46 protein-coding genes and 1 pseudogene are annotated in these 46,949 nt (G+C 39.4%); 23 read left to right on the top strand and 24 right to left on the bottom strand.

Annotated elements, in window-relative coordinates:
- Positions 1-192: 192 nt before the first annotated feature.
- The 4 genes from A6M13_RS09165 to A6M13_RS09150 form a co-directional block, all read right to left on the bottom strand.
- Positions 193-6,462 carry an Ig-like domain-containing domain gene (locus A6M13_RS09165; protein WP_066545202.1) on the bottom strand — a complete coding sequence of 2,090 codons (6,270 nt, stop codon included), beginning with the start codon at positions 6,460-6,462 and terminating at the stop codon, positions 193-195.
- A gap of 242 nt (positions 6,463-6,704) precedes the next feature.
- Positions 6,705-8,021, bottom strand: coding sequence for an aldehyde dehydrogenase family protein (locus tag A6M13_RS09160; RefSeq protein WP_066545201.1), 1,317 nt, complete (start codon positions 8,019-8,021; stop codon positions 6,705-6,707).
- 176 nt (positions 8,022-8,197) lie between these two features.
- The gene (locus A6M13_RS09155; protein ID WP_066545199.1) at positions 8,198-9,130 is read right to left on the bottom strand and encodes an MBL fold metallo-hydrolase; all 933 of its coding nucleotides are present in this window, start codon (positions 9,128-9,130) and stop codon (positions 8,198-8,200) included.
- 67 nt (positions 9,131-9,197) lie between these two features.
- Positions 9,198-9,563, bottom strand: a complete 366-nt coding sequence (locus tag A6M13_RS09150) for a hypothetical protein (RefSeq protein WP_066545197.1) — start codon at positions 9,561-9,563, stop codon at positions 9,198-9,200.
- Positions 9,564-9,672: 109 nt separating this feature from the next.
- On the opposite strand from A6M13_RS09150, the gene A6M13_RS09145 reads away from it, so the two are divergent.
- Positions 9,673-10,380, top strand: coding sequence for a hypothetical protein (locus A6M13_RS09145; RefSeq protein ID WP_066545195.1), 708 nt, complete (start codon positions 9,673-9,675; stop codon positions 10,378-10,380).
- 112 nt (positions 10,381-10,492) lie between these two features.
- Here the strand turns inward: A6M13_RS09145 and A6M13_RS09140 are convergent, their stop codons facing one another.
- The 3 genes from A6M13_RS09140 to A6M13_RS09130 are packed head-to-tail and all read right to left on the bottom strand — an operon-like array spanning position 10,493 to position 13,271.
- The gene (locus A6M13_RS09140) at positions 10,493-11,272 is read right to left on the bottom strand and encodes an ABC transporter ATP-binding protein (RefSeq protein ID WP_066545193.1); all 780 of its coding nucleotides are present in this window, start codon (positions 11,270-11,272) and stop codon (positions 10,493-10,495) included.
- Complete coding sequence (locus A6M13_RS09135; RefSeq protein WP_066545191.1) at positions 11,259-12,293, bottom strand: FecCD family ABC transporter permease; 1,035 nt, start codon at positions 12,291-12,293, stop codon at positions 11,259-11,261. Before A6M13_RS09135 ends, A6M13_RS09140 begins: the two co-directional genes overlap by 14 nt.
- A 12-nt stretch (positions 12,294-12,305) precedes the next feature.
- Positions 12,306-13,271, bottom strand: a complete 966-nt coding sequence (locus tag A6M13_RS09130) for an ABC transporter substrate-binding protein (protein WP_066545189.1) — start codon at positions 13,269-13,271, stop codon at positions 12,306-12,308.
- Between the two features lie 221 nt (positions 13,272-13,492).
- Between A6M13_RS09130 and A6M13_RS09125 the strand changes: the two genes are divergently transcribed.
- Entirely contained in the window at positions 13,493-13,819 is a 327-nt protein-coding gene (locus A6M13_RS09125) for a heme oxygenase (RefSeq protein WP_066545187.1), read from the top strand.
- A 128-nt stretch (positions 13,820-13,947) separates the two neighbouring features.
- On the opposite strand, the gene A6M13_RS09120 is transcribed toward A6M13_RS09125, so the two are convergent.
- Positions 13,948-14,550, bottom strand: a complete 603-nt coding sequence (locus A6M13_RS09120; RefSeq protein WP_066545182.1) for a pentapeptide repeat-containing protein — start codon at positions 14,548-14,550, stop codon at positions 13,948-13,950.
- A gap of 249 nt (positions 14,551-14,799) precedes the next feature.
- On the opposite strand from A6M13_RS09120, the gene A6M13_RS09115 reads away from it, so the two are divergent.
- The 5 genes from A6M13_RS09115 to A6M13_RS09095 all read left to right on the top strand — a co-directional run bounded on the left by A6M13_RS09115 (position 14,800) and on the right by A6M13_RS09095 (position 19,173).
- Entirely contained in the window at positions 14,800-15,969 is a 1,170-nt protein-coding gene (locus tag A6M13_RS09115) for an ABC transporter ATP-binding protein (RefSeq protein ID WP_066545181.1), read from the top strand.
- A complete protein-coding gene (locus tag A6M13_RS09110) occupies positions 15,966-16,601 on the top strand; it encodes an ABC transporter permease (protein WP_066545180.1) in 636 nt (211 codons plus the stop codon). Before A6M13_RS09115 ends, A6M13_RS09110 begins: the two co-directional genes overlap by 4 nt.
- Positions 16,602-16,612: 11 nt before the next feature.
- Complete coding sequence (locus A6M13_RS09105; RefSeq protein ID WP_141680935.1) at positions 16,613-17,533, top strand: osmoprotectant ABC transporter substrate-binding protein; 921 nt, start codon at positions 16,613-16,615, stop codon at positions 17,531-17,533.
- Positions 17,533-18,219 carry an ABC transporter permease gene (locus tag A6M13_RS09100; RefSeq protein WP_066545177.1) on the top strand — a complete coding sequence of 229 codons (687 nt, stop codon included), beginning with the start codon at positions 17,533-17,535 and terminating at the stop codon, positions 18,217-18,219. The genes A6M13_RS09105 and A6M13_RS09100 overlap by 1 nt, the downstream gene beginning before the upstream one ends.
- Before the next feature lie 186 nt (positions 18,220-18,405).
- Positions 18,406-19,173: an alpha/beta fold hydrolase gene (locus A6M13_RS09095; RefSeq protein WP_066545175.1), complete on the top strand. Its 768-nt coding sequence runs from the start codon at positions 18,406-18,408 to the stop codon at positions 19,171-19,173.
- Positions 19,174-19,208: 35 nt separating this feature from the next.
- Here the strand turns inward: A6M13_RS09095 and A6M13_RS09090 are convergent, their stop codons facing one another.
- The 4 genes from A6M13_RS09090 to A6M13_RS09075 all read right to left on the bottom strand — a co-directional run bounded on the left by A6M13_RS09090 (position 19,209) and on the right by A6M13_RS09075 (position 23,217).
- On the bottom strand, positions 19,209-21,611 hold the full coding sequence (locus A6M13_RS09090) for a heavy metal translocating P-type ATPase (RefSeq protein WP_066545173.1): 2,403 nt from the start codon (positions 21,609-21,611) through the stop codon (positions 19,209-19,211).
- Between the two features lie 83 nt (positions 21,612-21,694).
- Positions 21,695-21,898 (bottom strand): copper chaperone CopZ, encoded by a 204-nt coding sequence (gene copZ, locus A6M13_RS09085; RefSeq protein WP_066545172.1) that lies wholly within the window; start codon positions 21,896-21,898, stop codon positions 21,695-21,697.
- A gap of 13 nt (positions 21,899-21,911) precedes the next feature.
- Positions 21,912-22,232: a metal-sensitive transcriptional regulator gene (locus tag A6M13_RS09080; protein WP_066545171.1), complete on the bottom strand. Its 321-nt coding sequence runs from the start codon at positions 22,230-22,232 to the stop codon at positions 21,912-21,914.
- Positions 22,233-22,296: 64 nt separating this feature from the next.
- Positions 22,297-23,217, bottom strand: coding sequence for a cation diffusion facilitator family transporter (locus A6M13_RS09075; protein ID WP_066545169.1), 921 nt, complete (start codon positions 23,215-23,217; stop codon positions 22,297-22,299).
- Between A6M13_RS09075 and A6M13_RS09070 the strand changes: the two genes are divergently transcribed.
- Complete coding sequence (locus tag A6M13_RS09070; protein ID WP_083998293.1) at positions 23,216-23,779, top strand: D-arabinono-1,4-lactone oxidase; 564 nt, start codon at positions 23,216-23,218, stop codon at positions 23,777-23,779. The two genes, A6M13_RS09075 and A6M13_RS09070, sit on opposite strands and share 2 nt — an antisense overlap.
- A 52-nt stretch (positions 23,780-23,831) precedes the next feature.
- On the opposite strand, the gene A6M13_RS09065 is transcribed toward A6M13_RS09070, so the two are convergent.
- The gene (locus A6M13_RS09065) at positions 23,832-24,662 is read right to left on the bottom strand and encodes a M15 family metallopeptidase (RefSeq protein WP_066545166.1); all 831 of its coding nucleotides are present in this window, start codon (positions 24,660-24,662) and stop codon (positions 23,832-23,834) included.
- Between the two features lie 169 nt (positions 24,663-24,831).
- Between A6M13_RS09065 and A6M13_RS09060 the strand changes: the two genes are divergently transcribed.
- Both A6M13_RS09060 and A6M13_RS16530 read left to right on the top strand, forming a co-directional pair.
- Positions 24,832-25,590: a formate/nitrite transporter family protein gene (locus A6M13_RS09060; RefSeq protein ID WP_066545165.1), complete on the top strand. Its 759-nt coding sequence runs from the start codon at positions 24,832-24,834 to the stop codon at positions 25,588-25,590.
- A gap of 158 nt (positions 25,591-25,748) precedes the next feature.
- A pseudogene (locus A6M13_RS16530) lies at positions 25,749-25,823 on the top strand (helix-turn-helix domain-containing protein); the annotation flags it as partial.
- Between the two features lie 51 nt (positions 25,824-25,874).
- On the opposite strand, the gene A6M13_RS09055 reads toward A6M13_RS16530, so the two are convergent.
- On the bottom strand, positions 25,875-27,131 hold the full coding sequence (locus A6M13_RS09055; RefSeq protein ID WP_066545164.1) for a helix-turn-helix domain-containing protein: 1,257 nt from the start codon (positions 27,129-27,131) through the stop codon (positions 25,875-25,877).
- A gap of 166 nt (positions 27,132-27,297) precedes the next feature.
- On the opposite strand from A6M13_RS09055, the gene A6M13_RS09050 reads away from it, so the two are divergent.
- The 8 genes from A6M13_RS09050 (at position 27,298) to A6M13_RS09015 (ending at position 35,876) form a co-directional block, all read left to right on the top strand.
- Positions 27,298-28,554, top strand: a complete 1,257-nt coding sequence (locus A6M13_RS09050) for an MFS transporter (RefSeq protein WP_169817433.1) — start codon at positions 27,298-27,300, stop codon at positions 28,552-28,554.
- A 57-nt stretch (positions 28,555-28,611) separates the two neighbouring features.
- Positions 28,612-29,532, top strand: a complete 921-nt coding sequence (locus tag A6M13_RS09045) for a ketopantoate reductase family protein (RefSeq protein WP_066545161.1) — start codon at positions 28,612-28,614, stop codon at positions 29,530-29,532.
- Positions 29,533-30,218: 686 nt separating this feature from the next.
- Positions 30,219-31,019: an AraC family transcriptional regulator gene (locus A6M13_RS09040; protein ID WP_066545160.1), complete on the top strand. Its 801-nt coding sequence runs from the start codon at positions 30,219-30,221 to the stop codon at positions 31,017-31,019.
- A 120-nt stretch (positions 31,020-31,139) separates the two neighbouring features.
- Positions 31,140-32,129 (top strand): ABC transporter substrate-binding protein, encoded by a 990-nt coding sequence (locus A6M13_RS09035; RefSeq protein WP_066545156.1) that lies wholly within the window; start codon positions 31,140-31,142, stop codon positions 32,127-32,129.
- Positions 32,130-32,280: 151 nt separating this feature from the next.
- Positions 32,281-33,291, top strand: coding sequence for a FecCD family ABC transporter permease (locus tag A6M13_RS09030; protein ID WP_066545155.1), 1,011 nt, complete (start codon positions 32,281-32,283; stop codon positions 33,289-33,291).
- 55 nt (positions 33,292-33,346) lie between these two features.
- Complete coding sequence (locus A6M13_RS09025; RefSeq protein ID WP_083998296.1) at positions 33,347-34,309, top strand: FecCD family ABC transporter permease; 963 nt, start codon at positions 33,347-33,349, stop codon at positions 34,307-34,309.
- 7 nt (positions 34,310-34,316) lie between these two features.
- Positions 34,317-35,132, top strand: coding sequence for an ABC transporter ATP-binding protein (locus A6M13_RS09020; protein WP_083998292.1), 816 nt, complete (start codon positions 34,317-34,319; stop codon positions 35,130-35,132).
- 12 nt (positions 35,133-35,144) lie between these two features.
- Entirely contained in the window at positions 35,145-35,876 is a 732-nt protein-coding gene (locus A6M13_RS09015) for an alpha/beta hydrolase (protein WP_066545154.1), read from the top strand.
- Between the two features lie 275 nt (positions 35,877-36,151).
- Here A6M13_RS09015 and A6M13_RS09010 read toward each other — a convergent pair whose 3' ends face one another.
- From A6M13_RS09010 to A6M13_RS08965, 10 genes are all read right to left on the bottom strand, one after another.
- Positions 36,152-37,237, bottom strand: a complete 1,086-nt coding sequence (locus tag A6M13_RS09010) for an NADH-dependent flavin oxidoreductase (protein WP_066545153.1) — start codon at positions 37,235-37,237, stop codon at positions 36,152-36,154.
- 75 nt (positions 37,238-37,312) lie between these two features.
- Entirely contained in the window at positions 37,313-37,768 is a 456-nt protein-coding gene (locus A6M13_RS16525; RefSeq protein WP_066545152.1) for a class I adenylate-forming enzyme family protein, read from the bottom strand.
- Complete coding sequence (locus A6M13_RS16520) at positions 37,731-37,949, bottom strand: AMP-binding protein (RefSeq protein WP_066545150.1); 219 nt, start codon at positions 37,947-37,949, stop codon at positions 37,731-37,733. The genes A6M13_RS16525 and A6M13_RS16520 overlap by 38 nt, the downstream gene beginning before the upstream one ends.
- 159 nt (positions 37,950-38,108) lie before the next feature.
- On the bottom strand, positions 38,109-38,939 hold the full coding sequence (locus tag A6M13_RS08995; RefSeq protein WP_066545148.1) for a flagellin N-terminal helical domain-containing protein: 831 nt from the start codon (positions 38,937-38,939) through the stop codon (positions 38,109-38,111).
- A gap of 57 nt (positions 38,940-38,996) precedes the next feature.
- Positions 38,997-39,380: a DMT family transporter gene (locus A6M13_RS08990; protein WP_066545145.1), complete on the bottom strand. Its 384-nt coding sequence runs from the start codon at positions 39,378-39,380 to the stop codon at positions 38,997-38,999.
- 6 nt (positions 39,381-39,386) lie between these two features.
- Entirely contained in the window at positions 39,387-39,707 is a 321-nt protein-coding gene (locus A6M13_RS08985; protein WP_066545143.1) for a DMT family transporter, read from the bottom strand.
- Positions 39,704-40,240 carry a hypothetical protein gene (locus A6M13_RS08980; protein WP_066545141.1) on the bottom strand — a complete coding sequence of 179 codons (537 nt, stop codon included), beginning with the start codon at positions 40,238-40,240 and terminating at the stop codon, positions 39,704-39,706. Before A6M13_RS08980 ends, A6M13_RS08985 begins: the two co-directional genes overlap by 4 nt.
- A 157-nt stretch (positions 40,241-40,397) precedes the next feature.
- Complete coding sequence (locus A6M13_RS08975) at positions 40,398-41,252, bottom strand: ABC transporter ATP-binding protein (protein WP_066545140.1); 855 nt, start codon at positions 41,250-41,252, stop codon at positions 40,398-40,400.
- Complete coding sequence (locus A6M13_RS08970) at positions 41,249-42,250, bottom strand: FecCD family ABC transporter permease (protein WP_066545139.1); 1,002 nt, start codon at positions 42,248-42,250, stop codon at positions 41,249-41,251. The genes A6M13_RS08975 and A6M13_RS08970 overlap by 4 nt, the downstream gene beginning before the upstream one ends.
- 11 nt (positions 42,251-42,261) lie before the next feature.
- On the bottom strand, positions 42,262-43,401 hold the full coding sequence (locus tag A6M13_RS08965) for an ABC transporter substrate-binding protein (protein WP_066545137.1): 1,140 nt from the start codon (positions 43,399-43,401) through the stop codon (positions 42,262-42,264).
- A 227-nt stretch (positions 43,402-43,628) separates the two neighbouring features.
- On the opposite strand from A6M13_RS08965, the gene A6M13_RS08960 reads away from it, so the two are divergent.
- The 5 genes from A6M13_RS08960 to A6M13_RS08940 all read left to right on the top strand — a co-directional run bounded on the left by A6M13_RS08960 (position 43,629) and on the right by A6M13_RS08940 (position 46,822).
- Positions 43,629-44,255: a hypothetical protein gene (locus A6M13_RS08960; protein WP_066545136.1), complete on the top strand. Its 627-nt coding sequence runs from the start codon at positions 43,629-43,631 to the stop codon at positions 44,253-44,255.
- On the top strand, positions 44,255-44,869 hold the full coding sequence (locus tag A6M13_RS08955) for a hypothetical protein (protein ID WP_066545135.1): 615 nt from the start codon (positions 44,255-44,257) through the stop codon (positions 44,867-44,869). The genes A6M13_RS08960 and A6M13_RS08955 overlap by 1 nt, the downstream gene beginning before the upstream one ends.
- Before the next feature lie 77 nt (positions 44,870-44,946).
- Positions 44,947-45,132, top strand: coding sequence for a hypothetical protein (locus tag A6M13_RS08950; protein WP_066545134.1), 186 nt, complete (start codon positions 44,947-44,949; stop codon positions 45,130-45,132).
- A gap of 228 nt (positions 45,133-45,360) precedes the next feature.
- Positions 45,361-46,515 (top strand): chromate efflux transporter, encoded by a 1,155-nt coding sequence (chrA, locus tag A6M13_RS08945; RefSeq protein WP_211270305.1) that lies wholly within the window; start codon positions 45,361-45,363, stop codon positions 46,513-46,515.
- A 34-nt stretch (positions 46,516-46,549) separates the two neighbouring features.
- Positions 46,550-46,822, top strand: coding sequence for a hypothetical protein (locus tag A6M13_RS08940; RefSeq protein WP_066545129.1), 273 nt, complete (start codon positions 46,550-46,552; stop codon positions 46,820-46,822).
- The last annotated feature ends 127 nt before the right edge of the window (positions 46,823-46,949 follow it).

Raw genomic sequence — 46,949 nt, 5'->3', positions numbered from 1 at the left:
AAGGTGCCTGCCTGAATATATGCGTTATTTGATTACGGGCTTACCGAGTTTCTTTTAGAAACAAGCCATACCTGCGAAACACTTCGGCTATGTTGGCGTAGCACCAAAAACAGAAAAATATCCTTTAGCAGTTGTAGTTGCTAAAGGATATTTCTTTTTATTTCTTTCTCAATCTATTTTTTGTAGCCTATTTTACGCTAAGCTAAATGGCACAAATGCGACTGGCTGATTAAGTACATCGTTTGCTAACTCAATTAATAATAAATATTGTTCATTGCCTTCTTCATTTCCAGCAATTTTCTGTGTTAGTTCCTCAATAAACACTTGCAAAGATTCGCGATTTACATCGGGTAAAACATCGTAACCATAGCCATCACTTACAATAAATTCGGCTACTGCTGCATAACTTTCAAGTGCCTCTAAATCAATCGGTGATCCTGATACAACAACATCTTCTACTTGCTCATCTTGAACATTGAACGTCTCAACAGAAGCTTCAAGTGTATCATTTGTTAAATGTTGAATTGCTTGTGTAAGCTGTTCCGTTGCGAAAAATACTTTTAGTTGCTCAAGCTGTTTCACAACCGCTTCAATTTGCTCGATTGTTGCCGTTGATTTGATAGGGCCAAAGCTTGACCATTTCACGCTACTGTATGTTAGCACTGTTTGCTGAAGTGCATCGATATGGGCATACAGCAAGTTTTCAACGTAGGCTTTTGCTTCTTCATCTTCCGTTGCATTCACATGTGTGTACATTTGTTGTAATTGCTCTAGTGTCACGTCGTCAATAAATGGGCTTGTCTGACCATCATATTCAGGTTTTAGTAGCACTAATACACCTTGTAATGAATAACTTCTCACAAGCTTCTGACGTAATTGATGAATCGATTCTAACGGATATGACGGATTATTCTCATCATAAACAAAGTCTTTAAATAATGTCTCAATATCTTCTAACGTCACGCCTTCTTCAAGTACATAATACTCTGCATACATATTTGTAGAAATCGATGGCGCTAATTTCGCTGCATCACGTAAATAATAATAATACTCATAGTACTGCTTTGTACGTTGTAGACTTTGTGCATGATAATCCTCTAAATACGGTGCAAGCGCATCATACGTATCTTGAATCATCGTTAACGTTACATCTTCTTGTAGACGCTCCGCTTCTTGTTGATATGTTTCATTATCAAATGAGTTAAATGCTTTTGATGCAACGCTTTGAGTTAATAAGTTTGTTAACCATTCTTCAACTTCTTCATTTGGTGCATTGTCCATCGTTTCATTAAAGATTGTCATAAAGTCGACTAGCGATACATCTTCGACAAATAACGGTTCATTATAATACTGATAGTCTTCTGCTAATAGCGGTAAAAGTTTTTGGAGCGATACACTTAAAAGGCTGTATTTTTGCACTCTAGTAATCTGTTCTGCATAGTACGTCGTAGATGCATCCCCTTGCCATGTGCTAAACAATTCTTCAATCTGTTCTACCGTTACTTCTTTTGTGAAAACGGTTGGGGCATACATGTCATTCGTAATGCCTGTTAATGTCGATAATTCACGTAAATAATAATAATAATACGTGTAACGCTCTAACTCCGACTTTAGATTTTCCAGTTTATTTTCGTCGACAAACGGTGCAATTTCATTATAAATAGTTTGAATCTGCTCTAATGTCACGTCGTCACGTAAACGTTCGTTATGTGTTGAATACGATTCATTTTCTAACGAACGGAATGATTTAGTAATAATCGTATTAGTTAATAAGTCATTTAACCATTCTTTTGTCGTTTCATTTGTTGTACTAGTAAGGGCCACGCTATAAGCTTCCATAAACTCTGATAACGTTATCCCTTCACGTAACACTGGCGCATAATAATTCGTATAATCTTCTGAGAGTAATGATAGGATGTCTTGAAGCGATACACTTAACATACTATAGCGTTTCATATCATTGATACGCTCACCGTGATAAGTTGTCGTTGTATCTTCTTCCCATGTGCTAAATAATTCCTCAATGCTCGCAGCAGTGGTTTCTTTTGTAAATAGCATTGGTCCATACATCTCATTTTCAATACCTGTTAATGCACCTAACGCTTGGACATAATAATAATACTGGTAGTTTTCATACATTTCTTGTACGAATGGAATCTCTAGCTTGTCCAATTGAACATAAGCTTCCTGTAAATCCGCTAATGTAACATCTTCTTTTAAGTACGTTAAGGCATTATGAGATTCTTCATTTCTAAATTGCTCAAATACGCCTCGTACGAGTGGATACACAAGATTATCGATAAAACTATGCACTTGATAATTTTCTTCTGATACAGTAGCTTTCAGCAACTCATATGTGGCATTAAATTGTGTTAATGTCGCACCGTCAGCTAAACGCTCTAGTCCTTCAAGCTGTTGATAATTTTCTTTAAACAACGAAAGAAGCGGCTGAACAAGTAGGCTGTTATTTAACATCTGTTTCAATTCTTGAATGCGATAATCATAATGGTGCATGTGTTCTTCATCTACTGTCCATGTGCTGAAAACTTCATCAACTTGTGCCTGTGTAACATTTTCTTTGAGTGCCTGCATATTATACGCATTATAAAACGGCTCTACTAACAAAGTAGATGCTTCCTTCGCATAATAGTAGTACATATATTCACGATACGTACTTTCAAGTGTTGTATCATTTAGCAATGCTTTTGATGTTTCATATGCCTCTTGAATCTCTTCGAGCGTTACATCTTCACGTAAACGTGTACCATCAGAATGACCATTTGGATTTTTTAGTGTAATAAATGCTACTTGTGCCACTTGTTGAATTTCATTTTCCAGCCATTGTTGTGCTTGCGGATTTTGTACAGTTTCTTTTAATGTTGTTAAAACGTTAATCATATCTGTGACATCGCCTGACGCTAGACGGTCAACTCCGCTATAATTCCAGTAATATTTTTTAAGGAGCGCAAGTGCATCAGCCACTTCTAGTGACGCCAATGTTTGTTCTTTTAAACGATTAATCGACTCAAAATACCAAATTTCGCCATCTTGTGCTGGTTGCCATGAGGCAAAAATTGCTTCAATTTGATCGACTGTTGTATCTTCCGTAAGATGTAATAAATGTCCTGTACTAAAAATATCCGGATATACAAAATGTACTTTCACTTTCTCTACATAATAATCGTATAATACATCATAGTATTCTCGCTTAATAATTTCCGCATAATTGGCATCCGTCACATAGCTTTGCATCGTTTCATACGCTTCATCAATTTGTTCTACCGTTACGGTATCTCGAATTACGCCGTTACGATAAAAGCTATTAAAGCCGCTGCTCAATACATTTTCTAAAACGGTACGTAGCTCATAATGTTGATTTTGCTCATTTAAGTTTGTATAGGCCGCTAAAAATGCCTCAATGGTCACATCCGCTTTTAACACATAATAACCATCTACATACGTGACATAATCAAAAATCTCCACTAATTCTAACGACAATAACGCATTTTCCTTTAATGACGTTACGCTATATTCATAATTCCCTTCAAACGTCTCAAATGCGGTGAAAATCGTTTCAATTTGCGCTTCTGTTACATCTCTTTTCAACGGTATTAAACGATATGTTTCAATATTTGGCGTTGTTGCTAATAAACGTAATTCTTTTAACACATAATAATATTTCATCTGGCTATATGCGTCATAAACTTGCTGTTTTTGTTGATCTGTTGTCGCTAATAATAAAGCTGCATTGTATGCCGTTGTAATTTCATCCGGTGTGACCGTTGTTTTTAAACGTTGTGATTGATACGTGACATTCGTATTTTCTAATCGTTTAAATGGTTGAATAACTAGCTCTCGCTTCATCGACTCTAAGCGAGATAACCACCATTCCTTTTCAGAATAAGTATCCGGTATTTCCGCTTGAATTACTTCTTGTAAGTTCGTAATCGTTTCTTGTGTGACACCTTCTTTAATGAGCTGGTTGTCATCGTATAAATCATTTATTAATCTACGGTAACTGTAATAATATTCACTTACAACGGAAGAATGTTCACTTAAGACCTCTTGTTTATCTTTTGACGTTAACACTGTGTCCGCTTCAATACGTGCTTTAATCTCATCAATTTGTGCGATCGTAACATCGTCTCGTAAACGCTCACCTTGAGCATAGCTATACTCGTCCTCTTTAAACAGTGCATCCATCTCATCCAAATATCCATTAAATGTAGTAATAACAGTGCTGTTCGCTGCATTGATCTCCTGTACTTTTTGCTGAACGTCTGTAACAGATGCAAATTGCTTTTCTCGGAATGCATGTACATATTGTTCTACTACACTTGATGCTTGCGCTAATAACGATTCTCGCATTTTATACACTGTTCCATCTGCTTCGGTATAGTCTACTAATTTATAATTAGAATCCCCTAATAAATATCTAAATGCATAACCCTCTGTATAATTAACTTGATTTATCTGAACATTATGCGCAAAATCATACAATCCCTTTAAATATGCTTTTGTATCTGTCTTGAAATTGTGTAAAAACCCATAATAATTACCGAGCGTTTGAATGTGATACGCCACATCGCCATTAAATTGCGTCAAATCTACTGAAATAGATGGCACACCGTATTCATTATAAACAAACGTTGTCGCCGTTAAATCTACAACCTCGCTTTTATCGCCGTCTGTTATATATAAACGATTTACATAGTCTATTGGTGTACTTTCTTGTGTATAGCCGCTAAATGACAATGTTAACGTATTGGCTGTTTGTGAATCCGTCACGGGCTCAAAATGAAACTGGTCATGCACAGCATAACGGTCTGTAATAATACCCGCTTCATCCGTTACAAATACATAATAATCACGGTCAAAGTAAAAAGGGACTTTCTCACCTTCCGTCCAGTCAAATACATTCTCTAAGACATCACCAACGGCAGGAATGTCGTCATTTGTACTGTAGCGGTTATTATAATGCTGATACGAAATATTCGCGTCTTCTGATACGCCGACAATCGATAGCTCTGCTACATGTTGAGTGTCTGTACGTACAAACTTCGCCGCAATAAATTCTTCAAGATTTTCTTGTTCAATCTTATCGCCAATTTGATCTTTTACATCATCAAAGTTTTCAATGACATCTTTTGCTTCCACAGTATTTGGAATTGTTACTTTTTCAATTTTAACGGCTTCTCCAACTGTCATTGTCGCTTTGTGATTTTTCACTGCGATTTCTTGAATTGTGCCTGTTGTATCAAGCTCTACTTTTTTCTCTGATGTAATATTTACTTTATCGAAATTTCCAGAGCCGGTTACTTTTAAATTATTATTTGTTTGAATATCAACTTGTGCAATTGATGCGTTTAATTCAATATTCGTAACGCCATCTTGGATCGTTAAGCGTGGTAAAACCGCTTCTGGATCTACAAAAATGTTCGTATCTGCTTTTACAGAAATCAGCGTAAATCTACTCGTACCTGAAATTTCCGATTTCACATCAACACGTGCAATTAACATCTCCACAACTACTGAATTTGTAAAGCGAATGACTAAAGATGTCGCATGTTGTTCTTCAACAACCGCTTGCATCGAACGCTCTTCTAGCACTTGTACCTTACCAGTAATTGTTGAATTCTCTACATTGACACGTTGTTTTACATTATTTGCAACAAATAAATTCGCCATTGTAACCGCATAAAGGGTAATATTTTCTGCTGCTACAGTTACCGTTGTATTTGTAAGGATATGTGAATCCGTTGTACCTTGTAACTTTGCGCCTTCTTGTGTAATCGTTAGCGCTTTAATTTCAACAATTTTACGCTCACTGACATTCACTTCAACAATAGCTTGTTCAAATGCTTGCTTATTTTCAGCAATAAACGCTGCAATTGACGCATCTGTTTCATACGCTACCCCATTCAGCGTAATTGTTGTGTCGGTAATGGCTGTAATAGTGCCGCTAACTGTACCATCTAAAATCTCTGGCTCTTCTTCACCTGGGTTTGTTGACACATCTGGTACATTGATCGTTTTAAAATTAAATTGAATCGCTTGTTGCAATGATACGGCATTTGTTGCTAAATTTTTAATCGTATCACCGACTAATAAACGATATTCATGATTTTCTTCATATGTTGTTCCTGCGGCAAGCGCTACTTCAATACTCGTTTTACTAGATGTCACCTTTGCTACGACTTCTACAAACTTTTGAGCTGTAACATCATATAAAATAATATTTTCATTTGCTTTAACGGTCTCTTCATCTACTGGTAACGAGAAATTAATCGTACGTACTGCGGCATCTTTTGATAAATCAAATGTTTGTAATGTACTTTGCTGCGCTAAAAACTGATAACCTGTTTCTGGTACAAGTGAATCGGCACTCACTTCACCATTCGCAACAAAAATACTAGTTGCTAACGCTGCACTTGCTACATAAAAAGCTGTGTTTTTTCTCAATATATACCCTCCAATTGATATGCTTCATATTTTTTAAAATAGGTAATAAATATTACTAACACTGTAATTATAAACCACCTTTTTCCCTAATCACATCATATTTTCATCACTCTTCCAATTTGAAAGAAATTTGACAAAAAAAGAAACATATATGTGAACAACACAGCTATTTTTATTAATCTAAAAATTGGCGATAACATAAAAAAAGCAGGGCGCGCTTAGATGAGCGCAACCTGCTTTTACTATGCCTTAAATACAGCACGACTATGCGAAAATGTTTTAAACCCGTGAATACCATGGAAGTTTCCAAGCCCTGAGTTATTCACGCCACCAAATGGTAATGAAATATGCGTGTTATGCAGTGCGATACCATTAATCGTCACGCCTCCTGACGATGTACGTTTTAAAACGTCCTGCTGGAATTGTTCATCCTTACTAAACATGTATAAAGCGAGTGGTTTAGGTCTTTCTTGAATTTGTTTTACGACATCTGCCACGTCACTATAGGCACGTACAAATGTCAATGGACCAAAAATTTCTTCTTCGGCAATATGCATATTATCTGTAATGTGACCTAATAGTGTTGGCTCAATTAAGCGATGGTCATCATCAAATGTACCGCCACTTAGTACAATTGCGCCCTTTTGTATCGCATCTTCATATAAACCTTTTAAACGACGATAATGCGTTTCGTTAACAATTTGTGTACGCTCCTCTTTGCGTAACACACCATTATCATATAACATGCCTTGCGTTACTTGTTTATACGCTTCGACAAATGGCACAATATCATCTTCATGTACATAAATATAATCCGGACAAATACAGAACTGCCCACTCATTAATACTTTACCGAATACTAGTTGCTGTACAGCTGCGACCGGGTCATACCCTTTATCAACAATGGCTGGTGATTTACCACCTAATTCCAATGTCACCGCTGCTAAATGCTGAGCCGCTTCTTTCATGACAATTTTACCGATACGGGGGCTACCTGTGAAGAAGAAATGATCAAAAGGTAATTGCAGAAGTTGTTGTGATACCTCTGCCTCGCCTTGCACAAGAGCTACTTGCTGTTCTTCAAATACATCATCAATTAATTCTTGCAATACAGCATTGTAAGAAGGATTAAATTCACTTGGCTTTAAGACGACACAATTCCCAGCTGCAAGCGCTTCCACAAGTGGGTGAATCAGCACCGACATGGGTGAATTCCATGTGCCTAGTACGCAGACGCGCCCGCGTGCTTCGTATAAAATATAAGCCTCGCCGTTAGCAGGTTGCTCGACAAATTCTGGTTGCATCCATTCAGCTAAATTCGCCACTGCATGGTCAATCGCTTCAATAACTGCATATACTTGATGCTCCGCAATTGTTGCAGGTGTTATGTAATCACGCTGTGAGGCTTCAATAAACTGTGGTAAACGTGTTAACATCCCTTCTTTTAAACGTGTTAATAGCGCGATACGCTCCTCTGCTGTTGTAAGGCGCATGTCCCATTGATATGCCGTTTGTGCATCGAAAATTTGCTGTAATTTTTCTGTCGTTACTTGTACCATCCTTCTTCACTCCTTCTTTTATCATTATATTCAGTATACTTGAATGGCGATTCATTTTACAACAAAATTTATACACAAAAGAGAAAATAAGTTACTTAAAGACCAAAAAGCAGCAAGAGAAATATCTACATTTCTCTTGCTGCTTTTATACGCTCATTAAAACATTCAACGATTCGTTATTTCTTTTGGTAATAGTCAATTAAACCTTGTGATGACACGACCACATCATCCCATACATACTGTTTTAAATCCCCTGTATAGCCTTGTTTCTCAGCATCTTCCTCTAACACACGTAAAATGGCATGTGACAGTTTATCAACACGCACGGCTTCCGCTTCTTGCATCGCCTCTTCTGCTAACGCAAGCCAAATCGGTGTCCAGTAGCGCACTTGTGAAAATGCTTGTTGCGGAGACGGTGCCGCCGCATAATGACCTAAAAAGACCGCTTGTAACGCTAAGCTTTCATAAAACTGCATCGACTGTTCCATTTCTTCTGGATTATATTGATTTGGTGACGTCGACGGCAACACAAGCTCATATCCTGTACGTGTAATCGCCGGGAACTGTACACCCGCTGTATCGCCAATAAACATGCTATTTGTTACTTCATCGTAAATTGAAATATGATGACGGGCATGTCCAGGTGTATCATACAACACTAATGCTGCCTCACCAAACGGAATACGCGTTTTATGTTCTGCTAATGTTACACGATGCTCTGGAATCGGTACAATTGGATCGAAAAAGGCATCAAATTTCTCGCCATATACAGAGCGTGCACTTTCAATTAAACGCGTTGGGTCAATTATATGACGTGCACCTTTTGGATGTACATAAACATGCGCGTTTGGTAATGATTGCAATAACAAACCTGCACCTCCTGCATGATCTAAGTGAACATGTGTTAAAATCACATAATCTACAGCTTCTGGTGCAATATGTAATGCTTCTAAGCCCGCTAAAATCGCTGGTACAGACTTGCTCGTACATGTATCAATAATCGCAACCTTTTCACGTTTAATGACATAAATACTTGTGCGCTCTAATTGTCCTCCGTCTTGACTATCAATCACATAAATATCTTTTGCAATTTGTACTGGTGTTGTCATATATATTTCCCCCTTTTTTGACTCTTTCTTATTATAGCAAACCTTTTCTAGTTAAAACGAAAAAATGCTATTGTATTCCGACTTCATGTAGCCACTGCTCAATATGTCGCTGGGCAAATGCTTCTTTCCTTGCTTGCCATATCGCTCCTAGCTCTAGTTTTTGAATCTGCTTTTCAAACTTCTCAATCGGGCTTGGACTACAAAGCGCTTGATATAAAATCGCTTCGATATGTGGCTGTTGCTCACGTACGAAGTCTGCCATTTCTAAATAAAGCTCGCGCGCATCTTTATATGGTACATATAAAAATTGCCCATTATCTTGTTCATCTAATTCATCTTCTAAAAATAATTCCTCTGTTTGTGGCTTATACACGAAGCGGAACAATGTATCGCCCGCTAAATAAGCATCTATTAATAGCTGTAACGCATTCATGCCTGTATCATTCCTTCTAACTTAAGATTCCTTTTTAGCATATAGCTTCTCGCATCTGTATGCAACGTCATGGTATGATAAAAACACTTGTATTAAAGGAGATTTTTTTATGACAACAATGATTATTGGCGCGACTACCGCACTCGGACAAGCAGTTGCACAACAAACTAACGGTACAGTCATCTCTGTTCCTGAATCATTTGATACACTGCAGCAACTTCAGCAAATGATTGACGAAGTGAAATCGCAGCATACGCATATTGACACGCTCTATTTTTGCGCGTACGACATGCCATCAAAACAATTGACGCTGCTTGATCATTTTGAAGAAAGTTTTTTTAGACAATATATTACGCGTTTTTTATGGCTGTATAGTATGGCGCCACTGCTAGCCAACAGTGACACACCTCTTGTCATCAGTTTCCATCCAAATGGCGGTGACGAACGTTTAAATTTTCATGATATTGAGCTCCGAAATAGCTATACGCAAAAATTAGCCGCGAAGCATATTCCGCGTTTACTCGACTTAGCACTACTCCATTTCCATGAAAAATTTGACACAATTCGTACAGTCGCATTTGACCCAGGTGCAATTAAAGAAGAGCAAAACTTTTTAATGAAACTACATGCGATTTCTGCGCAAGATGCCGTTCAACATGCACAACATTTTGTTGAAACGCACACAGGTAATATGCTCATTGGCAATACAAAAGGCGCTGTCGATATTACGACACATGCCTATCACCCAGGAAAAGCGTATGAGCTGTATATGGAAACGCATCGTAAGTTAACAATACGGAAACAACAAGGTGTATAAGTTCCTTAATAATCGTGTTTTATATAGCACTAAATAATGTCGGATAAAATTTAATTTTCTTTAAAAAAAGAGCAGTATGAAAGTCGTTTTGACTTTTATACTGCTCTTTTTCTTATTCTTTATGAATCTTAATAGGCGTAAACGTCGGTCGATTCCCTCGCATATGAATTTCTGCGTCAATTTCAAAAATCGTTTGGAACATTTCTTTACACAGTACACAATGTGGTAGCCCGTCGTAATGTAATGTTCCTCGCTTTAATACAATAATACGGTCACTATATTGCGCTGCTTGATTAATATCGTGCAACACCATAATAACAGTCATATTGTATTTCGCATTTAATTCTTTTACAAGCTCCATTACTTCTAACTGGTGTGAAATATCTAAATACGTCGTCGGCTCATCTAATAATAATACTTTCGGATGCTGCGCTACTGTCACTGCAATCCAAGCACGTTGACGCTCGCCACCAGACATCGACGTCAGCAAACGATTTTGCAAATGCGATAAACCAGTTACCTCAAGTGCCCAATCAATAATCTCTTGGTCTTCTTGGGTTAACGTCATTTTCTTGCCACTATGCGGATGGCGTCCAAATTCGACAAGCTCACGTACCGTTAAATCAAGCATATGATTATTCATTTGTGGCAACATCGCTAAAATTTTAGCTAATTCTGAACCTTTCATTTTATCGACTTGCTGACCATCTACGTGAACAGCGCCACTATTTGGCTTAATTAAATTGGCGATCACACGCAATAATGTCGATTTCCCTGAACCGTTCGGGCCAATTAAGCTCACAATTTCGCCTTCTTGAATATTGATATCAATATTTTTCAGCTGGAAATTCGTTTCTTTTCGTTCATAATTTATATCATCAGCTCGCAGCAATTGAATTCCCCTTTCGATGAATTAAATATAGGAAGTACGGACCACCGATAAATGCTAATAAAATTCCGACCGGCACTTCAATTGGTGCGAACACTGAACGTGCAATTGTATCGGCAAATACAACTAATAAACCGCCACCAATTGCTGACGCTGGTAATAAATATTTATAGTCACTGCCAATGATTAAACGCATAATATGTGGAATTACTAAGCCAACAAATCCAACTAAACCTGCTACACTTACTGCAATACCTGCAAGTAACGTACTAACAAACACTAAAAACAAACGACTACGCTCTACATTATGACCAAGTAGCTGTGCCATTTCGTCACCTAAGCGCATAATACGAACATGTTTAATAGCATAAATCGCCAAAACCATCGCAACAACAGCATAGTATACAATCATTTCAAATTGCACCCAGCCCACACCAGTTAAACCACCTGATAACCACGGCAGTACAGATTGCACTCTGTCGCTATACAAAATCATTAAAGCATTTGTTCCTGCACCACAAATCGCATTTACCGCTACTCCGACAAGTACGATACGTGTTGGCGATGTGCCACCTTTTTTTACTGCTAATGTATATACAATCATCGCTGCTAAAAATGCACCGGTAAATGCTGCAATAGGTAAATATACTAAATAGCCAGGAAAAACGACCATCACAAGAACAGCCATAATTCCTGCACCAGATGTAATCCCGATAACACCAGGGTCAGCGAGTGGGTTTTGCATTACACCTTGTAAAATTGCACCAGAAATCGCTAAACAAACGCCGGCTAAAATACCAATTAAAATGCGCGGCAAACGAATTTCCCATACAATGCGTCGTGCCAACGTATCTTCCGTGCTGAAAATTCCGCTAAATACTTCACTAACGGTAAACGATACTTGCCCAATCATTAAACTGACAATACTTACGATACATAATAAAATCGGTAAAATAATCAGCGTAAGGCGACGTTTTTTTTGTAGCGGATGCACATATTGCGCCTTGTCATCAATTATAGTCATCATAAGCCACCATTATTTCGCAGCTTCTTCTGCTGTTTTTAACGTCTCACGCATATAATCTAATGCTTCAACGATTTGTGTACCTGGATTATCAAATAGATCCGCTGGTAAAATCATAATTTGACCATTTTTTACGGCATCTAAGTTTTTCCATGCTGCATTTTCACTCATTTGACGCTCAAATCCTTCTTGTACGGCTGCTGGGTCTGAGTGTGTAATTAACATAATCACCTTTGGATTACGCTCTACAATTTTTTCTACACTTAGGTTCGCATAAGACGGGTATTTATCGGTCGCAGGTAAATCCGACGCGATATTTTTGCCGCCAGCTTTATTTAAAATATCTCCGTATAATGAATTATCTAACGCTGCTAAATATGTACCGGGTGCACCATAAATAATTAAAGCATCCAGTGAAGAAGCTTCACTTGCTTCTGCAATTTTGGCATCAATTTCTGAAATAATGTCATCAGCTTTCGCTGTATTATCAAAAAGTACACCATACTTTTCAATAGTCTCTTTAATATCTTCTATTGAATCCATATTTGCATAAATAATTTTTGTCCCTGCCGCTTCAATTGTTTTCGCATATTGGGCAAAGCTAGGTGGTACAACTAATGCTTCAGCGCCTGTTGCGACAATTTGTTCAAATGAAGGGTCGTGCGGATTTCCTAGCTCTTGGATGTTTTCAACTTCTGCTGTCATGTCCCCTGAAATTTGAGGACGCCCTGTTACGTTTGCGCCAAGCGCTAATAAAATATCCATAATACCAGGATTCAATGTTGCAATTGATGTCGGTACGCTATCGAATTCGATTACATTGCCTAAATCATCGGTAAATGTGATAGCTGCTTCCTTTTCAACAGCTTCACCTTGCGTTTGTTCTGTAGAATTTGACACTTCTGTCGTTTTATCGTCTTCACATGCCACTAGCAGTAAGGACAATGCTGTCGCTGCTAAAAAAAAACGTTTTTTCACGTTACTTCCTACCTCTCTATCAATCCTTGAACAATTGATAACTGTTCTCATGTCTTAAAAGCATTTTATTCTAAGTGATAATGATTGTCAATATCGATTCAAAAAAGTGTAAATATTTTATTTTTTAGGTTGCATTTTAGAGATTAGCTATGTTAACTTGATAACGATAATCTTTCTCAATAAAAGAGGAACTATTACATAAAAAAATGGAGGAATTAAACATGATTACAGTTGCAAACCGATTCACTGTTAAAAAGGGCTTCGCTACACGTATGGCGCCAGCATTCGTATCTGACCAATCTTTATTAAATTGGGACGGGTTTCATAAAATTGAGGTAAATGTTTGTTCAAAAGCAGAAGAGCACGACGAGTTAAACGTTATGATGTTTTGGGATACATATGAGCATTTTGAAGCGTGGCGTAATTCTGACGATTTTAAAAACTCACATAAACGTGATGTCGCAAAAACGTCAGACGGACAAGATCAATCACCTATTCTTAGCAACCAAATTGTTGTCGCAGATTTAGTTGCAACACTTGTCAAATAAAAATTTTTAAGCTAGCTGACACAAGTGTCAGCTAGTTTTTTTATTATGGATTGTTGCCGATTTTATCGAAAATACCGATGATATTTTGAGTTTCTACTATTATAATAGGCAGTTTATCCTTTTGCCTTTCAGACATTTAATGATATGCCTAGTAATGATAGAAAAACTGGTGCTTGCTCAGCTGTAATAGTACATCCTGCCACTTTCTCCTTTGTAACATGTAACGTTGTGAAGTGAACAGTTCGAAAATCAATGCCTGCAAGTGATGTTTCAGTAAAGTTCGCGTGCTCTAAATCACTAGCGGTAAATTGTAAATTGTGCTGCTGTACATAAGAAAAATTAGCGTGACCTAAAGTACAATTCGAAAAAGTCGTATGCTCAAATGTACTTTTAGCAAAAGATGCATCATTGCCGAAACATTGCATCCATACGACATATTCAAATGAAACCTCATCAAAAACCGCTCCTATTAGCTTACAATTCACCCACTGTGTACGATAGATCGAGCCACCATTTATGTAACAACTTGAGAATTCACAATGGCGGAATATCGTATCGTTGCAAGATATGTTTTCAAAAATACAGTCGATAAAATGACAGTTTTCAAATACAACATCATACATCATCAATTGTTCAAAACGAGCTCCTGTAATGGTTTCATGTCGAATACAAACACCTTGCGTAAATGATTCTTGCTGTAGGTGTTCAAATGTACTAACTTCATAGTCCATCTATTTCACATTCCTTTCTTTATTGCTTCCAAATATCTATATAGATTATTCCATAGTTATACCATTTTACCTTTAAATATGTTTATTTTCCAATTATTGAGGGAATGTATACGTTACTGCGTTATTTGTAGATGTTACCTCGTACATCATGCAATTCTTCTACCTGAATTCCTATTTCATTTCTTACATATTGCATACGTATTCACGTGCATCTCCAAATACACGTAAGTCATAAAGGAGCGTGACAGTATGTTATCCATTCAAAATTTAACGAAAACGTATCGAGGCGGTAAAAACGCGGTCGATAACATTAGCCTTGATATCGAGCAAGGCGAATTTATTGCGTTTATTGGAACGAGTGGGAGCGGCAAAACAACTGCTCTTCGCATGATTAATCGCATGGTCGAACCAACTAGTGGCAAAATTTTACTCAACGGCAAAGATTTATCGACAGTCAATGCGGTTCAATTACGTCGGCAAATTGGCTATGTCATTCAACAAATTGGCTTAATGCCCCATATGACTATTCGCGATAATATTACACTTGTTCCGAAACTTTTAAAATGGGAAAAACAGCAAAAAGACGAAACGGCAGAGCGTTTAATCGAACTTGTTAATTTGCCGACCTCTTACTTAGATATGTACCCTGCGCAACTTTCAGGAGGACAGCAGCAACGTATCGGCGTTATTCGTGCCCTTGCTGCAAACCAAGATATTATTTTAATGGATGAGCCATTTGGTGCGCTTGACCCGATTACACGTGACACATTACAAGACTTAATGAAAGATTTACAAATACGCTTAGGAAAAACGGTTATTTTCGTCACCCATGATATGGATGAAGCGATTAAACTAGCAGACCGTATTTGTATTATGCATGACGGCAAAGTGGTGCAGTTTGATACACCGGACAATATTTTAACAAACCCCGCGAATGCGTTTGTCCGTGATTTTATCGGCTCTCATCGTCTCCTCCAACAAAAACCAAGCATTAAAACGGTTGATGAAGTAATGATTCGTCCAATTTCGATTACCGTTGAAAAAAGTTTAGATGAAGCGCTTCGACTCATGGTATCCAAACGTGTTGACACATTATTTGTAACCGATGCAAATGAGCGACTTCTCGGTTACTTAAATGTCGATAGCTTTACAGGACCACAACGCAATCACCAAAGCATTGATGAAGTGATTCAGCGTGAGGTCGTTTATGTCAAAACAGGTGCGAAACTGCAAGATACAGTACGCCGTATTTTAAAACGCAATTTACAAAACATTCCAGTCGTTAATGATAAACATCAATTAATTGGTTTAATCACGCGCGCCAACATCGTCGATACAATTTATGACACGATTTGGGGCGATGAGCAAGAGGAAAATGCCCTGCTCGTTAACCATATGAGTGAGGAGGAACGACAATGATTGAGTTCTTCACACAAAACAGCAGTGACATTGTATTAAAAACGTGGGAGCACCTTTATATTTCATTAATCGCATTAGCCTTAGGTGCAATCGTTGCGATTCCTTTAGGAATTTTATTATCCAAGACGAAGCGCATTGCGAAAGTCGTACTGGCCATTACAAGTGTTTTTCAAACATTGCCTTCACTTGCGATTTTAGCCATGATGATTCCTTTTTTAGGCGTCGGAAAAGTGCCAGCAATTGTAGCGCTATTTATTTACACGTTATTGCCCATTTTAAATAATACGTATATTGGGATGCAATCGGTAAGTAAAGATTTACGCAATGCTGGGACAAGTATGGGGATGACAACGATGCAGTCGATTCGTCTTGTCGAGCTACCGCTTGCCATTCCAATCATTATGGCAGGTATTCGCTTATCTGCAGTATATGTAATTGCATGGGCGACATTAGCGTCTTATATTGGCGCAGGTGGATTAGGTGATTTTATTTTTAATGGCTTAAATTTATACCAAACGAACTTAATTATAGGCGGTGCGATTTTAGTTACGGTTTTAGCATTATTAACTGATTTTGTGTTGTCAAAAGTAGAAATTTGGGTAACACCAAAAGGATTAAAAGTAGAGAGATGAGGCGGAACGATATGAAAAAAAGTATGACATTCTTAAGTAGTTTCGTGTTAGTACTCGGACTACTCATAGGTTGCTCAAATCAAGCAGAAAATACAGAAACGGTTCAAGTCGCAAGTATTGTAACGACAGAATCTCAAATTATGGGTTATATGCTTAAGCATATGATTGAATATTATACGGATGAAGAAGTAGAAATGATTAATAATTTAGGTTCGAGTACGGTTTTACATCAAGCAATGCTCAATGGTGATGCCAATATATCCGCAACACGTTATACTGGCACAGATTTGACCGGTGCGTTACAAGCAGAACCGATTAAAGATGCCGCAGAAGCAAGTGCTTATGTTAAAAAAGCATTTACCGAGCAGTTTAATCAAACATTCTTTGACACATACGGCTTTGAAAATACGTATGCGTTTATGGTGACACAAGAGATGGCTACGCAATATAATCTCGAAAAAGTAAGCGACTTGGCAGCTATTGCACAAAATATTGAAGCAGGTGTTGATACATCTTGGCTTAATCGTGAGGGTGACGGCTTTAAAGCATTTGTTGAGGAATATGGGTTCGAATTTAAACGTACGTATCCGATGCAAATTGGCTTAGTGTATGATGCGGTGCAAGCTGGTGAAGTTGATGTCGTACTTGGTTATACGACTGATGGACGCATAGCCTCGTACAATTTGAAAGTATTAGAAGATGATTTAAATTTCTTCCCACCATATGAAACAAGTGCATTAGCAACAAATGAACTACTAGAAGCAAAGCCTGAACTGCGTGATGTCATCGAACGTCTCGTTGGAAAAATTTCAAATGACCAAATGCAGCAATTAAACTTTCTGGCAGATAATAATTTAATGGAACCTGCTATTGTTGCGGAGAATTTTTTAATCGAGCACAACTACTTTAACGATGAGGAGGCGAGCAACTAATGGAAGATTTATCACAATTAAGTACATGGGAGCAGTTCACGTACTATTTTCGTGAAAATGGGCTGTATGTATTAGATTTATTTACGACGCATTTTTTAATTTCTATTTACGGTGTCTTACTAGCATGTATCGTCGGTATTCCACTTGGGATTTTCATCGCCAAAAATAGCAAGCTTGCCACACCCGTTATTACGCTTGCCAATATTATTCAAACAATTCCTGCGCTGGCGTTAATGGCGATGATTATGCTTGTATTAGGGCTTGGACAAACAACCGTCATTGCTACGGTCTTTTTATATTCGTTATTACCGATTATTAAAAATACGTATACAGGCATTATGACCATTGATAGAAGCTTAACAGATGCTGGGCGTGGTATGGGTATGACACGTCAACAAGTACTTTATATGATTGAGTTGCCATTATCATTGTCGATTATTATTACTGGCATTCGTATTGCACTCGTTATTGCGATTGGGATTACAGCAATCGGGGCATTTATCGGGGCTGGAGGCTTAGGCGATATCATTATTCGTGGAACAAATGCAACAGATGGTACAGCGATTATTTTAGCCGGTGCAATTCCAACCGCGATTATGGCCATTATTGTTGATGTAGGCCTTGGATGGCTAGAACGTCGTTTTGACCCAATGAAACGCCAACAACGTTTAAAAAAGGTCGTGTAAAACATTTCCGTACACAGCGAAAATCGTACGTTTTTTAGTAAATAAAGTTTCGTTTCCTACTAAATTTTTATACGAATATGTTAAATTCATGACATCTATTGTAATGAATAGACAAGCATCTATTGTTCACAATATACTTAAAATAGCAAGTTTTTTTGACTACACGAATTGAAGGATGGGTAATGTTTGTTACATTATAAAATTTATAGCCAAGACCATAAAGAATGGGTTGTACTTGTTCACGGAGCAGGTGGTAGCTCAACTATTTGGTATCGCCAAATACGCGCATATCGAAAAAAGTTCAATGTATTGGTCGTCGATTTACGTGGACATGGTTCCTCTACATTAAAGCATGTCTCACAGTATTATACGTTTGAATTAGTAAGTAAAGATATTATAGATGTCCTAGACCATGAAAAAATTGAAAAAGCACATTTTGTTGGGATTTCACTTGGTACTATTCTAATTCGACAACTGGCTGAACATTATCCAGAACGTATTCATAGTATGATTTTAGCGGGCGCTGTTATTCGAATTACGCCGCGCTTAAATATTTTATTAAAAGCTGCGAATTTAGGGAAACGATTTTTACCCTATATGTGGCTTTACCGCTTCTTTGCGTGGATTTTAATGCCCAAAAAAGTACATGAGGCATCGCGTTCACTCTTTATTGAAGAAGCGAAGAAAGTGCAACAGCGTGAATTTATACGTTGGTTAACTTTAACAAGCTCTGTGACGAAAAGACTGTTAATGTTCAATGAACGAGATACATATATCCCAACCCTCTATATTATGGGGTCGGAGGATTATATGTTTTTACAGCCTGTTCAAAAGCTTGTTCAGACGCAAGCGTATAGCTCCCTAAAAGTTATTCAACATAGTGGACATGTGTGTAATGTAGACCAAGCAGAACAATTTAACGATATCTCGCTGAGGTTTTTGCAAGCACAATAAAAAAGACATATGCGCCCGAGCGCATATGTCTTTTTTTATAATTTCACCCGTTGTAATCGTAAAGCATTTACCACAACAGAAACAGAACTAAATGCCATTGCTGCACCCGCTACCCAAGGCGCCAATAAGCCCATTGCGGCAATCGGAATGCCCAGTGTATTATACGCAAATGCCCAAAATAAATTTTGTTTAATATTGCGTATAGTTTTTCGGCTCATTAAAATCGCATCGGCAATTTTATTTAAATCACCTTGTATGAGTGTTACGTCCGCTGCAGCTATTGCAATATCGGTGCCCGTTCCAATTGCCATGCCGATATGTGCCGTTGCAAGTGCTGGCGCATCATTAATACCATCCCCTACCATCGCAACACGCTTCCCTTGTTGTTGTAATGCTTCAATATGCTGTGCTTTTTGCTGTGGCAATACTTGTGAGATGACCTTCGTAATGCCGACTTCTGCAGCAATCGCTTGCGCTGTTCGCTCATTGTCACCTGTCAGCATAATGACCTCAATGCCCATTTGGTGAAGACGTTGAATGGCGGACGCTGATGTTTCCTTAACGGTATCAGCAACAGCAATGATACCAACAAGCTCGTCACGTAGCGCAACAAGCATCGCGGTTTTGCCTTGCTGTTCAAACGCTGTCATTTGTACTTCAAATGCTTCAAACGAAAGATGATGCTTATCCATTAAAGCACGTGTACCAATCAATACACGTTGTTCGTCAACAACCGCTTGTACACCGTAACCAGTAAGCGCTTCAAAGGATTGTACATGTTTCAGTACGATATGACGCTCCTTCGCGTTCGTCACAATCGCTTGTGCAAGTGGGTGTTCAGATTGCGCTTCGGCTGATGCGATAAACGCTAACAATTCTGCCTCATCCATTTTTGATGCGATAATGTCTGTTAATACTGGCTGCCCGTTTGTGACGGTACCTGTTTTATCTAGGACCACGGTGTCAATGGCCTGTGTTTGCTCTAAAAATTCGCCGCCTTTAAATAAAATACCGTATTCTGCTGCGCGACCCGAGCCTGCCATAATCGACGTCGGTGTTGCTAAACCGAGTGCACATGGACAAGCAATCACGAGTACGGCAATAAACACTTCTAACGCTTGTGTCACGTCACCTGGTGTCACAAACATAAACCATGTAATAAATGTGAGCACTGCAATCGCCACAACAATCGGTACGAAGATGCCCGAAATTTTATCCGCTAAGCGTTGTATCGGTGCTTTTGAGCTTTGTGCTTGTTCAACGACCTGAACAATTTGTGCAAGTGCCGTATCACGTCCGACTTTTTGTGCGGTCATTTTGAAAAAGCCATTTCCATTCATCGTTGCCCCGTAGAGTGTGTCGCCTCGTTGTTTATCCACTGGCATACTTTCACCTGTTAACATCGATTCATCAACTGTACTTGCACCTTCTAGTACGACACCGTCTACTGGCACTTTTGCACCTGGCTTCACATGAACGATATCACCTATTTTCACTTGCTCTAGCGGTATTTCTTGTACGGTATTATGTTTTTCTACAAGCGCGGTTGTCGCTTGTAACCCCATTAACTTTTTAATCGCCTCTGAAGAACGTCCTTTTGCGCGCGCTTCAAATAATTTCCCCAGTAAAATAAGCGTAATTAATACCGCACTTGTTTCAAAATATAAATGTGGCATATGCCCGTCATGTCGCGCTGCATTTACTGCCTCATACACACTGTAAAAGTACGCAGCGGAAGTACCCATTGCAACGAGTACGTCCATATTAGCACTTTTATTACGCAAAGCTTTATACGCGCCGACATAAAACTGCCAGCCAATGATGAACTGTACCGGTGTAGCAAGTGCCATTTGTACCCACGGATTCATTAACCAATCTGGTACATATAAAAAGCTTGTCCATGAAAAATGGGCAACCATTGTCCATAATAGTGGTAAAGATAATATCAATGCCCACATAAATTTCGTTTGTTGGCGACGAATCGCGTCTGTACGATGGTCTTGTGTTTGTTGTTTTGGTTGCGTCGCTTCATAACCAAGCTTATCAATTTTAGCGATAATATCCGCGGGTGTTACTGCTGCTGGATGATAGGCAATCGTTGCTTTTTCAAGCGCTAAATTCACGTTGGCCTCATCAATACCATCCATGCGCTGTAACCCTTTTTCAATACGTGTTGAACAGGCCGCACATGTCATGCCAGTAATATTCAGTTCTAACTTCTCTTTTACGACACCATAACCGAGCTTATCAATTTTTGTTTCTATGGCAAGCACATCCAGTTTCTCTGCGTCATATTGAATCGTGGATTTCTCAAGTGCTAAATTGACATTTGCCTGCTCAATACCGTCCATTTTATTCAATACTTTTTCAATGCGCGTTGAACAGGCTGCACATGTCATACCACTAATTTGAAGAGTTACTTCTTTTGTTTTTGCCATCCTGCTCACCTCTTATACCTCAAGGGGGTATATTTATTTGAAAAAGAAAAGTGCGGCAATACATGCGCACCTTCTTTTATACATTAGACGATATCGTAGCCTTGCTCTTCAATCGTTTCTTTAATCGTATCTACTGTGACTGCCTCATCAAATGCAACTGTTACTTGTGCATCTGCTAAGTTTACCGCGACAGTTTGAACACCTGCTAATGCGCCTACGCTATCTTCTACTGCTTTCACACAATGTCCACAAGACATCCCTTGTACGTTTAATGTTACTTCTTGCATATAAAACCGCTCCTTATTTTTTCATTAATTTTTGCATCGTAATTAAAAGTTCATCAATTACTGCGTCGTCACCCTCTGCAAGTCGGTCTACGACACAACCCTTCACATGACCTTCTAATAATAATTTTGCTACACTATTGAGTGCTGATTGTGTCGCAGAAAGCTGTGTAATGACATCATCGCAATACACATCCTTCTCAATCATGCCTTTAATGCCACGAATTTGCCCTTCAATTCGATTTAAACGTGTTGTTAAATCTTTTTTCACATGCTCTGGGTGGTGACTTTTGCGACACGTATCCTCTAGCTGTGTTGCTGTCATTTGTTCTTCCATACGCACAACCTCCTTTACACGCTTACTGTAACATACCATATAGGGGTATGTAAAGCGCATTGTATTAATGCTCATGCGGCTGTAATTGACAAAGAAGTTTGGTGTCGTGCGTATGCGCAGCCGTCTCAAACTGCAGCGTCACATGGGAAATATTTTCGTGCGCGAGTTGATGCGTTAGTTGCTCGGTAATTCGCTCTGCTTGTGCTACTGTTAAATGAGGCGCAACAACAATATGACCACTCATCGCGTGGACGCCGCTCGTAATCGTCCAAATATGAATATCATGTACTGCTTCAACCGCTTCGTGCGCGACGAGCAAAGCTGCAATCCGTTCCATGTCAATGTCGTGCGGTGTGCCTTCCATTAAAATGTGAGCAGCTGTTTTTGTAATGCTAAAACCACTTCGTAATACAAGCACTGCGACAATTACACTCGCTACTGCATCTGCCCATACCCATTCGAAAAAAATCATACATAAAGCCGCAACGATGGCACCAACAGAACCGAGTAAATCACTTATGACATGCAAAAACGCCCCGCGCATATTAACATTTCCTTTAACGTCCCCGCGCATCATTATCCAAGCAACAAATAGATTCACGAGTAAACCAATTGTGCTAATGATTAACATACCCGTTGTGGCAATGTCTGGTGGGTTGTTAAAGCGTCCGACTGCTTCATATAAAATGTACACGGCAATCACAATTAACGTAAGACCGTTAAATGCAGCCGCTAAAATTTCAAAACGTTTATAACCAAATGTTTTTGTCGTGGTCGCAGCCTTTTCACCAAATTGAAAAGCTAAAAGTGCGATGGCAAGTGACACGGCATCGCTTAACATATGCCCAGCATCCGCAAGAAGTGCTAAACTATTCGTTAAAATCCCGCCGATTGCCTCCACGAGCATGTAACCGGTAATGATGATAAACGACCACCATAAAATCTGTTTATTTGTCGTATGTGGATGCGCGTGATCATGGCCCATAAAAGCCACCTCCTTCTTTCACTGTTTATACCCATCCAGTGTATCGAACACACATTGCAATTTTTGTAAAAATATTATACGTTTATTCATACAAGTTAGTACAGGCGACCGTACTGATGTAAGCTATGCCCTTTTTCCGACACCGCGTCATGTTAAATTTGTTGAAGCGGAATATGCCATTCTACTGGAGGCATTGTCAGATTGCTTACACGATATCCACGCGCTTTTTACACGTAGAACGCATGATGTCCATTTTCCGATTGAATGCCGTATAACCGCCGCTGAGCAAGGGTTTCTTAGCCCAACGCGTCAACGAGAAAGTGCATTCTTTGCCTTTCATATGTATAAAGGCATGGATGAAGAGGCGTATTTTGACGACATACATGTGCTGATGAAGCAGTATGACGGACATGCACATTGGGGAAAGATGAACCGCTATCATGTAGAAGATATGCATACATTGTATCCACAATTTGCACAGTTTCAACAAATTCGTCGCGAGCAAGACCCTGACAATGTCTTTTTAACACCGTATTTACGTAAAATATTTGAGCGCGCATAACAAAAACGAGCTTCTTCGCATACATGCGCTGAAGCTCGTTTTCATTCTATTCTTATTGGCGCGCAAATTGTTGCTGTGTTGTAATAAGTACGCCACCTGCATTATCCCCTGACACATTGTAAAGAACATCCTTTAAAATTTCTACAGTTGTTGGAGCACTCACTGGGATATACTGAACCTCATAAGCAATATCATTATACGTTGTCCGGTATTGCTTATGCTGTTGTAAATACGCGATATATTCTTCTAATGCCCAATTCTCTTTCTGCATAATATAGCTGTGTGGTAAGCCGACATAGCGGAAATGCCACGCTTCGTATGCGATGCCCGTGATCTCTGTTTTATCCGCTGGGTAACGCAAAATAAAGCCGTATGCCCAACTATTTTCTGCAAGCCATGCCCCCTCTGCTGTATGCTCCATTAAACCATTACGTGAGTTAATATCAACAGCTAGTCCTAGATGATGCTCACTATACCCCGCTGGCAACGCAAGTTCACTGCCCTTTTGTTCGTATAACAGTTGTTGATCGGCTACGCTCCGATAGCCATTATTCATCACAAACTGATCGACACCATCTTGCTGTGCTGCTGTTAACATAGCTGTTAACGGTGCGTGAATATGTAACGATAAATCAGCACTGCCCAAAGCCAATTGTTCTTGTTGCCATTGTTGAATATTCGTCGGCTCTTGCTGAATGGCATGTGTATGATTAATTAAAACCGTATCTCCCGTATACACTTGCTGTGGGGTTACGGTAATTTGTTGTGTTGTAATAACAGGTTCAATTGCTTCTACAATTGGCTCTGCTTGTGGTTTTTGCTCCGCTGTACAGGCGCCTAACAATAATGTTGCGGCAACAAGTACATAATATGTTTTTTTCACCAATGTCACTCCTACATCCTACTTATTCGCTGTTTTATCATAGCGTATGTTGCCAAAACATTCAAAGAATGCACCGTAATTTATAAATGTAGGAATGTTTTTATTGTTTAATGTATTTTTTGCGCATTGTACACGATTTTAGTACACTTTTAAAAAAGGGGGGACACGTTTGGAAAAAGTATTTGAAAAGCTCGATATACTCTCAACAACAAAAGTACATATGTGGACAACATCTTTTCGTAGTGCCGTTAGCTATGCATTATTAGGCGGTTTGTTCATCGGTATTGGCATGCTTATTTATATTGGTATCGGTGTATATACATATGAAAACATACCAGAAATGACGCGGCTTTTACAGGCTCTTACATTCGGCATCGCACTTAACTTAACCTTATTTGCAGGTGCAGAACTATATACGAGCAATAATTTTATTTTAATGGCAAGTGCGATTCGCCGACATATTTCATGGCGGTTTGTGTTGCTCCTTTGCGTCGGAAGCTGGCTATTTAATTTTATGGGCGCACAATTACTTGCTTTTGGCATGTATTACAGTGGCCTATTAACCGATGCTTGGGCTTCGTATATTGCATATATTGCGGATATAAAATTAGCACCAAGCTTTACCGAATTATTCATTCGCGGCATTCTTTGTAACCTCTTTGTCTGTTTAGCTGTTTGGTGTTTTTATAAAGTCGAACAAGACATTGCAAAATGGGCGATGGTATTTTGCTGTATTTTCCCGTTTATCTTTTTAGGTTTTGAGCATTCCGTGGCGAATATGACATTATTTGCGGTCGCTGCGCAACTAGGCATAACAACATATGTTGCCATGCTGCACAATTTAGTACCTGTCACGCTCGGCAATTTTGTCGGTGGCGCGCTGCTGGCGGTGCTGTATACACTGGTGAATAAAGGGATTCCCCAGTAAATAGGACCAAGCCAAAAAATAAAAACGTGTTAAGAGAAATTTTTTTATTTCTCCTAACACGTTTTCTATTTCTATCACACCCTTTATACCGATACAATCGGTTGTTTATACGAACGTGATAACACGTTGCCGAAGTACAGCGCCGCGGTTTACGAAAAGAAGATGCGGCAACATTACTCGGTATTAGTCGTGCGACATTGTTTCGCAAAATGAATGAATCTAGTCATGCTTAATCGACAAAAGCTGCGCCTGAAAAATGGTTCGTTTTTCAGGCGCAGCTTTTGTTACGGACGTTTAGAAAAAACATCCTCATAAATCCGCTCAATTTCATCTGTATATAAATTAGTAGGAAATGCCTTTACCGCATCTTTTGCATATAATATTTCCTTTTTCGCTTTCTCAATGTCGCCTAATTTTGCGTACGTTTGCCCTTTAAAGGCATTCGCTAAATAATGAAAGCTTAAGTCAAGTGGATGCTTCATATATTTTGTCGTGCCCGTTTGCTCAAACATATGGAGCGCTTCTTCATAACATCCAACATAATAGTGGGCAATGCCTAATTCCGCTAAAAAGCGACCTTTTAACACTTCATCTGCATACGTTTGATGCTCTGTTAAAGACTGAATAAATGTAATCGTATCCTCGTAGCGTTGCTCGACAAAATTCAAATGATGTGCGTGCATATATTTACATAATAACAGCTCCATCTTATCTTCAGTGAACATTGCAAACTGCTCCATCTTCTCTAAATAATAATACGTTTTTGGGCGATCTGTTTGTAGCGCATGAATATACTGCACACGGTAAAAGTCGTTCATACGGTAATACACTTGCTCTTGCTTTGTTAACTTCATTGCCTCATCCATATAGCGAAGCATCGCCGTGCTATCACCAATTGCGGATGCCATAATAACGAGTAAAAAATAGACATTTAACTTTGTTAATGTATCAATGACATGTAAATTTTGCTGCATCAGCGTATGAGCTTCTAGTAAATAACGATAACTTTCCTCATATGACTCTTCTTTAAAATATAAGCGACCGATCGCTAAATAGCCTTCTACCACATGTGACGTCGCGCCAATTTGTGTGTAATAGTCAATAATATTCTCTAATAGCGGCTGTGCCTTCTCAGGTTCATCCACGCCTACTAGTGACGCATACATTTCAAGTAAACGAATTTCTTCAAAACGTTTATACGTAAATGTATCAGTATATGGCGCTAAAAAAGTGATAATTTTCATACGTCGCTCATATTCTTCTGCAAAGCTTGCACTCTCATAATAATCATCACGTAATTGTTCCGCCTGTTGGAGCAATGCGACCACATCTACGGTCGGTGCTTCCTCCACCAACGTACTAATATCGACATGTAACTGCTGCGCAATATAACGCAAACTTTCCATTGATGGCTGCGCTTTATCATTTTCAATTAAACTGAGCATGCCCTTTGTTAAGCGTTCACCTGCTAGTTGCTGAAGTGTCATCTTTCGTTCTTTTCGCAATATGCGAATGCGTTGCCCAATTGTTTGTGGCTGCATGTATGCTCGCCCCTTTTTATCGATTGTTTATTTCTATTAAACTAAATTATTGAAGAAAGTTCAATGTCTCGCTTAAAAAGTTTAATAAAATTAAACTTAATCATTGCATTCACACCAAAAAGACCATACAATAAGTTTAACTAGATTAAACAAAGGGAGTAAAATGATGAACACGTACAAACGAGCAACGTATCATTTATATACGTTTTTAATTAGTAAATTATTCGGTTCACTCGGTGCAACCGTCTACAGCTTCGGTATGAGTATGTATGTTTTATCCGCCACAAGTTCAGCTTTAAGCTTTGCGATTAATATGGTTATTGCGTTAGTACCACGTGTATTGCTTGCACCATTTATTGGCGCGCTACTTGACCGCTTCCCGAAAAAACCGTTTGTGATCGGCGGTGAACTTGGTGAAATTTTAACGATTACGGCATTACTTGCCTATACGGTAACAAATGGCTTATCGGTAACAGCGGTCTATATTGCCACATTTTTCATTACAATTTTTGCGACGTGTAGTAGTCTTGGCTTTACCGCATCTATTGCCAATTTAGTCGACGCAGAGCGACTACAACAAGCACTGTCATTCAATCAAATTTCAACATCGATTGCATCGATTGCTGGTGCCATTATTGGCGGTATGTTGTTTGGCTATGCAAGCATGACGACATTTCTAATCGTCCATATTCTCCTCAATACTGTCACGATGCTTCTTGAAATGACGATGAACTTTAAGCTGTATAGTACACAACAAGAAGCACCTGCTGCTGAAAAGATGTGGACTACGATAAAAGAAGGTCTCCAGTATGTACGAAAACGCCATATATTAGCTCGTATTTTTCTTGTGTCTATTTTAATTAACTTTTTTGCAACAAGCTTAAATGTCGGAACAGGCTTTATTTTGCTTGAAAAAATTGCGCTGTTGCCTCAGCATATTGGCTTTGTCGAAGCAACAAGTGCCATTGGTATGTTGTTGACATCTATGTATTTAGCAAGTCGCAAACCAGCGAAGCAACCTTTACGGATGTCAAAATGGTCTTTGATTGCGCTCGGTGCGGTCATGATGCTTTTTGCTTACCCGCTCATTACAGCGCTTGCTTATAATATAAATGTACTCTTTTATAGCATCTGTATGTTTTTATTTGGCGCATTCATTATTTTTACAAATGTACCGATTGGTGTAATTTTACAAACAGAAATTGAAGAACAATACCGCGGTCGTGTGTTTGGACTTCTCGAAACAGCTGCCATGAGTATGATGCCACTTGCGACGATTTTATTCGGACTGTTATACGACCTTGTACCAGCTTCCCTCCTGTTAGTAATAAGCGGTCTTTGCGTCATTATTTGTACGTGTCTTATTTTAACAACATCGATTACTACTTATAAAGCAGTACAGCCGACACCACCTCCTGCGTAACGAGGTGGTTTTTTCGCAATTTTCCGTTAAAATAAAAAGGGAAAGGAGTTACTTTATATGAAAATAATTAATACAGTATCGATTATTGGTTTAGGCGCACTTGGTATTATGTATGCCGAACATTTTTCTACACAGCTAGGAAAAGAAAACGTCCGTATTGTTGCTGATGCACAGCGCATTACTACCTATAAAAGAAATGGTGTATTTGCGAACGGTATGCGCTGTGACTTTCATTATGTCACACCTGAACAGCCAGTATCTTCTGCTGACCTAGTGCTTGTTGCGACAAAATTTCATGGCTTAGAAGAGGCGCTACAAGCTGTAGAAGGGCATGTCAATGAACAGACGATTTTCTTATCCGTGTTAAACGGCATTACAAGTGAACGCGAAATTATGAAAAAGTATCCGAAAAACCCTGTAGTGTATTGTGTTGCTCAAGGAATGGATGCTGTCAAAGAAAGCAATGAGCTGCATTATGACAATAAAGGAATTTTAGTTATTGGCAACGAAGGAGGCGAACTACAAGCCCACACACAAGCAGTTGCCGCTTTTTTCGAGAAAGTGCAACTTCCTTATTTAGTTGAGCCAAACATGATGCACCGTTTATGGGGAAAATTTATGCTGAACGTTGGCATTAATCAAACGCTAGCGATGCTTGAAGGCACATATGGCGATGTGCAAATCGAAGGTGAAGCACGCGATTTAATGCAAGCGGCGATGCGTGAAGTTATCGCTATTGCCAATCATGAAGGGATTACGTTAAGCGAAGCAGATATCGACTACTGGATGGACGTCATTGCGACACTTAGCCCAACTGGGAAACCGTCAATGGCACAAGATGTAGCTGCGAAAAGAAAAAGTGAACTGCCCCTTTTTGCGGGAACCGTTCGAACGCTTGGACGTACATACGGCATTCCAACACCAGTAAATGACCGCTTATTTACAGCCATTTCTGAGAAAGAACTTCGCTATCGTTAAATTATAAAAAAAGATTGAGACAAAAAGAAAGATCCTTCAGCAACGACAACTGCTGAAAGATCTTTTTGTGCTTTGGGTGCTACGCCACATAGCGGACGCACCCGCAAATTCGTATCATCTCAATCCACTCATTTTCATCAGAAATAGGGTTCTGTACCAGTCACTTTTCATAATGTCTCCATTAACGTAATGTACGACCGCTTAACCAGTGGTCGTAATAGCTATCTTGTTCATACGCAATCTATATATGCTTGCTCATTATGTGTAGATGTCGCCCACTCCGCATGATGTGCCCATAACGTTCACGTACAATGACCACTTCCTCATATACTTGACCACTTCCTCATATACTTGACCACTTCCTCATATACTTGACCACCAGCTTTATACGTCGCATCCGTGGCTGGTACTTCTTGCTTTTCAGATGCGATATCATATTGTTGAAATTGTATAGCACTGGTTGCTAATGCTGAAGAAAGTACGCTCCTTGTAAGAATAGCAACTGCTTTTTTAAAGATTAGTCTCCACCTCTTTCATAAAGTGATTCTATCGCACTATATATCACTGTATACAAAATACTAATAAATGGCATTACACGTCCTTTTCTTTAAAAACACTATATATCTTTCTTTAAATTAGATACACTTATAAATGATAATTATTATCATTTATAAGGAGTGTTGAACGTGGCAGTCGCCCTTAACGACATCATTAAACATTTTGCACAATCCACTATCCAGTTTACGGACTTATTTATGAGCCGTGTCAAAGCAGGTGGTAGTGATGGGAATCGATACACAGCGCCGAAAGTAAGTGGCCTCGTTATTACGGTATCAGGCAGTGCAACTTTTTCGCTAAACGGGGTGGCATACCCTTTACATAAAGGTCATATTTTGCATGCAGGGCCTCACATGCTTATTCAAATTGAAGCGGCAAACGATATCGCATGGGAATATATTGTTATTCATTATGAAACAGTGCGTAGTGTCATCGATATCGAGCAACAACATTTTTTAATTGAAACTGGTGAAAACCATAAAATCGATTACTTCGCCCAACAGCTTGTTCAATTAGATCAACATCCAGGAGACTTTTTGCGTCTCAAAACGCATGTTACCTTTTTCCAACTACTTGAAACAATGATGGCTTGTGCAAAAATGCAGACGACGAATAATATTGTCGACCAAGCCGTTGCACTTTTTGCCGAAAATTATACACAGCCGATTTCAATTGCAGATATTGCGGAACGTGTCGGTTGCGAGCGGAGACGTTTTGCATACTTATTTGATAAACAGCTTGGCATGTCACCTGTACAGTATTTAACGGAGCTTCGCCTAAAGCAAGCGAAAAAATTATTGCGAACAACAACAATGCCCGTTAGTAAAGTTGCAGAGGTCGTCGGTTATCATGATTCTTTTTACTTTTGCCGCGTTTTTAAAAAGCAATATCAGCTAACGCCTACTGAATTTCGTAACCTTAAATACTAATATGCGCAAAAATCCAGATGTTTTCCCCTAAAAATCTATTTACGTTTCTTACACGTTCTTGTTATTCTAATACCACGATAATGATAATCGTTATCAACTAGTATGTAGGAGGAACAAAACGTGAAAAAATGGAATGGTGTTTTAGGTGCTTCACTACTTGCACTTATGTTAGCTGCATGTGGCGCAGAGGAAGCAGAGAAGGAATCATCTTCTGCCTCTACAGAAGAAGTTGCAACTGAAACAGAGGCAGAAACTGTTGACGAAAATGCAACACAATCAATTACATATTTAGGTGAGACGTATGAAGTGCCCGCAAAAGTCGATACGATTATCGCTGCAAGCTTAGAGGCAATGGAAGATGCGGCGGTTTTAGGTGTAAAACCAGCGGGCGTTATTTCAGATGATGGTCAAACAATCCCTTCTTATTTAGCAGCTGATTTAGAAGGTGCAACTGTTGTTGGGACGAAAAGAGAACCAAGTACTGAAACAATGTTAACATTAAATCCAGATGTTATTTTAGGGACGAGTAAATGGGATGAAGCACAAATGGTTAACTATAACAAAGTAGCAACAACATTCCCATATTCTCATATCTCAACAAACTGGAAAGATAACTTAACACTACTTGGGCAATTAACCGGTAAAGAAGCTGAGGCGGAAAAAGTATTAGCAGATTATGATAATGCACTAGCTGATGCAAAAGAACAAATTCAAAACAGTGAGTTAAAGGATAAAAAAGTGGTCGTTATTCGTGTACGTGGTGGCTTAGCCGTTTATCCTGAAAAAGTATATTTAAACCCTACGCTTTATCGTGATTTAGGCTTAAAAGTACCCGAGGAATTAGCGACGATTGAAGCGCAAACAGAGATTACGTATGAAACATTAGCTGAATGGAACCCAGACGTTATTTTACTGCAATTTGAAGAAGGAGAAAACAAAGAAACTTCTCAATTAGTCGATGAAATTTTAGCCAATAATATTTTCAAGAGCACGAATGCTGCACAAAATGATGCGGTTTATTTAAACATCGTTGACCCAATGGCACAAGGTGGTACAGCTTGGTCTAAAATCAACTTCTTAAATGCATTTGTTGATACCGTATTGAAGTAAAAAAAACGAGCATTGCTTAGCGCTCGTTGATGGACAGCTACATGCTCGCCATCCTTTATAACAAAGGAGAGTGTCCTAGAAATTACTTCTTGGACGCTCTCTTTATTGTTGTACACAATATATGTATTTTACAAATAGAAGGTGGTTTCTGATGAGTGCATCACATAAGAAATTATATTGGTTTACCCTTATCATGCCAATTTGCATCGTCATTGCCAGTGTTTTATCGGTTATGTACGGTACAAAAGATATTGCACTGAGCGATTTATGGCAATCGATTATTCATTTTGATGAAAATAACGTAGACCATCAAATTATTTGGAGTGGGCGGCTTCCACGCGTGTTAGCTGTATTATTTGTTGGCGCATGTCTTGCAGTCGCTGGAGCAATTATGCAAGGCGTGACGCGAAATTTTTTAGCATCCCCATCGATTTTAGGTGTCACAGATGGTTCAGCCTTTTTAGTAACGATGGCTGTTGTATTTTTACCTGGCATTACAAACTTAAATCTTGTACTGCTCTCCATGCTTGGGTCATTACTAGGTGCTTCGCTCGTGTTTGGTTTTGCGTCTCTTATAAAAAATGGACTATCTCCTGTAAAACTTGCGATTATCGGAACCGTTATCGGCACATTTATTAGCAGTATCGGCACAGCGATCGCCATGTATCATCAAATGTCCCAAACGATTACAATGTGGTATAACGCAAAATTACATACGGTACAAATGGAAATGATTTATATTTGTGTGCCAATTGGGCTGATTGGGTTGCTAATCGCTTTAGCATTATCGAATTCAGTTACCATTATGTCGCTCGGTGAAGATACAGCGATTAGCCTTGGGCAACGTACAAAAATCGTCAAAGTACTAAGTATGCTAAGCGTTGCGATTTTGACTGGTACAGCGGTTGCACTTGTTGGAAAAATTGCTTTTATCGGGCTTGTTGTTCCACATTTAGTACGCATGCTAGTCAGCGTTGATTACCGATATATCATTCCATGCTCAGCTGTAATGGGTGCATTTTTCTTAACTGTATGTGACTTAATTAGTCGATATATTAACTTCCCATTCGAAACGCCAATCGGGGTTGTGACGGCGCTTATCGGTGTACCGTTCTTCCTATACTTAATTCGTAAAAAGGGCGGTGAACGGTTTGCAGCATAATCCAAAACGTTTAACGTTCACACTGCTCGCATTAACGGTCGCGCTTTTTGCCGCGATGTATTTACATTTAACGAGTGGTAACTTTTCAATGTCCACCGCAGATGTATTTAAAACATTACTTGGATTGGAACAAAACGAGAATTTTGAACTCGTTATTTTCGACTTACGTTTACCACGTATTGTGACTGCCGCAATTGTCGGCATGGGGCTTGCATTAGCAGGAGTTGTGTTACAAGGCATTACAAAAAATGGACTTGCTGACCCTGGTATTTTAGGAATTAATGCCGGTGCAAGCTGTACAGTCGTTATTTTTATGTATTTCTTCCAAGTGCAATTAATCAATGTAGAAATTAATAGTGTCCTTAAAATTTTAATGGTGCCTCTTTTTGGTTTTGTTGGAGGCGTCATAGCTGCAGCACTTATTTTACTATTTTCGTATGGCAATCGACGAATGGATACGCAAAAGCTTATCTTAACAGGTATTGCCATTAATACAGGGTTTGGTGCACTGACATTATTTTGGTCATTAAAAATGAATGAAGATGATTACCAGGCTGCTGCTATTTGGATGAATGGTTCGATTTATAATTCGAATTGGTATTTCGTCATTGCTATGCTTCCGTGGGTGATTCTTCTTAGCTTGTTTGTCTATAAAAAAACACATTTACTCGATTACTTCCAATTAGAAGAAGATAGTATTGTCAGCTTAGGCATTGCGCTTGAGCGTGAAAAGATTTTCCTGCTACTTGCAAGTGTCGGGCTTGTCAGTGCCTGTGTGTCGGTGTCAGGAAGTATTGGTTTTATCGGCTTAATGGCGCCACATATTGCACGACAGCTCATTGGTATTTCGCATCGTGCGGTTATGCCTGTTAGCATGCTCATTGGTGCGGTGCTACTTGTTTTTTCTGATTATATTGCCAAAAATGTTTTTGCACCTGCTGAATTATCAGTCGGTATTGTCGTATCCATTATCGGCATTCCATACTTTTTATACTTACTTGTAAAAGCGAAAGGATAATAAAACGATGACAGATGTCTTTCACGTCAATAACCTCATTGCTGGTTACAGTCAAACGCGTATTTTAGATGATTTAACCGTAAGCATTCCTGAAGGGAAAGTAACAACCATTATTGGTCCTAACGGTTGTGGGAAATCGACCTTGTTAAAAACGCTTGGGCGTATTTTAAAAAAAGATAGTGGTGATATTTTTTTACAGCAACAAAATATGAATACGATGTCTACACGTGATATTGCGCAAAAACTTGCCATTTTATCACAATCACCATCTGGTCCAGGACAATTAAAGGTATCGGAGCTTATTGCATACGGTCGCTACCCGCATCGCAAAAATTTAGGCAAGCTCACAGAACGTGACCGTCAGAAAATTCAGTGGGCGATGGATATTACACAGACAGCTGAATTTGCAACACGTGAAATTGCTGCACTATCCGGTGGGCAGCGGCAGCGTGTATGGCTTGCGATGGCGCTCGCACAAGAAACAGATATTTTACTACTGGATGAACCGACAACATATTTAGATATGGCACACCAACTAGAAGTGCTTGAAATTGTCGAATCGCTTAACCGCGAGCTTGGTTGTACCATTGTGATGGTGTTACATGATTTAAACCATGCCGCGCGTTATTCCGATACATTAATTGCGATGAAAAATGGACAAATTCAATGCTGTGGGACCCCCCATGACATTATGACAAATGATGTGTTACAACGTGTATTCCAAATTGATGCCACAATTGTCCAGGATACAGACGGCATACCCATTTGTCTTTCTTACAAATTATTAAAACAGTCTACACCGAAGCAAGCAGTTTACGTGTAAAGGAGCGGTTTCATGTATTCAACGTACACAAATTACGACTATCCGATTGATGTCTTTGTGCCAAATGAACCTGCACCGGCTGAAGGCTTTCCCGTATTAGTCGTGCTAGATGGGCATCGCTACACAAATATGTTTTTTGAAGCGATGCAAAACCAGTTGCGCATTAGACAAAAAACAAATGTAATCGCACATATTTTAGTGAGTGTTGGGCATCAGCAAGACGATACAACAAATCGTCGTTTTTACGACTTTACAGCGCCTGCTGCGGCGTACCATTTCCCACTGCGCCGTGGACGCCAAATGAAACCAGTGCGTGCTGGAGGTGCAGTGAATTTCCAACAATTTTTGGAGCATGAGTTACTGCCAATGATTCACGCACAATATGACACGAATCCGCAAAAGGTATCGTTATTTGGACATTCACTCGGTGGCTTATTTTCACTATGGTGCTATTTAACAAAGCCACAGCTCTTCCAACATTATGTAGCTGTGAGCCCCTCTATTTGGTGGAATCATCATGAGCTACTACAAGTGCTTCGTGAAACAAAAACATATATCTCCACGCCACTCGCCATTTATGTCGGCGGTCACGAGGGCGATATGGTCGATGATGCACTCACCTTTTATAAGCATCGGCACGCGGCACAGCCACATGTGGAGTTTTATGTCGCGTTAGAGGAAAACCACGCATCGGTCATTCCAACCACAATGAGTAAAATGCTGCGCTTTATTAGTCGGCATTAAAAAAGAGCTAGCATAAAGTAAATCTATTTATGATGAAAATGTGCTGGTGCGTCCCGACACAAGCGGCGACTTCAGCAGGAAAAGCAATGCCTGCAAAACGTGTCCGCTATGTGGCGTAGCATCAAAAGCAAAAAAATATCCTTCAGCAACGACAACGGCTGAAGGATATTTCTTTTTGTCTCATACTCTATTTCTTACTGTCTCAGTCTCTTTGCTACTTTCGGTACGACGGCAAACACGAAGTTTGTCACATCTGACCAAGCTCTTTTTTCGTATTATACGCCTGGAATCCAACCGCGATTTCGTTTAATGACTTGCATTAAATTGTCCGGCATCACGCGCGGTGCATGCTCATCCATTTGCGTCTCGACAGCTTCACCTGCTGCTACTTTTTCAACCCAATGCGGCTCAATCAGTAATGCACGACCAAGTGCAATTAAATCTGATCCGTATTTTGCGGCTTCTTGCGCTTCTTCTAACATATAAATCGAACCAACACCAATTAATGGTACACGACCGTTCACAATACGTTGCAATGCTTCAAGTCGGTTGACACCCTCACCTTTTGTATAGCGATGCGTTGTTGAGCGATAATCACCTAATGACACATGAATATAATCAAGTGGGTACGTTAATAGCGCATTGATGAGTACTTCTGTATCATCCATTGTAATACCGTCTTCTTCCGGCTCTTCTGGGCTAAAACGATAGCCGACAATAAACGCCGGCGTTGCGTATTGCTCTTTCACACGTAGTACCGCTTCTGTAATCGCTGTTGGGAAGGTTAAACGTTTCTCAAGTGACCCACCATATTTATCCGTACGCTTATTTGTAAAACCTGAGAAAAATTGCTGAATTAAATACGTGTTCGCACCGTGAATTTCAACGCCATCAAAACCTGCTTCAATTGCGCGACGTGTTGCTTGTGCATATGCATCCACTAAACCGTCTACTTCCTCCGTTGTCAATGCGCGAACACCATCTTCGTCCCCTGCACCAACGACATCTCCGTTTGGCACAAGCTTCGAGACACTTTTACGTCCGCCGTGATGAATTTGTAATATAGATTTCGCCCCACCGACGCGAATTGCCTCCGCAATCGCGCGCAAGCTATCAATATATTTATCGTCATCTGCAGAAATTTGCCCTGGGAATGCTTTGCCGTTTGGTGCAACATATGCACAAGCTGTAATAAGCATCCCTACACCATACGAACGTTCCGTATAATATGTAAGCTCTTGCTCTGATACCGTACCGTCATCATTGCCTGAGTACGTAGTCATCGGTGCCATCACGAAGCGATTACGTAATGTCACCTCGTTTGGCAATGTATATGTTTCAAATAAAGTCGTTGTTGTCATTATTATTCACTCCTTTGTCGATGAATTTACTATACTTTTGATATCGGTGCAAAACATTTGCTCAAAAAAAACAGCCTACGAAGACGTAGACTGTGAAGCAGCAATGGCTTGTTGCACCAAAATTTTTTTATCAATTTTGCCAACTGCTGTCGTTGGCAATTGCTCGACATCATAAAATTGTTTCGGTATTTTATAACTCGCGAGCGTTTCTTTACAATACGCGCGCAATGTATCGACATCTAGTTGCCGTGCAACAATAAACGCCACAACGCATTCGCCCCAAATATCGTGTGGAACGCCAAGTACGGCGGCTTCTTGAATCGACGGATGCGCAAGTAAACATTGTTCGACCTCTTGCGGATACACATTTTCGCCGCCGGTAATAATCATTTCTTTTTTACGCCCCACAATTGCATAATCTCCATCTTCATCCATATAGGCTAAATCACCTGTATGTAACCAGCCACCTCTGAGTACCTTGGCCGTTTCTGCGTCATTTTGCCAATAACCTGAAAAGATGATGACTGCCACGTACACAAAGCTCTCCTACCTCACCAATTGCACAAGGTCGTCCTTCTTCATTCGTCACCTGGACATCATTTAATAACATACTTTTACCAACAGCGCCTTTTTTTTGCATCGCAATGTGTGCGTCAATCACAAAGTTGTTCGGTCCGGCTTCTGTTAATCCATAGCCCTCTTTAAATAACAACCCTTTCTTCGCAAACGCTCCAATAAAAAAATCGGTTCCGTCACGCGCGTCACCCCTTCAATAAAATACTACGTTATGTATCAATTTTACTGAATAAATGTCTTTTTGTCTCAAAAAATTAAAAGCGACGCTTCCACTTTCATGGAAACATCGCTTTTCTTAACGCAATAAATGTAGCACGTTGCTCGCTGTTTGCATATGCATACTTAAAACCGTTGTGGCTGCTTGCTGCTTAATATTTTCTTGTGTCACCGTCATCATTGCTTTTGCAATATCAACATCTTTAATCGTAGAGTACGCCTTCGTTAAGTTTTCGCCAGTCGTCATTGTGACATTATACGCATGCTCGAGACGGTTTGTATATGTCCCCATCTTGCCTCGTTCTGTCGAAACATTTTTTAACACACCGTCCATCACACCAATCATCGCATTGGCATTTTCTTGTGTTAACACATTTAAATCTGTACGATTGCTGTTATTGCCAAGTAATGACTGCCAGCTCATGTCGTTGATAAACACATCCATATGCTGTCCACTATTTGCACCTAACTGAAGACGCAGCGGATTGTTCGCATAATCACCATTTAACAGCGTACGTGTATTAAACTCGGTATCTGTTGAAATGCGGTCAATTTCACTAATCAATGATTGGAATTGGTCATTGAGTGCCTCACGTTCTTGTGGCGTGTTTGTATCATTTGCGGATTGCACGGCAATTTCACGCATTTTTTGGACGATGCTATGCGTTTCATTCATCGCACCTTCTGCTGTATTTAACATCGAAATGCCATCTTGCGTATTTTTCGCTGCCATATTCAAGCCATTCATCTGCCCTAACAGCTTTTCAGAAATTGCAAGTCCTGCTGCATCATCTGCTGCCCGATTAATCCGATTTCCCGTCGATAATTGTTCCATCGCTAAATCGCTAGCGGTATAGCTACGATTTAAATGATTAAGCAGTGAACCCGCCGCCTTTAAATTACCTAACATCTGGACAACCTCCTTTCGATTTAGAATATGTTTTATATCGACCTATTCGACCACTTCTTATCTATTGCCCTTACATTTCGATGAAGTATTTTCTACGCGTACGCTACTGTCGTCTTCACTACTTAAGTTCAGTAAAACAATTCCGCCTAAAATAAGCGTAATACCTATTGTTTTTAAAATCGTAAACACTTCTCCAAATAAGACGATGCTAACAATCGCCGTTAAAACGGTGCCAGCACCCGCCCAAATCGCATACGCAACGCTAATAGGCATATATTTCAAAATAATGCCTAATACAAAAAAAGAGATACCATAGCCAAGCGCAACCCCGACAAGTGGCAACCATACTGTAAAACCTGCACTCAACTTCAGCATGGTAGCAGCAAATACTTCTGTGACAATGGAAATCACTAATAACATATAGAGGCTACTTTTTTTCATACATGGTCATCCTCCTATATTTAATACAACTACACCGATAACAACGAGCATAATACCGATGACTTTTTGTATACTTAAACGTTCTTGGAAAAAAAGTACACCTGCAATAGCTGTTAACGCTGTACCTAGCCCTGCCCAAATTGCATATGCTGCACCAAGTGGTATCACCATTAAAGAAAATGCTAACCCTACAAAGGCTAAAAGATAGCCAACTAAAAAGCCAATTGTCGGCAAAGGATGTTGAAAGCCATTTGATTTTTTTAACATAGAGCTACCAAATACTTCTGAAATAATTGCAGCGATTAACATAAATATGGCTTGTGTCATACAACACGCTCCTTTTTTGCTCGATTTGTTTCGTATGCTTCTAAAACCTTTTGATTGATTGGAATAATAACAGGAATATAGGGATATTTCCCCTTCACAATACCGCTTAATCGGTAAACATCTAATTTATATTCTACTTTTAGTGCTCGACAAAGAACGGGATTCATTTCAGCAATCAAATATTCTATTTGCTTTTCTTTACAAATTTCATAAATGCTTTCCATAATATTATTGAGCGTTTTATTTTTTCGTTCCTCAGCCTTTACGCTAACTTTATCAACTTCCCATACACTTACAGCATCTTCAAGCAACTCACATTGAACAAATATTTGCGGATTGGCTAGCATAGATTTTTCTTGGTTAAACTCAATAAATTCAACAGTGCCTGCGTATTCTCCGTACTTATTTTCAACTAAATAACTATATTGCTCTCCATTATATTCTTCTAACTCATATCCCTTTTCCTCAAATGAAGGTTGATATAGTTGATCAAATAACATTTTTTCATCATTTGTCACTACTAATTTATACATAAAATACCTCAAACCCTTTTATTTACATAATATTAGCGTCACATAATTAATAATTATACAGATTATTACCAAAATAAGCTAAATAATGTAGAATTTAAGATTTTTAATTAAAAATAAACTAAAAACACTCCCCTTAAAAAATAAGGAGAGTGTTAGTTTATACATGATCAAAATCATTAAAGCGACATTCTACGGCTTCTCGCTGCGTAGCAAGCTCCGTTGGAATCATCGTTTCAAAAACGTAATCATCTTGATCGTATAAAATTTTACGTAATTCAATGTTGAAATATTCACGCATACGTGATTCTGTCATCGTCTCTGCAACGGTACCACATACTGCCTTTTTCTCTTTCGCAATCATCAGTACTTGGTCCGCTAAATAAAAGGCATGGTTCGGGTAATGCGTGTTAATAATACAACTAATATTATGTTCTTTTGCAAGACGCTTTAATGTTTGTAAAATAATGACTTGCTTTTGAATATCTAAATGTGATTCTGGCTCATCTAAAATAAGCACTTTCGGATTCGACACAAGTGTGCGTGCAATCAGTGCTAACTGCAATTCACCGCCCGAAACATGGTTACATGACTTTTTCGCCAAATGTAAAATCCCAACTTCTTCAAGCGCTTTATGTGCCGCTTCGTAGTCTTCTTTTTTCGGCTGTGCCAGTGAACTAATATACGGCGCGCGCCCCATCACTACTAATTCTTCAATGGAAAAACCAAATACCATTTTATGTGCTTGAGGTACGTAACCAATATGTTTCCATAGCTCTTTTTGCGACCATTTATTAATCGGTTGCCCATCCACAAGCGTTGTGCCTTTTTTCCAATCATGTAAGCCTGTAATACACTTTAATAACGTTGTTTTTCCCGCGCCATTTGGACCGAGAATCGCCATAATATGACCAGGTTCTAACGTAAAATTAATGTCTGTTCCGTAAATAAACGGCGCAACGTCACGTTTTTTCTTTGCATAAAAGAAATTACCATCATGCACTTCAATTTTCATGACCAACCGCCTCCTGTTTTACGTAATAAAATCGCAAAGAATGGTGCGCCAATAATCGCTGTTAAAATCGATAACGGAATTTCTGTCGCTGTCACTGAACGCGCCACTGTATCAATAATCAGTAAATATGCGCCACCAAGTGCCACTGACACCGGTAATACACGTTCATTATTATTGCCAACGAGCATACGTGCTACGTGCGGAATAATTAAACCGACCCAGCCAACAATCCCTGCAACTGCTACAGAAGCAGCTGTTACAAGTGTTGCTGCGAAAATAACGACCCACTTTAATTTTCCAACTGAAATCCCAAGTGAACGTGCTTCGTCTTCTGGTAATGTCAGTAAGTTAATACGCCAACGTACGGCTAATAAAATACCACCACCGATAACAATTAACGGCCCTGCTAGCCATAAATCTTGATACGACGCCGTTCCTAAACTACCCATTAACCAATACGTAATCGCCGGTAGCTTTTCTTCAGGGTCTGCCACAAATTTAATCAGTGAAATGAGCGCTTCAAATAATGCTGTTGTCACAATCCCTGCTAAAACAAGCATAAAGACGGGCATTTTCTTCCCAACGCCACCAATGATGTTTGTAAAGACGATGGCCAACAAACCGAATACTAACGCTAAACCTTGTGCAGCAATACCGTTACCGATTAATAAAATACCGAGTGATGCACCAAAGGCAGCCCCTGATGCAACCCCTAAAATATCGGCACTAACAAGCGGGTTCGCAAACATGCCTTGGAATGATGCACCCGCAATCGATAAACCGGCACCGATTAAAATCGCTAAAATAATACGCGGTAAGCGAATTTGCATGACAACAGTTTCTTCCATCTCTGTCCATGTTTGTTCAATCGGGAATACTTGTGATAACAAAATTTGTACAGTCGTTGTAAAGTCGACTGAAAAACGTCCAATGCCAATCGATACTAACGCGATGACAATTGGTAACAAAAATAACGTGATTTTTGTCCACAGCTTCATGTCACGACACCTTATTTCGTTACTTTAGCAGCTTCAGAAACTGGGTGTAAAATACTGTCCACTTCTTCATCTGTCAAGTTGTAGTCATAAAACTTCGTGTAATATGCTTTAATTTCTTCGTTCATATCGTAGTCAAATAGCGCTGGATAGTTTTTTTGTGCCATCCATTTTAACATAAGTGGTGCATCTCCACTTGGTGGATACCAACGATAAATCCCTAGTGGCACTTTATGCACTTGCTTATTTTTCACAGCGTCTAAAGTACTCCAGTCAAATGAACCAATACCATTTGTATAAAGATCTTCTGGCTGTGCTGGTGTAAAGTTTGTAATGTAAATAATGTCTGGATTCCATTCGTAAATTTGCTCCATATTGACATCTTTACGACCTGTTACGCCCGCTTCTGCTGCAACATCAATACCACCTGTTGCTTTAATCCATTGCTCACCGAAGAAGTTCGCGCCTGTTACCGTTAAGGCATCCGCTGACGCTCCGTATAAGAATAAAATTTTTGGCTTATCTGCTGCATCTACTGTCGCTAGCTTTTCATCAATAATCGCTTGTGCTGCATCGCCTTCTTCAATGAACATATCTTTACGTTCTGCTTTACCTGTAATTTCTGATGTTAATTCTAACCAACTTGTATACGTTGCTAACGGTTCTGCATCCGATTGGTCAAATGTTTTAACACCCATCGTTGGGATGCCCGCTTTTTCTGCTTGTTCGATTGTTTTTTCATCTGTTGATAATTCAAAATAAATATCCGGGTTAATATTCATTAACTCCTCAATGTTCATCTCACCGTTTTTCACAAACGCTGTTGAAGCATCTAACATTTCTGGCGCCAATTTCGCCAAAATCGAGTTTTCTGTTGCGCTATATGAATTTGGATGCATGCCGACAATTTCTTCACCTGAGCCTGTCGCGAAATACCAAGCCGATGGATATGGTAAAAGCCCACCCGTTACAATACGGTCTGTTTCTGTAACCGCTACCTCACGTCCTAATTGGTCCGTAATTAAACGTTCTTCTGCTGTTTGTGCAACATCTGCTGTTGCTTCTTCATTTGCTGTCGTTGCTTCTTCATTGTTACCACATGCAGCTAATAATAATGCACTAAATGCAAGGGTAGCCATCCATTTTTTGTTCATTTCCCACAAACTCCTCTATCTATTCTCTATTAATAATTTTTTTATGAAAGCTTTAAAAAAATCATATTTATCGCTTGTTTTTATCACAAAACACAGTATAATTGAAAATGATTTTCATTGTCAATATAAAAACAATAGAATAACTTTTCTATGAATTATGAATTATTTGTCTTTTTGCCAAAATTCATAAAGAGCGTTATTCAAAAATGTAGAACAGGAGCTTTTTCATGACATTAAATATTTTAAAATTAGATCCAGGGCATGCCTTTGGTCGCGACGGTCGTGCAATGTCAGCAGATAACCGTGAAACAAAGCACGTATCTGTAATGGACCAATACGCATTTGGTGATGCGGATATTTCTAACTATAACGTGTTATATGTTACAGATTTCATCGACCAAGAATACTTATATACACAACGCGAAAAAATCGCGGCATTTTTAGATGCAGGAAATATTGTTGTCAGCTGTACACATATTTTCCGTCCATGGCTTCCAAACGTTCACTTATTTACGCCAAAAGAAATTCGTAAATTTAGTGACTATGATGTTGTTCTTTCAGAAGATAGTGCCATTTTTGAAGGCGTTGATGCAGCAGAGCTAGTATCACGTAAAGGCGTTGCTGGTTTCTTTGCACGTGGTTTCCAACCTGTCTACCATGATGTAGAAGTACATGTACGCTTTACAGATGGGACACCGGTTACATATGTAGACCGCACATCAACAAACGGTACAATGTTTATTCATGCCGCGCGTGATATTTTATCATTCGTAACAGGCGACAACACATCAAAACGCATTGCCCCACAAATGCTGGAATGGTTAAAACGTGAGCTACAAAAGGAGAACAACTAATGAGAAAGATTGCAGTTTTATATAGCGGCCATGCGCCACATTACCGTACATTTAACGAGCCGAAATTCGCACAATATATTGCGTCGTTAATTTATATGCCTCAATTTGAAGAAAGCATGTTGGACGGTATGGACGTATTAATCGTGCCATCTCAGCTACATTTAGCAACGTTCAAAGCGATTGTGCCTGCGATTCATCGCTTCGCTGATCGTGGTGGTATCGTTGTTGCATTCGGTCCACAGCCCGAAGAATGGATTCCCCATCAAAACTGGGAATTACGCGAAACAAACTTCTGGTGGTGGTTAGAGCCAAATGCAGATTCAGGTTTACGTATGGTTGCACCAGAACATCCAATGTTCCGCGATGGCTTCTTAACGGAGCAAGCTTGTACATGGCACCAACACGGTGTATTCCAATTAACAGCTGGTCAAACATCACTAATTGATATGAAAGACGGCGGCTCATTAATGTATATCGATACGACGAGCACAAATGGTACATGGATTGTCACAACACTTGACCCTGATTTCCATTACGGTTCGTACTTTATGCCAGCAACCGAGAAGTTTTTAGATGGCTTCTTCCCGTACTTAGCATCTGGTTCATTACAATAACAAAAACGAGAAACGGCAAATCGCTGTTTCTCGTTTTTTGTTCGTGGTACACTTATAGCGTAGAGGAGGAGACAACTATGCAGTCATTTAGAATTTATGTAACGAACATTACACAAGCACTAAGTGTTTTACAGCAAGCCAATATCCAAGCTCGAAACGCAGGGAATTGTGTAGAAATACATATTGACCCGCAAGACCAAGTGAAAACCATTAGTTTACTCAATAGTGCTAGTATTGTAATTTACGATATTGAAGCAGTGTAATGTACATACGTCATTTATCAAGTCCTGTCTATAGAGATTTCTCTGTAAGCAGGGCTTATTTCATGTCGTAAAGCGTTTTGATACCACTCATTTGTATGCCATGTAAAATAAGATCGATCCTTTTATGGACATAGAAATAAGTTTTCGTAAACGTTTCGTAAAAGGCCTTTACGCTGCACAAAAATCCATACATACTAAGAAAAATATAGTAAAAAGGTGTCGATTTTTGTGCAAGTTTCGCTCATTCAAATTTTCTTCATTGCGCTGCGCTTAGGCTGTACGTCATTCGGTGGCCCGACAGCACATTTAGCCTATTTCCAACAAACATATGTAACCGATAAAAAATGGTTACGCGCTGAAGAATATGCAGATTTAGTCGCACTGAGCCAGTTTTTACCCGGCCCTGCCTCAAGTCAAGTTGGCATAGGAATTGGCTACAAACTGCGGGGGATTATCGGTAGTATACTTGCCTTTATCGGCTTTACGCTTCCTTCTATTGTTATCATGTTATTATTCGCGGCATTTTTACAAATGACGACACTCGACTTATCGTGGCTACAAGGTTTAAAACTTGTAGCCGTCGCGATTGTTGCACACGTTATTTGGGATATGAGTAGTAAATTGCTCGTCTCGTCGCAACATATTGGCTTGATGGTCATTGTTGCGGTATTGTCACTGTTACTCAAAACACCGTATGCGATGATTTTTATCTTTCTTGGTGTCGCGCTTATCGGTTATTTTTTCTTTCCAGCAACTGCAAGTAAAGCATCCGTGACAGTCGTCGGTTCCGTAAAAAGCGGGGGAATCGCGCTCTCTGTCTTTTTTCTGCTCTTATTTGGCTTACCGCTTGCAACAAGTATGCTCTCAAACGACACACTCTCGTTATTTACGAGCATGTATACAGCCGGTGCGCTCGTTTTTGGTGGTGGGCATGTTGTGTTACCACTTCTTGAGGCACAATTTGTTCAAACCGGTCTGATGTCAACCGATGCCTTTCTAGCAGGCTATAGTATCGCTCAAGCCATTCCGGGACCGCTGTTTACATTTGCGACATATATCGGCATGGTGTTAGATGGAGTGCCAGGTGCGCTTATTGCGACCGTTGCGATTTTCTTGCCGGCATTTTTACTCATTATCGGTGTATATCCATTTTGGCTACGTATGGGACAACATACGGGCATACGTCGTGCGATGAGTGCATTAAACGCGGCGGTTATCGGTATTTTAGTTGCTGCCTTTCTTTCACCCATTGTTTCATCAACGGTTACAAGTGCTGTTGATGCGCTAATTGCGTTATTACTTGTGACATTACTGTTCACCAAAAAAGTATCACCGCTCCTACTTGTCCTTCTCGGAGTCGTTATTGGTGTAGCCATTTACTAAATTTGTTACACTCATATGTAAAGGAGGGACAAAAATGGATGAACAAAAACCTTGGTATCGCAGCGAATCATTTTTATTGGTGCTCATTATTCTTGTGCCGCCCATTGCATTTTTCTATTTATTAACACTTCGCAAACAAATGAATGTGTCACTTGAGCTGTTGATTTCAGCAGGATTAACGATTTTATGGGCACTTCGCTTCCTCGTACCATTAACAGATATGCAATTCCGATTAGGCGCAGCACTAATTGTGTTAGTCCCGTTTTTTATCGCGATTTTTATGCGACGAAATACGACCGAAAACTAAACGCACGTGAAAAGTGGCTGGGACAGAACTCTATTTCTGATGAAAATGAGTGTATTGAGATGATAAAAATGTGCTGGTGCGTTCCGACACAAGCGGCGACTTCAGCAGGAAAAGCAATGTTTTTCTG

The organism is Caryophanon tenue (assembly GCF_001700315.1).
GTDB classification, from domain to species: domain Bacteria; phylum Bacillota; class Bacilli; order Bacillales_A; family Planococcaceae; genus Caryophanon; species Caryophanon tenue.
Note: the sequence above shows the minus strand (reverse complement) of the source record. Positions and strands in the feature narration are given on the sequence as shown.

Bases quoted from the DNA above. Each gene is read 5' to 3' on its own strand.
- A6M13_RS09160 (WP_066545201.1), bottom strand. From the start codon at position 8,021: ATGGTACAAGTAACGACAGAAAAATTACAGCAAATTTTCGATGCACAA.
- A6M13_RS09155 (WP_066545199.1), bottom strand. From the start codon at position 9,130: ATGACAACACCAGTACAAATTGCAAAAGATATTTATGTGATTGATAGT.
- A6M13_RS09150 (WP_066545197.1), bottom strand. From the start codon at position 9,563: ATGAATGCGTTACAGCTATTAATAGATGCTTATTTAGCGGGCGATACA.
- A6M13_RS09145 (WP_066545195.1), top strand. From the start codon at position 9,673: ATGACAACAATGATTATTGGCGCGACTACCGCACTCGGACAAGCAGTT.
- A6M13_RS09135 (WP_066545191.1), bottom strand. From the start codon at position 12,293: ATGACTATAATTGATGACAAGGCGCAATATGTGCATCCGCTACAAAAA.
- A6M13_RS09125 (WP_066545187.1), top strand. From the start codon at position 13,493: ATGATTACAGTTGCAAACCGATTCACTGTTAAAAAGGGCTTCGCTACA.
- A6M13_RS09120 (WP_066545182.1), bottom strand. From the start codon at position 14,550: ATGGACTATGAAGTTAGTACATTTGAACACCTACAGCAAGAATCATTT.
- A6M13_RS09115 (WP_066545181.1), top strand. From the start codon at position 14,800: ATGTTATCCATTCAAAATTTAACGAAAACGTATCGAGGCGGTAAAAAC.
- A6M13_RS09110 (WP_066545180.1), top strand. From the start codon at position 15,966: ATGATTGAGTTCTTCACACAAAACAGCAGTGACATTGTATTAAAAACG.
- A6M13_RS09105 (WP_141680935.1), top strand. From the start codon at position 16,613: ATGAAAAAAAGTATGACATTCTTAAGTAGTTTCGTGTTAGTACTCGGA.
- A6M13_RS09100 (WP_066545177.1), top strand. From the start codon at position 17,533: ATGGAAGATTTATCACAATTAAGTACATGGGAGCAGTTCACGTACTAT.
- A6M13_RS09090 (WP_066545173.1), bottom strand. From the start codon at position 21,611: ATGGCAAAAACAAAAGAAGTAACTCTTCAAATTAGTGGTATGACATGT.
- copZ (WP_066545172.1), bottom strand. From the start codon at position 21,898: ATGCAAGAAGTAACATTAAACGTACAAGGGATGTCTTGTGGACATTGT.
- A6M13_RS09080 (WP_066545171.1), bottom strand. From the start codon at position 22,232: ATGGAAGAACAAATGACAGCAACACAGCTAGAGGATACGTGTCGCAAA.
- A6M13_RS09075 (WP_066545169.1), bottom strand. From the start codon at position 23,217: ATGGGCCATGATCACGCGCATCCACATACGACAAATAAACAGATTTTA.
- A6M13_RS09055 (WP_066545164.1), bottom strand. From the start codon at position 27,131: ATGCAGCCACAAACAATTGGGCAACGCATTCGCATATTGCGAAAAGAA.
- A6M13_RS09050 (WP_169817433.1), top strand. From the start codon at position 27,298: ATGAACACGTACAAACGAGCAACGTATCATTTATATACGTTTTTAATT.
- A6M13_RS09045 (WP_066545161.1), top strand. From the start codon at position 28,612: ATGAAAATAATTAATACAGTATCGATTATTGGTTTAGGCGCACTTGGT.
- A6M13_RS09030 (WP_066545155.1), top strand. From the start codon at position 32,281: ATGAGTGCATCACATAAGAAATTATATTGGTTTACCCTTATCATGCCA.
- A6M13_RS09025 (WP_083998296.1), top strand. From the start codon at position 33,347: ATGTATTTACATTTAACGAGTGGTAACTTTTCAATGTCCACCGCAGAT.
- A6M13_RS09020 (WP_083998292.1), top strand. From the start codon at position 34,317: ATGACAGATGTCTTTCACGTCAATAACCTCATTGCTGGTTACAGTCAA.
- A6M13_RS09015 (WP_066545154.1), top strand. From the start codon at position 35,145: ATGTATTCAACGTACACAAATTACGACTATCCGATTGATGTCTTTGTG.
- A6M13_RS09010 (WP_066545153.1), bottom strand. From the start codon at position 37,237: ATGACAACAACGACTTTATTTGAAACATATACATTGCCAAACGAGGTG.
- A6M13_RS08995 (WP_066545148.1), bottom strand. From the start codon at position 38,939: ATGTTAGGTAATTTAAAGGCGGCGGGTTCACTGCTTAATCATTTAAAT.
- A6M13_RS08990 (WP_066545145.1), bottom strand. From the start codon at position 39,380: ATGAAAAAAAGTAGCCTCTATATGTTATTAGTGATTTCCATTGTCACA.
- A6M13_RS08985 (WP_066545143.1), bottom strand. From the start codon at position 39,707: ATGACACAAGCCATATTTATGTTAATCGCTGCAATTATTTCAGAAGTA.
- A6M13_RS08980 (WP_066545141.1), bottom strand. From the start codon at position 40,240: ATGTATAAATTAGTAGTGACAAATGATGAAAAAATGTTATTTGATCAA.
- A6M13_RS08975 (WP_066545140.1), bottom strand. From the start codon at position 41,252: ATGAAAATTGAAGTGCATGATGGTAATTTCTTTTATGCAAAGAAAAAA.
- A6M13_RS08970 (WP_066545139.1), bottom strand. From the start codon at position 42,250: ATGAAGCTGTGGACAAAAATCACGTTATTTTTGTTACCAATTGTCATC.
- A6M13_RS08965 (WP_066545137.1), bottom strand. From the start codon at position 43,401: ATGAACAAAAAATGGATGGCTACCCTTGCATTTAGTGCATTATTATTA.
- A6M13_RS08960 (WP_066545136.1), top strand. From the start codon at position 43,629: ATGACATTAAATATTTTAAAATTAGATCCAGGGCATGCCTTTGGTCGC.
- A6M13_RS08955 (WP_066545135.1), top strand. From the start codon at position 44,255: ATGAGAAAGATTGCAGTTTTATATAGCGGCCATGCGCCACATTACCGT.
- A6M13_RS08950 (WP_066545134.1), top strand. From the start codon at position 44,947: ATGCAGTCATTTAGAATTTATGTAACGAACATTACACAAGCACTAAGT.
- A6M13_RS08940 (WP_066545129.1), top strand. From the start codon at position 46,550: ATGGATGAACAAAAACCTTGGTATCGCAGCGAATCATTTTTATTGGTG.